Here is a 57,671-nt window from a genome sequence, read left to right as displayed (position 1 = left end):
CGATAGCGGCCAGTTTCTCAATCAGTCCGGCCGGCAGTTCCTGGGTCATGTTCGCTCCGATTTTTCACGTTCTTGCGGTCTACAGCAACGGTCCGCCGATCGCGCCAGAACTATTTTGCGTTTACCGTCGCCGGACAACCGGCCGCGAAACCCTGGCCGGGGCTGGAATCGCCTACCAATAGTCCTCGGTGATTACCTGCGCGCCGCGGCCCGAGAGCTGATAGCCGAGTGGACCCAGGGCCTCCTTGAGGTCGCTGATCATGTCCGGGTTGCCGCAGAGGTAGAAGGCGCTGCGGCCCGGGCCCAGCCGGTCCTTGATGACTTCGCCATGGCCGTCGGGCAGCTGAGGTTCGACCCGCCCGCTGGGCGGACAGTCCAGGAGCAGGCGCAGGACGTCGTTGGCCCGCCCGCGCGCCAGCGACGGCTCGAAATCCGGGTCTGAATCGGGCCGCGAAACGGTCGGGATGTAGGTCAGGCCCAATTCGGGGATGGCCGCCAACGCCTCGAGTTCGGCCCGGTAGCCCAGTTCGCGGGCGTAGCTGACGCCGTGTATCACGGTCAGGCGGCGCTCCGGGAGAACGCCTTCCTCCAGTTCCGAGCGGGCTTGGCGCGCCATCGCCACATAGGGGGCCAGCCCGGTTCCGGTGGCCACGCAGATCACCTCCGGCTCGCTGGTTCGCCCCAGGTCAAAGCGGCCGGCCGGGCCCATGAATAGCAGGGTGTCGCCGACATTGCGGTGCTGCCAGAGGGTGCCGGTGAAATAGCCCAGGCTCTCGCCGTCGGGTCCGCCGTCGCGTACCAGCACGACGTAGAACTCGAGTTCCGAGCGGTCGTACGGGGCCGAGGCAATAGACAGCTGGCGCGGGCGCGGATCGCCGTCCGGCTGGTCCCAGAATGCCAGTTGCGCGTACTGGCCGGCCCGGAACTGAAAGAAGGGTTCTCCGTCGGTTCGGGCGATTCGGAATATCGCCAGGTCCTCGTTGCCTACTTCCTCCCAGCTGGTCAGGGCGGCTTCCTGCATGCGTTCGCGCAGGTCGCGGCGGGCGCGTGCAGCCATCTCGGCCCGCTACCGCGCGGGCGCTGGCATCGCCAGCATTTCGGCCAGTTCTTCGGCCGGGTCCACCATGATTTCGGCCAGGGTCGGATGCAGGTGCGGGATGCGGGCGAAATCGTCCACTGTGGCCCGATAGTGCATCGCCACGACCGCTTCGTGGATCAGGTCGGCGGCTTCGGGTCCCAGGACGTGAACCCCCAGAAGCTCCCCGGTGACCCCGTCTGCGACCATCTTCACCAGGCCCTTGTTCTGGCCCATCGTCAGGGCTTTGCCCTGATCCTCGAAAGTCTCCTGGGCCACTATCACCGAGGAGTGCCGGTCCCGGGCTTCGACTTCGGAAAGTCCGACTACGCCGACCGACGGATCGGTAAAGACCGCCTGCGGGACCACCCGCAGATCAAATTCCTGGGGCTTTCTCTCGGCCACGTTGTTGCCGATGATCTGGCCCTGCTGGACCGCCGTGTGCACCACCTGCAGTGGCCCGACCTCGGGCCCGATGCAATCGCCGGCGGCGTAGATGTTGGGGTTTGAAGTCTGCATCCGGGTATTGACCAGGATCCAGCCGCGATCGGTGTCTACCCCGGCGCGGTCCAATCCGAGCCCGCGGGTGGCCGGGCGTCTGCCCAGCGCGACCAGGATCTCCTGGGCCGCGAATGTGCGTTCTCCGGACGGGGTGTTGACCCTGACCTGTTTGCGGCCGTCGGGCGCGCGTTCAAACCCCAGGATGTCGGTCTCGGTGACGACCGTCATGCCCTCGCGCTCAAGGTATCCGGCCAGGGCGATTCCTATTGCCGAGTCCATTCCTGAAAGCACGTGGGCCGAGCGCTGGACGACGGTTACCGCGACGCCCAGCCGCAGGAACAGCTGGGCAAATTCGAGCGCTACCGCGCCACCGCCGATGACCAGCAGTGATTCGGGCAGGCGGTCCAACGTCTGGGCCTCGTCGGAATCGATGTAACCGACATCTTCAAGTCCCGGCAGCGGCGGTATGGCGATTTCCGAACCGGTGGTGACGGCAAATTTGGGCGCGTTCAGCACCTGTCCGCCGACCTCGATTGAGTCTGGACCAAGGAATTCGGCGCGGCCGCGGATTATTTCGACGTTGGCCAGCTTTTCGGCCGAAACCTGGCGGTAGCTGGCAAATTCCTCGACCAGCTCGTCCTTGCGCTGCCGGACCGCCGGCCAATCGACTCTCGGACTGGAACTGCGTATCCCGAGTTGGTCGGATTCCCGCACCAATTGGGCGATTTCGGCCGAGCGCAGCAGGGTTTTGGTCGGCATGCATCCTCGCAGGATGCACAGTCCGCCGAAGCGCTCGGCGGACTCGATCAACCCCACCCGCAGTCCAGCCGAGGAGGCGGTGCTGGCGGCGTGATAACCGGCTGACCCGCCGCCGATCACGATGAAATCAAAGGCCAGTTTGGGGGTCTCCGCTCAGGGTTTTCCGAGGCGCCGCGATTCTAGCCGCGCAGGCCGGAATTGCCCCCGCGAGGGCCCGGGCCATAGACTGGAAACCGGCCCGGCGACGGGCCGCCAGCAGCCGTATCGAAGGCCACCAGTCAGGCCAATGCGACCGGGGCAATTGCCCACCCGCCGACCCGCCGCCAGCAAGCGCAGCGCCTTCGCCGCGCCATCTTCGCGCCCCGGGGCGGAGAGTTAATTTGGCGCCAACGCGACCGATCGAACGCGCCGACCTGGGCACCCCGTGGGTTCGCAACGCGATCGCGGTGGTCGGGGGAATGTTTGCCACGTTCTGTGGCTACTCGTTCTTTGTCCCATTCCTGGCGCTGCACCTCCAGGACCTGGGGCTGAGCCCTACCGAATCGGCGGCCTGGGTCGGTTACATCGGTTTCGTCCAGGGAGTCGGGTTCGCGACCTCGGCGCCGCTGTGGGGCATGCTGGCCGACCGCGTCGGCCGCAAGCCGATGGTCGTGCGGGCGATGGCCGCATCGTCGATCGGAATGCTGCTGCTGCCGTTATTCGACTCGGCCCTAGCGGTCTTGCTGGTCATCCTGGTACGCGGGTTCCTGGCCGGCCCGGGGACCGCCGCGGTCGCGCTGGTGTCGGCGGTGACCCCGCGCGACCGTTTGGCGATGGTCCTGGGCTGGATCGATGCCTCCCAGGTGCTCGGGATCAGCCTGGGCCTCGCCGCCGGTGGAATCTTGGCGGCAACGATCGGAATCCAGAAAACGTTTGTCGCCGGAGGGTGCTTCGGCCTGCTGGGTTCGTTGCTGGTGTTGCTGATGGCGCGCGAAGATTTCGTCCGGCCGGAAAAGTTCCGCGGGCCGTCCGGCCGGAACCTGATGCGACGCTTTGGCGGCGCGCTGACCCAGGCGCGCTCGACGCTGAACCCGACCATCGTCTTCGCATTCCTGCTCAGTTCGGGAGTGTGGATGTCGCAGCAGGGCACCGGCTACATCATGCCACTGCGGGTGCAGGAGATTGCGCAGCCCGGCCAAGTGGCTTTGTTCACCGGCCTGGCCGCCAGCGTGTTCGCCGCGGCAATGTTCGGCGGAGTCCTACTGGCGGCGCGACTGGCCGGCCGCTGGGGTTACCGACAGGTACTGTTTGCGGGCCTCATCGGCACAACCGTCCTGTTCCTGCCTCAGGGACTTGTCGGCGAGTTGTGGCCGTTCATGCTGGCCCGCGCGCTGCAGGGTTTTTGCACCGGCCTGGTCATGCCGTTGGGACGCGCCCTGATCGCGTTTGCCTCCGACCGCGCCGATCGCGGTACGGTTTACGGACTCTCCGGGGTGTTCGGCGGGGTCGGAACGGCCACCGGGCCGCTGCTGTACGGCACGTTGCTGACGGCGACCATCGGAGTCGGACCGGCGTTCATGCTCGGGGCGCTGTGTTTTCTGCCGGCCCTGCTGTCGCTGCTCCGGCGCAGCGAAATCAACGCCCTGGCGGCGCGCGGCTAGCGGCTTGCGGACCCCGTTGGGCAGTGGCCGGTTGCCGGGCTGCGCCGGATCCGGATTGAAGAGTTGATCGTCAGGATTCCGGTTCCGGGTTCGCCCCCGAACGGGCGGCCAGTGCGATGACGGTGCTGCGGCCCGTGCTTTCCGATCTCGGAACCGCCTGGATGCGGACCGCGCTGGCGGTGGTCGGGGGGATGTTCGCCACCTACGCCAACCTCTCGTTCTTCATGCCGTTCCTGGTCCTGTACCTGCAGGAGATTGGCCTCTCGCCCGGAGAATCGGCGATCTGGGCCGGTTACATCGGATTCATCCAGGGTCTGGCATTCGCGGCCGGGGCGCCGTTTTGGGGGATGCTCGGCGACCGCGTCGGTCGCAAGCCGATGGCGGTGCGCGGGATCGCGCTTTCGGCGCTGGGAACGCTGCTGGTGCCGTTTGCGAATTCGGCTCCGGTGGTCTTCCTGATCATCATGGGCCGCGGTCTTCTGGCCGGCCCGGGATCGGCGGCCCTGGCGTTGGTGTCCTCGGTGACTCCGCGGCGCCGCCTGGCGATGGTTGTGGGCTGGATCGATGCCGCCCAGGTGCTGGGCAGCGTCGTCGGACTGGCGGCGGGCGGCCTGCTGGCGGCCGCGATCGGCATCCGCGAGACATTCGTGGTCGGCGGCGGGTTCGGGCTGCTAGGCGCCCTGCTCGTGCTGCTTTTTGCGCGCGAGCGCTTCCTGCGCCCGCCAGCGCTGGCGGCCCCGACCCGTCTGAGCCCGCTGCGCCGGATGGCCGGGAGCTTTGGCCGGGCGCGCTCGACGGTCAACCCGACCGTGCTTTTCGCGTTCCTGCTGAGCGGCGGATTCTGGATGACCAACCTGGGCATCAACTACATCATTCCGTTGCGGATTCAGGAGATGGCCGCCCCCGAGCGGGTACCCCTTTTCACCGGTCTGGCGGCCAGCATCTTCGCGGCGACGATGTTTGCCGGAGTGCTGCTGGCCTCGCGTCTCGCCGACCGCTGGGGTTACCGGCAGGTACTGTTCGCCGGAATCCTGGGCATGGTGGTCCTGTTTCTGCCGCAGGGGTTCACCGGCGACCTGTCGCTGTTCATGTGGACTCGCGCCTTGCAGGGGTTTTGCGCCGGTTTGATCAATCCCCTCGGCCGGACCCTGATCGCGTTCGCGTCCGACCCCGCCGATCGGGGTACGGTATACGGGATTTCGGGGCTGTTCATGGGGACCGGGGCCGCGATGGGTCCGCTGGTCTTCGGTTCGCTGTTTACACCCTGGCTGGGAGTTGGTCCGGCGATCGGGCTCATGGCCGCCTGCTTGGTCCCGGCGCTGCTGCTACTGCTCCGGCGCAGCGAGATCAACGTCCTGGCGGCGCGCGGCTAGTGCGAACTATTCGGCCTCGCCCGAGCCCCCGTACCAGAAGCGTTGGAAACGCCAGTCGCGGCGGTTGGCCATTCCCTCCGCGTTGACCGCGCCCGGTGAACCCAGTTCTTCGACCGCGTCGACTGCCTGGCGCAGTTGCGAGGAAAGGTAGTCGAGCAGGTGCAGCGCCATCGCCTCCGGCGTGGCCGGCTCGACCACCGCGCCCATGGTCCGCTCGCCGTGGTGGGACAGCACCAGATGGCGCAGTCGCATGGTCAACTCCTCGTCGGCACTTGCCTCGGCGCACGCTTCGGCCACCCAGCTGTCGCAAATTGCGATGTGTCCGACCAACGACCCGGCGGCCGAATAACCGTATTCGGCGCCGCGCGGGGCGAGTTCGACCAGCTTGCCCAGGTCGTGCAGGATGCAACCGGCGAGCACCAGGTCGCGGTCCAGTTCCCGGTAAAGATCGCAAAGGGTTTCGGCCAGGGCCAGCATCTCCAGGATGTGTTCGAGCAATCCACCGCGGAAGGCGTGATGGCGCCGCTGGGCCGCCCACCAGTGGGTAATCCCACTCGCGACTTCCTCACGCGCCAGAACGCCGGCGCACACCGCCGCGATAGTCGGTGACGACTCCTGCAACTTGTCCAGATAGGCGTCTAACTCGGCAAACATCGCCTGCGGGTCGCGCGCCGAGGACGGGCTGAAGTCTTCGACCGCGGCGGCGTCGGGAACCGCCGCAATCGACTCGATCTTCAGGTTCAGCTGATCGCGGAACGTGTCGGCCTGCGCGCGCACCTCAACCACGCTGCCGGGTTCGAGCTCGAATGCCGATTCCGGCGGGCGGAAGAACCGGGCCACCACACTCTGGCGATCTGCCCCCTTGAGTTCGCCCTGCCAGTAATCGTTTCCGTTGCGGTCCTGCCGGCGTTCGGACGTGCTCAGCAACATCACGCCGTCGATACGGGTACCGGATTGGATTTCAGCGACCTTTAGCGCGTTGCTCATCTAACCGCGCCGCCAGCGATCGAGGAACCTTCCCAGGCGGCCCGGCTGGGGCCGGTCATTGACCAGCCGTCCACGCCACATTTTTTTGCCTCGCGGTCGGCCCCGTTTCCCAAATCCGACGACTGACAGATAGGCGACAAAAAGCATGATCACTCCGGCGGTGGCCGTCAGCGGGACCACCAGGCGCATGACCGGGAAGATGGCCAGCAGCAGCGAGACGCACAGCAGGACCGCCCCGGTTGTGGCCATCTGACCCGGCGTGGCGAAACGCGACTTGACGAAATCGCCTATGCGGTCCAGCGGCCGGGGCCCGGTGGGCGGCGGATCCTCGAACTGCTTGCGCCGCAGTATCTCGCGGATTTCGTCTTCCCAGTTCTGATTCGAACTCATCTCAGCTGCGCCCCCGCGGCGGCTATCGACCGGGTAGCTTGGAATCTACGGGTCGCATCGCTCCAAAAAATTCTGGCACGGCTGCCACCCGAATTCAGCCAACGGCGGTCGGCACGCGGACGTGGAAATCGGTGACCTGCTGAAACGCATGGGCGATCCGCAGCGCCATCGCATCGCCGAACTGGCGGGTCGAGATCAAGACGCTGGTGGGCAGGCCCTGCGAATCGAAACCGCTGGGGATCGCCACCGAGGGTTGCCGGGTGAGATTGAATACCCCGGGAATAGCGTCCATACGCAGGTACTCGGTAATCAGGTCAGGGTTGTCGGCCCGTCCGGCGGTGGTGTAGTTGGTGGGCGTGATCAGGGCGTCGTAGTCGTCGAAGAAATCCTCGGCGGCGCGGGTGAGCGCTCTCATTCGATCCATGAGTTCCAGGTAGCGCCCCGAGGTAGCGGTGGCCGATTCGAGCAGTCGGTGCTGCACGTCGGCGGCCAGCTGCGAGAAACGCGCATCGTCCGCCATTAGATGGCGCAACTGGTGCGCGGCTTCGATCGCGGTAAGTTGGCGGTTCGGTTCGACCGCCGGCGCGGCCCAGGGCGTCGGGACGCGGTGGATTTCGGCCCCCAGCGACTCCCAGACCGAGATCGCGGCCTCGACGTTGGCAACTATCTCGGGCGGCAGATCGTCGAAGAAATGCTCGGTGGGGACTGCCAGACGTCTGCCGCCCACGCCCAGTTTCAGGACGGCGCGGTGATCGATCTGGCCGACGTCGACGCTATAGGGATCGCGCCGATCATGCCCGGTCAAGGCGGTCAGCAGCAGCGCCAGGTCTTCGGCCGAGCGAGCCAGCGGCCCGACTACGCCCTGGCTCGGGGTGAGCGAAAGAACCCCGTACTTTGCGACCAGACCGAAGGTCGGCTTGTGGCCGCATATTCCGCAGTGCGCGGCCGGGGTGCGGATCGAACCGCCGGCGTCGGTACCTGTCCCGCCGGCCGCCATGCCGGCCGCGACCGCCGCCGCGGTCCCGCCCGAAGATCCGCCCGGCACCCGCTCCCGGTCCCAGGGGTTGGCCGGAGTGCCGAAGTGCCGGTTGATGTTGGACGCGCCGAACCCCAGTTCATGCATGTTGGCGAATCCGACGATGATCGCGCCGGCCGACTTGAGCTGCCGCACCGGGCTCGAGTCAGCCGGGGCCGGATCGCTCGATAGGACCAACGATCCGCCGCTGTAGGCGCGGCCGACAACGTCGTGGTTGTCTTTCAGGACCAGCGGGATCCCGGCCAGTACGCCGGTTGCCGCCGAGTCGTTGCGGTCGCAATCGTCGGCGGCGGCAAGCGCGGCCTCGGCCTGGTGGTCTATGAAAGCGCTTTGGTGCGGCGGCAGGGCGTTGTAGCGGTCAATGCAGGCCTGGACGAGCTCGCGCGATCCGAGGCGGCGATCGCGGATCAGGCGGGCCGCCTCGGCCAGCCCCAGGTAGCAGAGTTGGTCGGCCACCGCCCGGCTAGTCCAACCGGGGCCGGGCGCGGTGCCAGCTGGTGGCCTGCTGGAAAGCGTGGGCGGCGGTGAGCGGCAGGTCGTCGCGCCAGCGCCGGGCGGTGAGCATGAGACCGATGGGCAGGCCCTCGGAGTCGAACCCGCACGGCACCGAGATTGAAGGCTGGCCGGTCTGGTCAAAAATTCCGGTAAAAGCCACGTCGCGCAGGTAGCGCCGGGTGTCGGCGCCTTCGAGCAGTCCCGCCGTGCGGTAGCAGCTCGGGGTCAGCAGAAGATCGTATTCGGTCAGGAGCAGCTCGGCGGCCCGGACGATCTCGGCGCGGCGGTCAACGCGTTCCTGGTAGTCGACTGCCGAGGTCGCAAAAGCCGCCCGCAGCCGGGCCTGGGTGTCGGGCGAGACCCGGCCGAGGTCCGAGTCCCCCAGCAGCTCGCGATGGATGTAGGCGGCCTCGGCCGGCACCATTGCGGAATTGTTGGCAAAAGCCGGACCGGCCCAGGGCATCGGCACTTCCACCAGCACCGCCCCAAGTTCCCCCAGGGTCGCGATGGCGCGCTCGATCGCGGACCCGACTTCGGATTGAAGGTCGGCGAAGTGTTCATCGTCGGGAATGGCGATCCTCCAGCCGGCGATCGACCGGCCAATTCGTTCCTCAGTCTTGATGCGCTCGCCCGGCGGGCAGTACGGGTCGCGCGGGTCGTAGCCGGCGATGGCATCGAGCATGATCGCGCAGTCCTGCGCGGACCGGGCCATCGGGCCCGCGTGGTCCAGGTTCAGCGACAGCGGAAAAACGCCACGTTTAGAGACGAATCCGTAGGTGGGTTTGTGGCCGCTGATACCGCACAAGGCGGCCGGCAGGCGGATCGATCCGCCGGTGTCCGAGCCCAGCGCCAGCGGCGCGGCACCGATCGCAACCGCGACCGCCGACCCGGAGGAAGACCCACCCGGCACCCGGTCGCGCCGCCACGGGTTGGGGGGCGTCCCGAAATGCGGGTTCACTCCGGTCACGCCGAAAGCGAATTCGTGCAGCACGGTCTTGCCGAGGATGATTGCGCCGGCTTGGCGCAGGCGGGCTATTACGTGGGAGTCCTCCGGCGCAGACGCCGCCCCCAGGCGGGTGGGCGAGGCCGCGGTGGTCACCATCCCGGCGATGTCGAATAGATCCTTGGAGGCGACCGGAATGCCGCCCAGAGGCTTCTCAAGGTCGGACGAACCCAGGGCGGCGGCCTGCTCCAGCGCCGATTCGGCGAACACCTCCATCCAGGCATCGGAGAATGCCGGCTGGCTCTCGATCCGGCCAAGGTGCGCCTCGACCAATTCAACCGGCGAGATATGCCCGCCGCGCAGCGCGGCGATTTGCTCGGAGACCTCGGCGAACAGAATTGAGTCGTTGTCGGAGATGGCCATTACCCGGCAGATGCGGCGAAGTGGCCGCATTTTAGTGGGTCTCCGCCAGTCGGCCTTACGCGCCGAATCATCGGCCTGCAACCGGCCCGCCTCGGATGTGGAACTGGGACCTCCCCGCGCAATTCCAGTCTGTTGTCCGACTACTGGACCGCCTTTTCCCAGACTTGGAATCAGGGCCTCGGTGTGCCACGACCCGGGGTCGATAAAGCTGCCGGAAACGCAACCGGCCGGTGAGTCGCCGACCTTGGTCAAGGAATCTGGCGGAAACGCGGACGGCGCTCGCAGAACCGGCTCACCACCTGGCGGGCGGATTCGATATTGCTCATCGAAAATCAATTCTTTTGGAAGGACTAGACTAGACCAGACCAATAAGACTGTGACCGAGAGGTTCAGATGGTTATCAACGTCTATGAGGCCAAGACGAATTTGTCGAAGCTCCTGGACCGAGTTGCCGACGGCGAAGAGTTGGTGCTAGGAAGGGCCGGGCGGCCAATTGCGCGTCTGGTGCCATACACGTTTCCGCAGACTCCTCGCCGACCAGGCAGGTTAGGCGGCACGGTGTGGGTAGCTCCGGACTTTGACGAGACGCCCGCGGGGGTCGTCGCGGATTTCGAAGGCGCGGATTCGGGTTCATCGTGAACGTCTTGTTGGACACGAGCGTGCTGCTGCGGTGGGTAGCGGGGCAGTCGCTGTCCGATTCGGCCGTCGGCGCAATCGCCGACCCGGAAAACGCAGTGTTTGTGAGCGCGGCCACCATTTGGGAAATCAGCGTGAAGCGATCGCTTGGAAAACTCCGGGTCGGAAACGAGGTATTCGACATCGACAACGACGGTTTCGAAGGGCTCGCCATCGATGCAGCTGACGCCCGCTTGGCCGGCGAGCTGCCCCGGCACCACCGAGACCCTTTCGACCGGATGCTGGTCGCTCAAGCGCTGGCGAGGGGGCTAGTCCTGGTGACATCCGATCGGCGACTGGCGAGCTACGATGCCAAGATGCTGTTTGCTTGATGGATTCCAAGCCACGCTTGGATGGGTGGGGCGACCAGGCGCCGAAGGCACATCGGTCTGCGAGTCCCGGGCCGGATTTCAAATTCGATCAGCAAGGTCTCCGGTTCCCCGTCCGTGCGGTCGCACCCTCGTGCGCGACCGGCGGAGCGACTGCGCCGGAGTCGAGCATTTCAGATCAAACCGGCGTGCCACTGTCCAGGAGCCAATGGCGGGAGTATGAACCAGCCCGGAAGTTGACCGGCCTGTTGACCGGCCGGATGACTCCCTCGAATTCAGGGCGAGGCGCGGCTTCTCCCCGAGATCCGGGGAATTGGACCCGGCAGCCGAAGCGAGTGGTTTCTCGGAATGAGCACGGTAGGCCGGGAGCGGATTAGCCCTGGTGAAATCCAACGATCGTCCGCAAAAGGACTCTAGCCTCCGTTTGCACGTCGTTCTGGCCCGCAATGGGCTGGGGTCGCGGCGAGCGATGGAGGATGCGATCGCCTCCGGCCGGGTGCTAGTAAACGGGGAACCCGGCCACGTCGGCCAGATCGTCGATGCGCGATCGGACCGGATCGAATTCGACGGCCGGTTGCTGCAAGATCGCGCACCAGCGCTGGAGTACATCCTGCTGAACAAACCGCGCGGGGTGTTAACGACCGCCGCCGACGACCGCGGCCGCAAAACCGTTCTCGACCTTGTCGATCCCAAGGTGCGGGTATTTCCGGTCGGGCGCCTTGACCGCTTGTCGGAAGGGCTGGTGCTGCTGACCAACGACGGTGAACTGGCCAATCGACTCACCCACCCGCGCTTTGGTCACCGGCGCCGCTACCTGGTCACGGTCGATGGTCAGTTGGCCGGCGGCGACCTGCTGCGACTGCGGAAAGGGATGGTGATCGGCGACCGCCGAACTCGCCCGGCCGAAGTCCGAGTGCGATCCCAGAACGGCGACCGCACCGTCCTGGCGATGACCCTGCGGGAGGGGCGCAACCGCCAGATTAGGCGCATGCTCGCCGCCTGCGGGAAGCGGGTCAGGCGCCTGGTGCGGACCGAATTCGCCGGCCTGCGGATCGACTCCCTGCGACCGGGCCAGCAGCGTGATCTCACGCGAGCCGAAATCGCCGAACTCAAGCGAGTCGCGGGCGGCGCAGATCAGGGAACCGGCACTTGAAAATGGTCTGGCGCTGAAACCACCGAGGGATTCGCCGTCGGCGGACCAAATGCAAAGGAACCGGCCATGAGAAGCGGACCCGTCATCACCGGCGTCGAAATGACGACATACGAGTTCTTAACCGACGACATGGGTACCGACCGCCACGGCTTCAATCTGGTCTACGCGCCGGGCGACAAGCTCAAGCAGGTCGGAGCCATCATCCAGATCCACACCGACGCCGGCATCACTGGCGAATTCCCCATCCACGCCCCTCCGGCGCGGACCCAGGTGGCAATGTGCGCCGGTTACCTGATCGGCAAGGACGTGACCGCGCGCGAGCAGATCTACAACGAGACCAAGCGCGCCCTGCGCCAGTTCGACATGACCGGCGTGGGAGTGATCGACATCATCCTCTGGGACATCGCCGGCAAGATGTACGACGAACCGCTCTACCGCCTGCTCGGCGGCACCCGCCGACCGCTGGCCGCTTACGCGTCGACTGTCCACGGCGACGAAAACGGCGGGCTCACCACCCCGGACCAGTTCGCCGAGTTCGCGGTCCGCTGCCGCGATATGGGTTATCCGGCCTTCAAAATTCACGGCTGGGGCCTGGCCGGATCGAACGTGCAGCGGGAAATCGACAACATCCTGGCGGTGCGGGCGGCGGTCGGCGCCCGGATGGACCTGATGCTGGACCCGGCCTGCGAGCTGGCCACTTTCGGCCAGGCGCTGGCAGTGGGGCGGGCCTGCGACGAGGCCAACTTCTTCTGGCTCGAGGACGCCTACCAGGACGGCGGCGTTGCGACGCTGGCCCATCGCAAGCTGCGCCAGTTGATAAAGACCCCGCTACTGCAGACCGAACATATCCGGCTGCCGGAGCAGACGATCAACTTCGCCATCGCCGACGCGACCGACTTCGTCCGTGCCGGCGCCTACCAGGATGGCGGGGTGACCGGAGTAATGAAGATCGCGCACGCCGCCGAGGGACTCGGGCTGGACGTGGAGCTGCACACGCCCGGCCCGGTGCACCGCCATCTGATGTCGGCGATCCGCAACACCAATTACTACGAATTGGGCCTGGTCCATCCCAACGTCAAGACCAACGCACCGCACCATCCCGTGTACGCGGACTTTGCCGACAACCTGGACTCGATCGATTCCAACGGCAACGTGTACGCCCCCGACGGTCCCGGGCTCGGGGTGACGATCGACTGGGACTGGGTGCGGGCCCACCAGACCGAGCACGCCATGCTGGCCGGGGGCTGAACGCCTGATTGCGCCGTGATTCCGGCGCCTTGGTCAGCCGGTCTCGTCCCGGAGTTGGGAGCGCAGTTCCCCGGGATCGGTCACCGGCTGCTGGCAGACGAACCGCCGGCAGACATGGGCGGTTGCCCGGCCGTTGATCGGCTCGCGGCCGTCCAGTAGCGGCGGTCCGTCCTCCCCGCCGACCGCCAGCACGCGGTCGGCGCGCCAGTTGGCGCGCACCTGCTCCACCAGCGCGCGGACCTCGGCCGAGTCCTTCTCACCGGCGATGGCCACCTGCTGGGCCCGCCCATCGAGCCAGAGGACCGATTGCAGCCACATTGAAAACGCGGTTCCGTGGCGGATGAAAGTCTCGCCCAGTCCCGGAATCGCCGCCTCGGCCCGCTCGCGCCACTCCTCACGGCCGGTAAGCGCCCAGAGGCGCAGCATGAGCCTGGCGGCCAGGGACGCCCCCGCGGGAGTGGCGTTGTCTTCGCGGCGGCGCGGTCGCACGATCAGGTCGTCCTGCCCGGTAGCGGTGTCGCACAGGTTGCCGTCGGCGTCCACGAATCGCTCCAGGATCGCCTCGGCCAGGTCCTGGGCCAACCCGAACCAGCGCGGTTCGAAATCGGCCTCGTACAGGGTCAGCAGCGCATCCCCGAGCGCAGCGTAGTCCTCCAGGAATCCGACCTTCCCGGCCCGACCTTCCGCCCAGGAGTGGACCAGTTTCCCGTCAGGGGACATCTGATCGAGCAGAAATTCGGCGTTCGCCCGCGCCGCCTCGAGATAGGTGGGCTCATCGAGCGCCGCCCCGGCCTGGGCCAGGCTCGAGAGCATGAGCGCGTTCCAGGAAGCGACCGCCTTGCGGTCGGTCGCCGGCGCGATGCGGGACCGGCGGGCGCCGAGCAGCGTCTCGCGGGCGGCTGCCACCTTGGCCAGCAGCTGCCCGGTGGAGATTCCCAGGCGGCTGGCCAGCGGCGCAGGGTCGGACGGTTCGTGCAGTATGTTGCGACCCTCGAAATTCCCGCCCAGGGTCACGTCGAAGTAGCTGCAGACGGCCTTGGCGTCATCACCCAGGAGCTGCTGGACCTCGTCCAGATCCCAGAGGTAGTACTTGCCCTCCACGCCTTCCGAGTCGGCGTCCTGGGCGGCGTAGAACCAGCCTTGCGGGCCGCGCATTTCCGAGAGCACGTAGTCGAACGTGCGCCGGGCCACGTCCAGGTAGCGCTGGTTGCCGGTCAGCTGCCAGGCGTGCAGGTAGCAGCCGGATAGCTGGGCGTTGTCGTAGAGCATTTTTTCGAAATGCGGGACAAGCCAGACGGCGTCGACCGAGTAGCGGTGAAAGCCGCCGCCGAGGTGATCGAATATCCCGCCCAGGGCCATCCGGTCAAGCGATCGCAGCGCGGTCTCCAGGGCCGGCCGGTCGCCGGCCTGGGCGAACCGTCCCAGCAGGAAATCGATCGTCATGGCCATAGGGAACTTGGGCTGGTCGCCCCAGCCGCCGTTCTCGTAGTCGAATCCGGCGCAGATGGCGGTAGCCGCGCGCATGGCCAGGTCTTCGGGCAGCTCGACGCCGCCCAGGCTCTCGAACTGGTTGAGGCGTTCCACCAGCTGCCCGGCCGAACTGTCCACGTCCTCGCGCCGCTCGCGCCAGGCGTCCGCGATCTGTTCGAGCAGGTGCGAGAACGAAGGCATTCCGTAGCGCGATTGCGGCGGAAAGTAGGTGCCCCCGTAGAAGGGCTCGCCGCCGGGTTTTAGGAAAACGCTCATCGGCCAGCCGCCCTGGCCGGAGAGGGCGACGACCGCGTTCATGTATATCGAATCCACGTCGGGCCGCTCTTCGCGGTCCACCTTGATCGAAATGAAATCGGCGTTGAGCTGACTGGCCAGGGCCGGGTCCTCGAACGACTCGTGGGCCATCACGTGGCACCAGTGGCAGGCCGAGTAACCCACGCTAAGGAAGATCGGCTTGTTCTGGGAGCGAGCGGCGGCGAACGCCTCCTCCCCCCACTCGTACCAGTCGACCGGGTTGTCGGCGTGTTGGCGAAGGTACAGGCTGGTTGCTTTGGCCAGGCGGTTGGGCACTAGGGAGTCCGGACGATTAGCATGGGGCAGTTTTGGGCCTATGGGAAGCTGGCAGCCAGCGATGGACGATTTCGATCCGCCCGGTGTGTACGACCGGGCGAGTTTCCCGGCCGGGACCGCGCAACGCCCGTTCGTGGCCGCCAATTTCATCATCACCGCGGATGGCTCGGCGCGCAAACCGGGGCCGGGCTACCGGCATTTTTCCGGCCCGGCCGACCGTCGCAGCATGCGCCGGCTGCGTATTCACTTCGATGCCATCCTGCGCGGATCCAGGACCCTCGAAATCAACCCGCGCCGCGATCTCGGCAACCCCACGTTGCTGGCCGCGCTGGCCGAACTGGGCCGTTCGCCACCGTTGGTGGTGGCGGTTACCAATCGCGGAAACATCGATCCCGCCGCGGCCATGGTGGCCGGTGCCGACGGGCACCACCGCCCGCTGATCTGCACGCCCTCCCCGGAACTCCTCGACCCGGCGGTCGCGGCAGTCTGTGATGTCTGGGAATTCCCGGAGCGGCCGATGGATCTGGCGGCGGTGCTGGCCCGCCTGGGGGAGTGTCGCGGAGTGCGGCGGGTCCTCTGCGAGGGCGGTCCGACCCTGCTTCGTTCGCTGCTGGAAGCCGGACTGGTAGATGAATTGCTGCTCACCGTTGCGCCACGCCTGCTGGGCGATCCCGACGGCCTGCGTCTGATCGGAGGCCGCTCGCCGTTCTCCCCGGAAAACGTGCCGCGATTGGAACTGGCCGACGTCCGGCGCGAAGGCCAGGAACTGTTCCTGCGTTACCGCGTGTCCCGGACCGGCTGAAGCGCTCGGCTAGGGCTCGGATTCGGGCGCGAACCGCTCGACCGAGTTCTCGTAGATGATGCAGCGCAGGACCGCCAGGAAAGTCAGCAGCAGCATGTTGGCCAGATTGGCGACCACCAGGGCCACGACGCTCAAAATCCCGCTTTCGGAGGTAATCAGCGAGGTCAGGATCGCGGCGGCGACGGAAACGATCCAGTAGAGCACGATTTCGGATCCGGTCAGGCGCGCCAGGCGCAATGATTCGCGCAGCAGGTTGGGCACGCTGGCGCCGGTGTCTACCAGCAGCGGTACGAAATAGAACGAGACGAACAGATATCCGACCACGGCACCGGCTCCCAGCAGGGCTCCGATCACCGCCAGCGCGGGATTGACAAAGGCCAGGAAACCGACCACTGCGCCGATTGCCAGGGCCAACGCCAACCAGGACAGCGCGAACAGGAAGATTCCCGGCAGACATCCCTGGATCACCCGCCAACCCGCCCGCAGGTCGACCCCGAACTGGCGGTAGGCAGCAAGTCCGTTGAAGGTGACCCCGACCTCCAGCAGGAGTCCGATCAGGAACAGGACCGCGAATATCGCCGCCGTGGCCAGGAAGAAGTCGCCCAGTTCGGCAAAGTCGGTCGCCGCGTCGAACGCGGGCGTAGCGGGCAGCAGGAAGCGGCCGGCCAGGAAAGATGCGATCGTCCCTATGCCCAGCCAGACCGCCAGGATCGGGTTGTCGGAAAAAACCAGGTAGGCGACCCGCGCGAATGACCAAAACCCCCAGGGGATGGCGTCGGGGCGCCTAGACTCTAGGTCGTCGTCCACAAATGATCCGGATCGGGTTCGGCTGCAACCCGAAATTGTAGGAACGAGGGGCCGAATGACCGCCGCCAGCGCCATCAGATTGGCCGCGAAGGATAACGTCGCAACCATGGTCAGCGCGGCCGAGGACGGCCAGGCGGTGACCATCAATACGGGAACGGACCGGCTGCTGATCAACGCCGCCGAGAAGATTCCCTTTGGGTTCAAGATCGCGATCGCTGAGATTTCGGCCGGCGAACAGATCTACAAGTACGGCGCGTCGATTGGGCAGGCTACGGCCGATATCGCGGTCGGAACGCTCGTCCACGTACACAACCTGGCCGGATTGCGTGCCGGCGGGGACACCGGGAGAACCGGATGAGCGCGACATTCCTCGGCTACCCGCGGCCCGACGGCAGCGCCGGAACCCGCAACCACGTCCTGATCCTGCCCGGCGGCTGGGAATGCCAGCAGATCGTGAGCATGGTCGACGGCACGGTCACACCCACTTCGGCCGATCTGGGGGTCGCCCGGACGCGTTCCGATCGCGAGACCATCGCCCGCATGCACGTTGGTCTGGCGTTGAACCCGAACGTGTACGCGGTGGTGATCGTCACCGCCGGCGGCAAGATCAACGAGGGGATGCTCAACGGTTTGCATGCCGAGGAACCGTGCCGCGCGGCCGGCAAGCCGGTCGAAATCATCGACTGCGACGGATGGGATGCTATCGCCAAGGGCAGCCGGGCGGCGGCGCGCTTGGTCCACGACGCATCGGCCCAGCGCCGCCGGGAAGTTGATGCATCCAATCTGCAGGTGGGTGTCAAGTGCGGCGCCTCCGATCCGACCTCGGGTCTGGTCGGCAACCCCTCACTCGGACGGATGTTCGACCGCGTGGTCGACGCCGGCGGGACCGCGATTTTCTCCGAAACGACCGAGGTGATCGGGGCCGAGCACGAGCTTGCCGACCGCTGCGTCAATCCGCAGGTCCGGCGGCAATTCCTGGAGCTGATCGAGAACCACGAGGAAGTGGCGCGCGGCGTCGGCCAGGACATCCGCACGATAAATCCCGTTCCGGCCAATATCGCGGCCGGCATCAGCACGCTGGAAGAAAAGAGCCTGGGCGCGGTTCACAAGGGCGGCACCGCGCCGATCGTCGGCGTTCTCGAGTACGCGGAACGCCCCGCAGCGCCCGGACTCTACTTCATGGACAGCTCGGTTTCGCACGTGGTGGTCCTGCCCGGGATGGCCGGGGCCGGCTGCAACATCGTCTTTTTCCAGCTCGGCGGCGGTGGGTGGTCGCGCCGGACCCTGACCGGAGGGCAGGGGATAGTCGCGCCGCAGATGTGGGTGACCGGCAATCCAACGACCGCGGCCCGGGTTGCCGGCGTCGATTTCTCCTCCGGTCCGGTCATTTCCGACGGACGATCGATCGAAGAAATGGGCGACGAGCTCTTCGATCTGGTGCTTGAGGTGGCCTCGGGGCGGTTGGCCCGAACCGAGATGCTGCGGTTCTTCGATCCGGTCCAGTACTATCTGCCCGGACCCAGCTTTTAGGGGTTGCCCGGGCTGGCCCGATTCCGGTCCGAGAGTTCGCTCCAGGCTTCGGGGATATAGCGCGGCAGATCCGCCGCCAGCACCCCCGGCGCGCCCAGGACCGCGGCCGCCAGTTGTCCGCTGCGCGCGTGCAGGTATACGCCCAGGCGCGCCGCGTCCCAGGCCGCCAGGCCGCTCCCCAACAGAGCTGCGACCAGGCCGGTTAGCACGTCCCCGGTTCCGGCGCTGGCCAATCCCGGCGCTATCAGCGGACAGATGCAGTACTGGCCATCGGGACGGGCCACGATCGTGCCGGCGCCCTTGTGCACTACCACCGCGCCGCTGCGCGCGGCGGCGGACTGGGCCGACGACAGGCGGTCGGCCTGCACGCGATCGCGACCGACTCCCAGCAGGCGCGCCATTTCCCCGGGATGGGGCGTTAGGACCACCTCGCCAGCGGAGTTCGGGGCTGATTCACATCGCAGCGGAGAAATCAGGTTCAGCGCGTCTGCGTCCAGGACGATCGGTCGATCGGGTCCGTCCGGGCCCGTAAGCCAGTCGATGACCCGCTCCGGTCCGGCGCCGGTCCCCAGTCCCGGCCCGGCCGCGATAGCGGCCGCCCGGGTGGCGGCCGCCTTCAGTACCCCTATCGCATTCGGCCGCAGCTCGCCCGCCGTTTCCTCCAAGACCGTGTAGATGGGTCCCAGCAGGTGCGCCGACACCGTCGCCGCTACTGGTTCGATGGCCGCCAGCTCGACATAACCGGCGCCGCCGCGCAATGCCCCGCCGCAGACTAAGCCGGCGGCGCCACGGTAACGGGCCGAGCCGGCGACTGCCAGTACTCGCCCGAACGTCCCCTTGTGGGCGTCTACCGGGCGCCGGGGAAGGAGACCGGCGGCAACGTCGGCGTCCAGGGCGTGACCCGAACCCGGGTCTCCCAGGCCGATGTCGGTTGTAAGGATGCGGCCGGCGAAGGGCCGGGCCGGGAACTGCAACACGCCCAGCTTGCAGGGCCCGGCGCAAATCGTTAGGTCGGCCGCGAATGCTGCAGCGTCTGCGGCGCCGGTCTGGGCGTCAATCCCCGACGGCATGTCCAGCGCAACCTTGAGCGCCCCCGGAGCTCCTATCTCGCTGAGCATCTGGGCCACCGACCCGCGCAGCGGGGGAGCCGAACCGATCCCCAGCAGGGCATCGACTACCAGATCCGAATCCTCCGCTGATCGATTTGCGGAGCCCTCGGAGTGGTGGATCAATTCGATCGCCGGATTGCCGGCGGCGGCAGCAGCCGCGTCGTCCCGCGGACGCGAGCAGATGAGCCGCACGCGGCAGCCGGCCTCGGCCAGGCGCGCGGCGACTATGACCCCGTCGCCCCCGTTCGAGCCGGGCCCGACGAGCACCGTCGCGGACTTGCCGGTTAGTTCGTCAAACTGGCCGGCGATGACGGCGAACATCGCCGAGCCGGCCCGCAGCATCAGTTCATCGACTCCGGTGCCGGCATCGATCGCGGCATTCTCGGCGGACCTCATCTGGTCGACCGTGCAAACCCGGATCATGAACCTTCCCCCGTCGCCAGGCCGACCACCTGGGCAATTGCGAGCTCGTCGGTGTGACTCAGGCTCACCTCAAGGGTTGCGATGCCGAGTTCGCCGGCCCGGCGGGCCGCCGCCCCGTGCAGCCGCACCAGCGGCTTGCCGCGGCGGTCGTTGTAGATTTCCATCTCCCTGAAATAGATTCCCTTGAGCCCCGTGCCCAAAGCCTTTGAGATGGCTTCCTTGGCCGCGAAGCGAACCGCCAGTTCTGGTACCCGGCCGCGGCAATAGCCGACTTCGGCCGGGGTGAATACCTTGTCCAGGAACCGCTGCGGGTGCCGTTTCAGGACCGCCGCGATGCGCGCGATTTCGATCAGGTCGACGCCCGCCACCGGGCGCAGCAACGCTTCAGGCAAGTACCTGGAATCCCTGGAAGTTTCGTTCTGGCAGGGAGGTCGATTCGACTCCGGCCACAACCGCCAGCGGCGGGCCGTCGCGGAGGAATTCTTCCAGGCGGTCAAGGTCGCTTGCAGGCCCGCTGGCGATCACCTCAACCCTTCCGTCCGCAGTGTTTCGGACGTGCCCCGAAAGCCCCAGCTCGCCGGCCCGCCGCAAAACGAAGGCGCGATATCCCACTTGCTGGACCCTACCGAGCACCAGCAATCGACGGGTAGCCAACCCTGGCCCTCCTAGGGGTCGATCCCGAATGCGAGCTGGCCGGGGTCATCAACCCGCTTGGGGGCCGTCAGGCCCAGGTGTTCGAACGCCCGGCGGGTCGCTTGCCGCCCGCGCGGCGTGCGGGCAAGGTAACCGATCTGCAACAGATAGGGCTCGTGGTAGTCCTCGATGGTGGCAGGGTCCTCCGAAAGCGAAGCCGCGATCGTGTTGATCCCGACCGGTCCGCCGTCGTACTTGCGCACGATCGTGGCCAGGATCCGGCGGTCCATGTCGTCGAGCCCTTGGCGGTCTATGTCCAGCATCTCCAGGGCATCGTCGGCCAGCTCTGTCGTGATCGATCCGTCGCCTTTGACCTGGCAGTAGTCGCGGACGCGACGCAGCAGCCGGTTGCAGACTCGCGCCGTCCCGCGTGCGCGGGTGGCGATCATTTCGGCGGCCTCGGGCCGGATCTGGACCTCGAGTAGGCCCGCCGACCGATTGATGATCGCGGCGCATTCCGGGTCCGAATAGTAGTCCAATCGGTAGATTTCCCCGAAGCGGTCGCGCAACGGCGCCGACAACAACCCAAGCCGGGTGGTTGCTCCCACGAGGGTGAACGGCTCGATCGCGATCCGGTAGGTCCGCTGGGCAGCGCCTGAACCGCGTCCGGTCACCAGGTCGAGTTGGCGGTCCTCCATGGCCGGGTAGAGGATCTCCTCGACCACCTTGCTGAGGCGGTGAATCTCGTCGATGAACAAGACGTCGCCGGCGCGCAGGCTGTTCAGCAGCGCCGCCAGATCGCCGGGCCGCCCCCGGGCCGGCCCCGAGCTGATCCGGATGCTGGATCCGGTTTCGGAGGCGATGATGTGCGCCAGCGAAGTCTTGCCAAGTCCGGGTGGACCGGCCAGCAGCACGTGGTCGGTCGGCTCACCCCGTCCCAGCGCTGCTTCGATGAGGATCTTGAGGCGCGTCTTTACGCGCGACTGGCCGATGAATTCGTCGTCGGCCAGCGAACGCGGCCGCAGCGCCTGTTCGAACTGCTTGTCGGGCGTGCTCTGTTCCGGCGCCATGATCGATTCGGCCATATCGCCCTAATCCCGCTCCTTCTTGCCCGCTCCCACCCGTTCGAACCCGACCCGACGTCTCCTGCCGGCGGGAATTCTTGCGTCCGGAATCGAACGGCGGGAGCTTTTTACGATTCTTACCCCCAAGCGCCCGGCCGTCTAGGCCAGGGTTCCAAGCGCGGCGCTTATCTGCTGTTCGACGGACATGCCGGGCCGGGCGCCTGCCGCCAGAGCGTCGACCGCCACCGCGCGCGGATATCCAAGACCCTCCAGAACCGCCAGCGCCTCCTCGGTGTCGTCGGTCGTCCCGCCCGGTTGCAGGGCACCAAACTCGGCCTCCGAGAGCTTGCCTTTTAGGTCGACGACTATGCGCGAAGCGGCCCGGGCGCCGACACCGCTTACCGACCGGAGGGTCTTCTCATCCTCGCCGTTGACTGCGACCGCGATCCGTCGCGGCGAAAGTTCGGAGACGATCCGCTGGGCCAGTTTGGGCCCGATCCGCGGCACGGTCAGCAACAGGGCGAACACTTTTAGCTCGGCGCTGTCGTCAAACCCGAAAAGCTCCGGGCCGGAGTCGCCGGCATGCAGGTGGGTCGGAAAGTCGACGAAGTCGTCGACCTGGACCCGGTTCAGCAGACTCTGGCTGACCGAAACGCGCAGGACGACGCCGATGCCTTCGGGTTGCAACTCGACCAGCGCCCGTTCCGGGTCGGCGGCGCAGATCGTGCCGCGGATGCGGGCGATCACGCTATTCGGCGGCCGAGCCCGCGCTCAATGTCGCGGTTATGGATGTGGCAGATAGCGGCCGCTGCCGCGTCGGCGGCGTGATCGGGCGTTATCGGAGTCTTGCACTCAAGGATCCTGGTCAGCCAGTCCTGAACGTCTCGCTTCCCGGCGTTGCCCGAACCGGTCACCGCCGCTTTGATCTGGGTGGGCGTGTATTCGGCAACCCGCAACCCGTTCTGGTGGGCGGCCAGCATGATCACCCCGCAAGCGCAGAAGACCGACGCGGCATTGGTCACGTTCTTGACGAACACCTGCCGTTCGATCGCCAGATCGGTCACCGGGTGGCTGGCGAGGATCTGGCGCAGACCCTTATCGATCGCTTCGAGTCGTTCGCCCAGGCTGCTGCGCCGTGGTGAATGGATCACTCCCCACTCCACTAGGTTCGGCTGCGCGTCGCCGCTGACGAGCGCCCAGCCGAGGTTGGCGGTCCCCGGATCGATGCCCAGGGTCAGGTCATCAGCCGGCGGCGAAATCAGCTACCAGCTCGTCGGAGAGCTCGAGGTTTGATTCGACCTGGCGCACGTCGTCAAGTTCTTCCAGGGCATCGATCAGCTTTAGCAGGGCGGTGGAATCTCGGTCCGAGGCCGCGACCGGATTGGTGGCGACCCGGATCAGTTCGGACTGCTTGACTTCGAGTCCGCCCGCGACCAGCGAACGCCGCACCGAATCCAGATCGGAGGGACCGGTCAGGATCGATATTTGGCCATCGGCCGCTTCAACGTCATCGGCGCCGGCCTCGACCGCCGCCTCGAAGACATCGTCGAAGTCCCGGCCGGCCGCCTCGACCAGAATCTGCCCCTGGTTTTCAAACAGCCACGCCACTGACGCGGTGTCGGCCATCCGGCCGCCGGCGCCCTCCAGCGTATTGCGGATTTGGGCCACGGAGCGGTTGCGGTTGTCGGTGATCACGTCGATCAACAGGGCGATGCCGCCGGAGGCGTAACCGGCGTACGTAATCTCCTCCATGTTGGCCGCGTCGCCCCCTCCGGCACCGCGTGCGATCGCTCGCTCTATGTTGGCGTTGGGCATGTTCACGGCCCTGGCCCGCTGCACCACCATCGCCAGGCGGTTGTTGTTTTCGATCACCTCGCCGCCGCTGCGCGCGGCGACCATGATCTCGCGCGCCAGCTTGGAGAAAATCTGGCCGCGCTTGGCGTCATTGGCGCCCTTTTTGCGCTTGATCGTCGACCATTTGGAGTGTCCTGACATGGCGGCGATCAACTCCCGGAAGACTCAATGACATGCGGTTACCCGTCAAGTCTATTGGTGCGTCAGGTTGCCACAATTGGTGGGGTAATCGCGCCAATTTCAGACGGGTGACCTGCGTGGACGATTCGGTGCAACCGCTATTGATCATCGTGCCGGCCGGCGGCTTGCTCGTGTTCACGTTCGTCACCCTGGCCAATCCGTTTGCGGCCCGTGCCCGCGGCGTCCAGGTCTTCTACATCCGCCTGGGATTCATGCAGCGCGTTCTCGTGCTGCGCTGGCACGTACTCGGGATCCTGGCGATCAACAGCGTGGCGGCATTGCCGGGCCTGGATGCGCTCAATTCCAGCCAATACGGTCTCTATTCGTTCCTGATCCTGCTGGGAACGGTGGTGATGATCATGCTTCCGATGCGCTATCACTTCTTCGAGGAGGGGGTAGCGGTCGGGTCCGGCGGCCTGCGCGAGTGGGGCGAATTCTCCTCCTACCACTACACCGCCGCCGGGGCCCGGCTGAACCCGTCCGGAAGCGGCCGCGGCCTGATGCTGTACCTGACCGACGTCCAGCGCCGTGCGCTGCATCCGACCCTGGAGCGATACCTGGGCGGCCAGCGGGGGCGTACCGGAGCCCGCCCGCGCGGCGAGCGCTAGTCTTCCGGCCCCGCCGATTCCCCGCGGCGCGTTTCGATCGCGCCGCAGATTTGGTCGCGCAAGACCCGCATGTCCTCGACCGCGGCGGCGGACACTTGCAGCGGGTCGTAGCGTGCCCTATTGAACGCGTCCGCCGCCGCGGCCACCGGTTCGGGTTCGATCCCCAACTGATCGATCAGCCGCTGCCCGAATTCCCGCGCCGTCAGGCTTGGCGGCCGGAACACCTGCACCCGCTCGGCGGCGGCGATGACTTCGGCGAACGCTTCCCAGAGCCGGTCAAGGTTGGTCGCCGGCAGCGGCGCGGCGCTGGGGACGTTCCGCGACTGGGCCGCCGCAATCTTTTCGGCCACTACCTTCGCGCCGGCCTTACCAAGCGCATAGGGCGCGACCGCCAGCGAACGCAGCAGGGACCACAGGAAACCCAGCAGCATTTGGAAGAAATCCATGTAGCGGGACCCGCGGCCGGGCCGACCGGTGGCAAACGCGCGACGATAGATGAAATAAAGCGCGACGGTCAGCAGGGTAAACACGAAAAGTCCCTGCATGTAGGTGTACGTGATCGAATCGACGGTCTGGCCGAACATCTGCACCTCGCCGCGCGCGGTGTCGGTGACCAGGGCATCGTCGATTTGTCCGAATATCAGCGATGCCAGGAAACTTAGCACGGCCATCACCAGGAATACCGGGAGGGTGACGATCTGCCAGGCGATCACCACGCCCTTGAGCAGGTAACCGCCGAAATATTCCATGTTGGGAATGAAGAACGCCGGCAGCAAGCTGGCGACCAGCAGGCCGAGGCCGATTACCAACGCGCTCGTCCGCAGCCAAACCGGGGCGACCGCGTCCGACACGTGGGTGCCGGCCTCGCTCCAGCCGGCCCTGTTGCGGGCGTAATTGGCAAAGCTCAGAGTCGCGAACATGAATAGGAAATAGGCGAATACAACCGGGAGCTGCACGGCCCGTTGTATGACCGCCGCACCCTCGCCGCGCAGCGCGGTCGGCAGAAGAATCAATATGGCGGCAATCGTCGCGACCAGGATCGCCCCGATCAGCGCTCCGACGCGTATTCGTTCGACCGCCTGGTTACGTGGAATGACGAGCGCGCGCATCGCCTGCCAGGTGTAGAAATCGGCGGTATCGCGCGGCGGCGGGCTCTTGTCTTCCACGTAGCAGAGTGAATTGACCGAATCGGCCATGGCCGCGGCGGTGAACCATGCCGCCGAGAGGGCGCCGAAGAGCACCAGCGACTCGAGCGAAAAGAGGATGTCCCGCAATCCGGCGAACAATGGATCGAATCCGGCGCCGGGATCCAGGCCCACGAATGCGCCGGTCAGGATCCGAATTACCGCCATCGCCGGCAGAGTGAAACCCATCCAGTCCCGCCAGGTGACCGGCGCTCGCACGTCGCGGTCGGCAATGGCGGTCATGTGCAGGCGCAGGCCAAAAATAGCCACCGTCGTAATGGCGGTGGTGAAAGCGAAAACCGGTTCGCTGGTGAACTGCCAACTCAAGAACGCGAAGTTGATCATGAAGGTGGCGACTAGGGCCACCAGCAGCGCGCTTAGGGCGTAACGTTCAAGAAGCCGGCCGGAGCCGGCGGCCCCAATTTGCATAGTCCTCCCGGTCGGTGGCCACAAACGCGTTGATTGCGACGCTGCTGGCCTTGGCCTGGGCCGCAGCGGCGTGTTCGGGGTCGGAATAGATGACCATCACCTTGTGACCCTGGCGCTGCATGCGCTTAAGCATCGGCAAATGGTTGGTTCGGCCCCCGGCAAACATGACTATCGTGGAGCCGAAACTCAGCCGCGCCAGGTGGTTGCGGACTTGGGCTGAAAAATCAGCGCGCGGCAGCATCGCCGACCTCGCCAGCATCTCCAGGATTCCCATCAGGTGGCGCCGTCCGCGCCCGATGGGGACGCTGGGGTTGCGCAACTGGCGGGTGCGCATGGCCAGCTGGGCGGCCGGTCTTGAGATCTCTTCGTTCCGGTCTAGTCCGTTTACGATCAGGCCGACCGCCTGGCGGCGCTCGATCAGATTGTTGGCAAACGACGCCGCCCCGGTAATCGAAAGCTCGCTGGCGTACGGCGCCCAACCGCTGGAATACTCGTTCGGATTTAGGTCCACGACAATAAGGACCTCATGGCTGACGGCGGGTTGCAGCTGCCGGACAAGGAGTTGCCCGCGCGCCGCCGACGCCTTCCAGTTGATCAGCCTCGGGCTGTCGGAGGGTGTGTACTCGCGTACCCCCGCCACCCGGCTCGGGTCTTCGTAAATGCGCACCGCCGACCGTTCGGTCCCCATTGGCGTCGTCGACGGCAGGCCCAGATCGGGAATCGGGATGATTCGCGGGTAAACGTACTTGCGTTCGCCTTCGCGGATTCTGGCTTCGCGGCGGTGGATTCCGAACACGTCGCCGTAGGAGATTTCCAGCGGACCGAGCAGATAGACGCCGCGCTGCCCGCCGGTGATTTCGTAGCGGTAGCGCCGTTCCGCCCGCGGCGGCAGCGCCACGGCCAGGTTCAAGGCGTCGCGGTGCCCCAGTTCCACCGGGATCTGCTCGTTCAGGTTCAGCCATGGGACCGGCAGCCAGTTGCGGTTTTCGACCACCAGTTCGACGGTTGAGCTCTCTCCCAGGAATGAACGCTTCTGGAATTCGCGTCGAACCCGCAGACCGGGCCCGGCCAGCCGAATCCAGGCCAGATTGGCCAGGTACAGGCCGATGAAAAGGTAGGCCAGCAGGAAGAAATCCGACAGCCGCGAGGCCAGGGCCACGACCGCGAGGGCCAGGGCCACGAAGACCGCGGTGATCACGAGGCGGCGGCCGGCGCCAGTTCGACTTCCGCGGTCCCCAGGACCTGGTCGACTACCTGGGCCGGGGTGACCCCGCGCACGACCGAATCCGGTTCGAGCAACAGTCGGTGAGTGAGGATGAACGGCGCGATTTCCTTGACGTCGTCCGGGGTAGCGAAGTTCTCGCCGGAGAGGACCGCCTTGGCCTGGGCGGCCTGGAACAGGGCCAGCGCAGCGCGGGTGCTGGCGCCGATCGATACCGCCGGGTGGGCGCGCACCATGTTGATTAGCCCGACGAGGTAGTCGGCCACCGAATCCTCGACATGGACCTGACCCACCTGGTCCTGAAGTGATTTGAGCTCGTCCAGCTCGGCGACCGCCGACAGCGATTCGATCGGGTGGCCGGAGCGCTGGCTGTAGAGGATCGAAACCTCTTCGGAAGGCTGCGGATAGCCGAGCGCGGTGCGCATGAAGAAACGGTCCAGCTGGGCTTCGGGGAGGGGGAACGTCCCCTCGAACTCGACCGGATTCTGGGTGGCCAGCACCATGAACGGGTCGGGCAGTGGTCGGGTCTGGCCCTCGATCGAAATCTGTCGCTCGCCCATGCACTCGAGCATCGCCGCCTGGGTTCGCGGCGTTGCCCGGTTGATTTCATCGGCCAGCAGGACGTTGGTAAACACTGGACCGGGCCGATAGTCGAACCGCAGGTTCGCCGAGTCAAACACCGCCACTCCGGTGATGTCGTTGGGCAGCAGGTCCGGGGTGAATTGGATGCGGGCGAAGTTCCCGCCGAGCGATACCGCCAGCGCGCGCGCAAACATCGTCTTGCCGGTCCCGGGAACGTCCTCCAGCAGGACGTGGCCGCGGCAGAGCAGCGCGATCAGCACGCGCTCGATTTCTGCGCGCTTGCCGATCACCACCTTGGAAACGTTGTCGGTGACGCGTTCAGCGAAAAGCTGAAAATGTTGCGGATTCAATGTTGCACTCTCGTGTGCGGGAAACCCCAATGGTTGGGGGTCGAACTGCGCGCGATGCCTGAGCGATGCCAGCCGAAGATTCACAGACCAATCGACCTGTCCAGCAAATGCGCGAATGCGATCTGCTGATCGTAGGCACTGGCCTGGCCGGGTTGGTGGCGGCGCTGGCCTCGGCACCCCACCTGCGTGTCTTGATTATCACCAAGGCCACGATTGACGAATCCAACACTTATTACGCCCAGGGGGGAATCGCGGCCGCGCTCGGCACCGACGATTCGCCCGACCGACACTTCCAGGACACGATCAGCGTCGGGGCCGCAATCTCAAATCGCTCTGCGGTCCGCGCCCTGGTCAACAGCGCTCGTGACGCCATAACCGAGCTAATCGCGCACGGAGTCTCTTTCGATACCCACGGCGACCAGCTGGCGCGAGGCTTGGAAGCGGCCCATTCGGTGCCGCGCATCCTGCATTCCGGCGGCGCCGCCACCGGGCTCGCCATCCAGACCGCGCTATCGGCGGCCGCGCGTTCCAGCGCTATCGAGATCATCGAAAACGCCCAGATGCTGGATCTGCTGGTCGAAGGCGGGCGCTGCCGCGGCGCGCGCGTGCTGGCTACCGAAAGCGGCGAGCAATTCGAATGCCGGGCGCCGGTAACGGTGCTGGCCACCGGCGGCGCCGGCCGGTTGTACGCGCGGACCTCGAACCCATCGATCGCCACCGGCGACGGAATCGCGGCCGCGCTCCGCGCCGGCGCGGTCGTAACCAATCTCGAATTCATGCAGTTCCATCCGACCGCGCTCGACATGCCGGGCCGTCCGGCGCACCTCCTCTCGGAGGCCCTTCGCGGATCCGGGGCCACGGTCGTCGACCGCTCCGGACGGAGATTCCTGGCCGGCGCCGACGAGCGGGCCGAACTGGCTCCCCGCGACGTGGTGGCGCGCGCGATTGCCCGCCGATTGCTGCAAACAGGTCCCGGCGGCGTCCTCCTCGACGCCCGCGGAATTTCCGGCGGACCGCCGTCGGTTCAGTTCGCGGCGCTGTGGCGGACGCTAGACGAATTCGGGCTCGACATGGACCGGGAGCCGGTCCCGGTGTCGCCGGTCGCCCACTATCTGATTGGGGGGATACGTACCGACGACTTTGGTCGCAGCAGTCTGCCCGGTCTCTACGCGGCCGGCGAAACCGCCTCGACCGGCGCCCACGGCGCGAACCGCCTTGCGTCGAATTCGCTGCTTGAGGCGGTGGTGTTCGCCCGTCGCGTTGCCGAACTGGTGACCAGCGACGCCGACTGGCGGGGCTGGGAGTTCACACCGGCCCGGCCGATCGCGGTCGATGCCCGCCCGATGGACTTTGAGCGTCCCCGCTTGCAGGAGGTGATGTGGCGTGATGTCGGGATATTCCGGAGCGGCGACGGCCTGGCCAGGGCCTCGGCCGAATTGGCCCGCATGGCCGCCCGCCCGGCGGCAACGGACCGGGCCGACCAGGAATCGGCCAACCTTGCCGTTGTCGGCATGATGTCCGCCCGCGCCGCCCTGGACCGCACCGAGAGCCGCGGAACCCACTTCCGCAGCGACCACCCGGGTACCGACCCGGGACAGGCGGTCGCCAACTCCTACCGCCTTGCCCGGAAGGCCGGGTGACCGTGCCGGACGCAGCTGCTCATGTCCGCGCCTGCGGGCTGGACCCGGGCCCGGTCATTTCATTCCTTGAACTCGTCCTGGCCGAGGACATAGGCTCCGGCGACGTGACTTCGGCAGCGGTGTTCCGGCGCGACCAGAGGGACTCCTTCAAGGTCCGCGCCAAGCGCGGCGGGGTTCTGGCCGGCGCGCCGTTGGCGGCGGCACTGCTGCTGACCCACGACCCGGATCTCGAGATTGGGCTGCCGACTCCCGAGGGATCGCGACTGCGGACCGGCGATGTCCTGCTCGAGGTCTCAGGTTCGGTTCGTTCGATCCTCGAAGGCGAGCGGGTGGCATTGAATCTGCTGGGACGGCTAAGTGGCATCGCGACGCTGACGTCGCGGTTCGTTGCGGCGATCGCGGGCAGCAATGCCAAGTTGCTCGACACCCGCAAGACAGGGTTGGGCACCCGCTACCTGGACAAGTACGCGGTCCGTTGCGGCGGCGGGCACAATCACCGCATCGGACTTTTCGACGCGGTGCTGGTGAAGGACAACCACATCGCCGCCGCCGGTTCGATCAGGGCCGCGGTCGATGCCCTGGCGCGAACCGGCTGGTCGCCCGGCCAGATCGAGATCGAATGCGATACACCGACTCAGGTCCGGGAATGTCTCGAATGCGGCGTCGGCATGGTACTGCTCGACAACATGACCCCCGATCGCCTGGCGGAGATGGTGGATTTGGTCGCTGGCCGCTGCGAACTCGAAGCATCCGGCGGGGTGACCCTGGAAAACGTCGCCGCGGTTGCCGCCAGCGGCGTCGATTACGTCTCGGTCGGCGCGATAACCCATTCGGCGCCGGCACTGGACGTCAGCCTGGGCACCGGCGACTGACGGCCACGGCGTTCGCTGCCATGTATCAGGGAGCCCGCCCGCCGCGTTCGGCGGCCAGCAGCTTGTGCTTGAGGGCCGGCCCGAGGCGGTAATTGCCGGTGCCGCCGCCGGCCGGCAGCACCCGGTGGCAGGGGACGAGCACCGGAACCGGGTTAGCCCCGACCGCAGATCCCACCGCGCGGGCGCTAGTACGGGTCCTTCCAATCCGGTCCGCCAAGCCCCCGTAAGTTACCGTTTCGCCCGATTCGATCTTGGCGAGGGCGCGCCACACTTCGCGTTGAAACTCGGTGCCTGCCAAATCCAGCTTTACTGGCTCGTCCCGACTCCCGCGCAGCCGGGACTCGAGCGCTGCAAGCCCGCGGCGCGCGTTGGCGGGACTCGGAATCCGACTCGCGAGGGCCATTTCGACGCTGCTCACGGCCGCACGCTTGTCATCGGCCCCGATGACCGCGCCACATACCCCGGCGGTGCTGGCCGAGACCGCGCACCAACCCCAATCGCGCACCCGGACAGCGGCCACGCCGGCTGAGTCAATCGTTGACGCAACGTCGGCGGCCGGTCGCCGCGCAGCAGCGTTTGTCGCGGTCAGGCTGCCGATGCTCCCGGGACGGCCACCGTATCGAGGATTTCGGCGACGGTGGTGCGGGTGTCGAGGTTGCGGATCCGCGCTGCCGGTGACGTGATTAGGCGATGTGCCAGAACCGGCTCGGCCAGGTACTTGACATCGTCGGGGACCACGTAGTCGCGGCCGCGCAATTCAGCCAGGGCCTGCGCTCCGCGGAACAGGGCCAGGGCCGCCCGCGTGCTTCCGCCCAGATAAAGGTCGGGGTGCGAGCGAGTGTTTCGGACCACGTCGACCAGGTACTCCCGAACCCGCGCGTCCACGTAGACGTTGCGGACTGCGGCCTGAGCAGCTTCGAGTTCGGCGGCGCTGATCACCTGTCCGACCTCGTCGATCGGATGGGAATGGAGCTGCGAGTCGATTATTGCGAGCTCGGCTTCGCGGTCGGCGTATCCAAGGGTGATTCGCATGAAGAACCGATCCAGCTGCGATTCCGGCAACGGGAACGTGCCTTCGTATTCGATCGGGTTTTCGGTGGCCATTACCAGGAACGGACTCGGAAGCGGGTAGGAGGCCCCGTCCACCGTGACTTGCCGTTCGTCCATGGCTTCGAGCAGCGCGGATTGGGTCTTGGGCGTGGCGCGATTGACCTCGTCGGCCAGCACTATTTGCGCTTGGATGGGGCCGGCCCGGAACTCGAATTCCTGGGTCTTTTGGTTGTAAATCGACACCCCGGCGATATCCGAGGGCAGCATGTCGGGTGTGAATTGAATTCGGGAAAAAGTGCTGCCGATCGATTGCGCGAATGCTTTGGCCAGCGTCGTCTTCCCGACCCCCGGAACGTCCTCGATAAGGACGTGACCCTGGCTGATCAGGGCCACCAGGACGAGTTCGACCTCGGCTCGCTTGCCGAGGATGACCCGCTCAACGTTTTCGATCACGCGGCGGGCAAGGTCAGTTTGGGACGCCATGCTATCCAGTTGTCAGGGAATCGCGCCGGGCGATTTTATTGGTTGCGGGCCGCCCAGGGCGCGCAGCACGATCCGGAACGGGCGGCTATCTGGCCCGGATCATGATCGCCGGGTGATTGAAAGCCTCGATCCGCCATTCGGATTGCCCGTTTGATACGTCGCTTAGGTATTCAAAGGCCCGTCGATTAAGTAATATAAAAGCCGTCGTTATGGTACTATTTTGGGAGCGCAAGCTGGCTCCCAATCGCCAACGAAATGTACTTACCGCGAATAGTAGACGGCGAGCTCGACACCCTTTGCGCCGAACTACCGGCTATTGCTATCGAGGGCGCGCGCGCCGTCGGCAAGACCGAATCCGCACTGCGGCGCTCCCGAACCGTACACCGGCTGGACGACCCCGCGCAATTTGACGTTTTGTCGGCCGATCCGACGCGACTGGCTGCCGGTGCCCCTCCGATCTTGATCGACGAGTGGCAGCGGCTTCCGGTTTCCTGGGACATCGTGCGCCGCGCGGTTGACGCCGATCCTTTTTCGCCCAAGTTCTTGTTGACCGGATCGGCGACTCCCGCCAAGGCGCCTACCCACACCGGGGCGGGCAGGATAGTGACGGTGCGGATGCGACCGTTGTCACTCGCCGAACGGGGTTTGTGCACCCCTACCATCCGGTTGGGCGATCTTCTGAGCGGACGCGAATCGCCAATCGGCGGCACCTCTCGACTTCGGCTAGCAGATTACGCGGAGCAAATCACCGCCTCGGGATTCCCGGCCATTCGCGGGCGGTCCGGCCGCGCGGCGCGCGCATACCTGGACGGGTATCTGGAACGAATTACCGATCACCATGTCCACGAGCAAGGCCGCACAATCAGGGACCGGGAACTCCTTCGCCGGTGGATGGCCGCCTATGCGGCCGCAACGTCAACCACCGCCGCGTTCGAGCGGATCCGCGACGCGGCGTCACCGGGCGAAATCGCAAAGCCGACCAAAGCGACCACCCAGGTGTACCGGGCCGCGCTGGCGGGGATGTGGTTGATCGAACCGGTCCCGGCTTGGTCGCCGACGCGCAACCGGCTGCGGCGACTTGCGTCAGCTCCCGTTCACCAGATGGTCGACCCGGCGCTGGCGGCGCGCCTGCTGGATATAACGGCTGACGGGCTGCTCGCGGGTCGCGCCGGAATTCCCTCGGTTGCCCGCGAAGGCAGCCTGCTCGGCGCTCTTTTTCAATCGCTGGTGACGTTGTCAGTTCGGGTGTACGCGCAAGCTTGCGAGGCGAAAGTGTTTCACCTTCGGACGCATAGCGGGGAACACGAAGTCGACCTGATCGTGCAAGGCCTGGACGGCCGGTTGACAGCGATTGAAGTAAAGCTGTCCGCCAGCGTTACGGACCGCGATGTAAGGCACCTGCGTTGGCTCAAGGATCGGATTGGAGAAGAATTGACAAACGCAGTCGTGGTGACGACCGGACCGGAAGCTTACCGTCGGCGTGACGGGGTCTGCGTGATTCCGGCGGCACTGCTTACGGCCTGACCGGGACCACCGGTGTCGGCCCCGGCGGGCAAAGCGTGCGTCAGCCTCCTTGCCGATCCGCCCAATCCGCGATGACGTGCCGTAGCTGCGGGCCAGGCGACTCGGTCTAGATTTCCAGGTCGGGTTCAGGGGGAGGGGTTTTGGAGAGCACTTCGCGACAGTGCGCCCGGTAACGCGCGAAACGCGAACCCGGTTTGAATTCGGGTTCCGCCGCCTCCATGGCCTTGAGCGCTTCCTCGCCGTCGATCAGCAGGGTGCGGATCTTCAGCAGCGCATAAGCGGTTTCCGGGTGCTTCTGGCACAGGTAGGCGTAGAAAGACCCGGCGGTGCGCTCGAACCGCCCGACCGCAACCGCGTCGCGCGCAAACAGCTCGACCTGGCGCAGCGGTCTCCGCCAGCCCTTGCCCAGGCGGAAATCGATCTGGTCGAGCAGGTACCCGTATTCGCCAAGGATCATCCGGAGCCGGAAGGCCAATTCGTCCAAGGTGAGCTTGGCCACGTCGGTCGGTGCGATTTCGGCCGATCGCGCCAGGTCGTCCCAGTCGGCGTCGACCTCCGGGTAAAGGGCCGCAAATTCCTCGCGCAGGCGGTCGGTGATCGTCGGGTCGGCCCCGAGGTAGGCTAGGTGCCGCGGCGCGGCTTCCGGCTGTTCCGGATCGTCGGCGACTATCCAGGCGACGCGAACCATGCGCTCGCGCCCGTTGGGCAGAGTGCGCTGCTCCCGGTACCAGACCAGCCGCGCTTGCACCTGCTCTTGCCACGACCGCGGTTGCGGCCGGCTAGCGCCTCCGCGCTACTGAGCCGCGGTCGGGACCGGGCACCAGGATCACCGCGAACGACCCGTTGCTCTCGGACGAGATCGGGTTCTCCACGTGGCCGATGCCGTCGAGCCGAGTGACCACCTTGTTGAGGAGTTCAGCCGCCAGTTCGGGATAGACGCGTTCGCGGCCGCGCATGCGCACGGTGGCCTTGACCTTTGATCCGTTGGCCAGGAACTTGGACATCAATTTCAGCTTGGTGTCGATGTCTTGATCGGAGGTGACCGGCCGGAAGCGAACCTCCTTTACGTCACCGGATCGCTGGTTCTTGCGGCTGTTCCGGTCCTTGCGCTCCTGCCGGTAGCGGTACTTGCCGTAATCGAGCAACTTGGCCACCGGCGGGACGGCGTTGGGTGCCACTTCGACCAGATCAAGCCCCTTCTGGCGCGCCAACGCGAGCGCGTTGACGGTGGGCATGACGCCCAGCTTCTCGTTCTGATCGTCGATCAACAGAACCTCGCGAGGGCTGATGCCATCGTTGGTGCGAAGTTCTTTCGTGCTCATGCTGTCGGGCCGCTCCTGGTGTTGAATGTGCTCCAATGATGGCGCACTTTATCTGTTACTCCATATTGGCGAAAATAGCAGACGATTGCCAACTAATACTCCCAAAAAGGCGATTGGCCGCGCGGTCGAGCCCCGTTCTGACCGGTCCGGCAACTGGCAAATTGAAGTCGGAGGCGACCGACTTGGCGCAATTGCAGCGGGTTAGCGCGTCTGCTCCAAGGGGGCGATGCCGAGACGCGATCGCGCCGTGAAGTCCCTGCAAGCCTCGCTGCGCGGCGGCATTCCCAGCAATTCGTCGACCAACGCCGTAAGCATCAATCCGCCATTGCGGCGTAGCCGATTCGGGTCGATGCATCTGCTGGTGGAGGGCGCCTCCTCAGAAGTCCGGCAACAGTTCGGCAATGCTCTGGTCTCCAGCTACTACCGGCAGACCGGCGATACGGTGGCGGCCAACATGACCCTGGCGATCCGCGCGGCACTGGCCGTCGCCGAAGACCGGGCCCGCTTCAGCGGCGACCGGCGCCTGGGCTTTACGGTCGCGGTGGCCGCCGAAGATTCCCTGCACTTGTTCCAACTGGCACCGACGCTTGCCTGCTTCTACCGCAACGAGGAAGTTCTCAAGCTGCCCGCCGGCGGACTTGACCCGGCCATTGGCCGACTGGACCGGGGCGTGGAGCACTACTCGACCGCATTCGAACCCGCCGACATATTGGTCCTGCTCAATTCGCATGCCGGCGGGTCGCTCACTCGCACTGAAATCTCGACGTTGTTGCGCGGCCGCAGCCCGTCCGCGACCGCCCAGCAGCTGGTGCTGTTGCTGACCCGGCGCGGGGTTCTGGATTGTGACGCTCTGGTTCTCCAGGATCCGACCCTAGCCGCGTTTCCCGGCACCGACGAAGGACCGTCGCGGATCGAGGTTCCCGTCTGGCGCCGGCCGCCGATCGCCGAGCGCAGCCCGGTCTCGGAGGGCTCTGAGGATCCGGTCGAGGCGCTGCTGCAGGACGAGGAGCGCGGCGCCCTGATCGATGCCCGCGCCGCCCGCCGGTCAGCGGTCCAGCCGAATGTCCGATTGCCGGGCACCGGCCCGAACCGGCTGGCCGGAAGCGGGGCCATCCGGACGGTCTGGTCGAAAGCGCGGCGAGTGCTTTTCGGCGAACCGGACCCGATCGCCATCGACGGATCATACGTCGAGGAAAGCCCGCACCCGAGCGAGCCGGGATCCCCGCCGCGACCGCTCGAGGGGGCCCAACCCGAGTCCCCGCGCCGCCGTTTCGGCGACCTGGGCGGTAACGGGGTATCGGCCTCGCGCCCGCAACCGCGCCGGGTCGGCCTGGGCGCCGCGATCCTGGTCGTCGCGGTCGCGCTGTTGCTGCTGGTGCTGGCGTTGATCGGTCTGCGACCGCCGGCGGCCGAAACCCCCGACCCGGGGCCTTTCGTCCCCTTAACCACCACGACCGCCGCGCCGGTGCAGACTGCGGCGGCCGCCCAGGCGTTCGGGCGGGCCCAGCAGATCCTGGGCGATGCGGTCGCCCAGAGTGATGACGGCCAGGCGCTGGTGCTGGCCCTGGAAGCCGAAAACCAGGCCCGGTTGGCGTTGGAGCTGGGAGCCGCCGCGCCGGACGTGGACGCGCTGCTGGCGCAGATCGAATCCGAGCAAGATCGCCGCAACCACGTCTATCGGGTGGCCACCAGCCGCGTCCTGGGCGAGTTCGGCGCCGATGTCGGGTTCGCGACCGGTAACCAGCTGGAGGTGGTCGAGGGGACCTACTACGTCCTCGACGCCACCGGGAATCGCCTGATCGAAATCTCCGAGGCGGGCCAGCCGCAGGCCACCCAGTTGGACGGCACGCCGCTTGCCGGGCTGCCCATCAGCGCGCTGGTGGACAGACCGCTGGGTCTGCAGGTCATTTCGCGCGACGGCGTGATTCTGAGCGTCGATGACGACGACAACCGCGCCAGCCTGATCCTGGTCGATCCGCCCGCCTGGGGCAATCTGGCCGACGCCGACAACTTCCAGAACAACCTGTACCGTCTGCAACCGGACGCCAACCAGATCTACAAGTACACGCCCACCACGCTGGGATACGAGCTGGCGCCGGTTCCGTTCCTGGAGCAGGAAGTCGACATCGGCGGTGCGGTGGACATGGCTATCGACGGCGACGTCTACCTGCTGCTCGGCGACAATCAGATCCAGCGCTATCGGGTCGGGCAGCAGGTCCTGTTCGATGTTTCCGACCTGGACAAACCCCTGACCGACCCGACATTGATATACACCGACCAACGACTTGAAAGTCTGTACGTCGTCGACGCGGCGTTCGCGCGCATCGTCGAACTGGACAAGCGCCCCGGCCGCGAAGGCGGGTTCATCCGCCAATTCCTGTACACCGGGTCGGACGACTTTTTCTCCGACGTGCGCGGTTTGTGGGTCGACGAGGCGGCCGGCACGATGGTGGTGCTGGGCGCGGATTCGCTGCGTGAATTCGTGCTTCCGGCGTTGCGCGCGGGCGACGGGTGATCCCCGGCTTTGGAGCAGGCAGCGGGAATCGAACCCGCCTCTCAACCTTGGGAAGGTCGCGTTCTACCGATGAACTATGCCTGCAGGCACGGCTGGGTGGAATTCTATTGGCCGCGCCCGGCGACCGCCTCGGCGGCAGCGCCCGGCAAGGCGGACTGACGGCTTGCTGAAGCGCGAATTCGACTGCGGCCGACTGCGCCCCGAGCACGTTGGCCAGCAAGTTACGTTGGGCGGATGGGTCCACCGGCGCCGCGACCACGGCGGGTTGGCCTTCGTCGACCTGCGCGACCGCTACGGGATCACCCAGATCGTTTTCGATCCCAGCACCGGACCGAAGGCCCACGACCTTGCCGGCGACCTGCGCGCCGAGTGGGTGATCCTGGTCCGCGGCGAGGTCCGGCTGCGCCCGCCGGGCACCGCCAACCCGGGCCTGGACACCGGCGCGATCGAGGTCCTGGCCCAGCAATTGGAAGTGGTCAACGCTTCAGAAACTCCTCCCTTTGCGATCGACGACCAGGTGTCGGCGGGGGCGGCGCTGCGCATGCGGCACCGCTATCTGGACCTGCGCCGCCCCGGCCAGCGGGCGGTGCTCGAACTGCGCCATCGGATTGTCAAACTGATGCGCGATTTCCTCGACGAGCGCGGCTTCCTCGAGATCGAAACTCCGCTGCTGATCAAGTCGACGCCCGAGGGCGCCCGTGATTTCGTGGTTCCGTCACGCTTGCACCCAGGACAGTTCTACGCTTTGCCGCAGTCGCCGCAGCAGATGAAACAGCTGTTGATGATTGCCGGATTGGACAAGTACTTCCAGATCGCCAAGTGCTTCCGCGACGAGGACCCGCGAGCCGACCGGAGCGTGGAATTTACCCAGCTGGACATTGAAATGGCTTTCGTCGACCGCGAAGACGTCATCGGCCTCGTTGAATCGCTCTATTGCAAGATCGCCGCCGCCCTGGCGCCGGAAAAGTCGTTCGCCGAGCCATTCCCGCGGCTCGACTACTTCGACTGCCTCGACCGGTACGGCACCGACGCCCCCGATCTGCGCGTCGACCTCGAAATCCGCGACATCTCCGACCTGGCCGCCGACTCGGGATTCCGCGCGTTTGCAACCGCGCTGGCCGAAGGCGGACGGGTCCGGGCGCTGTCAATTCCTGGTTGCGCCTCCCTCACCCGCCGCCAGCTCGACGATTGGACCGAGTTGGCTCGCGGCCGCGGCGCACGCGGAGTCGTCTGGTTGGCCGATCGCGAGGCCGGTTACTGGGGCCCGCTGGCCAAGACCGTCCCCGCCGAACTGCTTGCCCGCATCGCCCAGCGGCTCGATCTCGGACGGGGCGATTTGGCCGGCATTGTCGCCGACCAGGATTCGGTCACCAATGCCGCCCTGGACGGGCTGCGGGTGGCTGCGGGCAAACATCTGGGCATGCTCGACCAAGGCCGTCTCGAGTTCTGCTGGGTAACCGGGTTTCCGCTGCTTGAAGCCACGGCCGACGGTTTCACCTTCTCGCACAACCCCTTCTGCGGCATGCCGGCCGGGACCGAGCACACGCTTGAATCAGATCCGGCATCGGCGCCTTCGCTGCAGTACGACTTGGTCTGCAACGGCTGGGAGATGGGCGGCGGATCGATCCGTATCCACGACGCGGACCTGCAGCGCAGAGTCTTCGAATTGCTCGGTTATTCGTCCGAACAGATCGAGGCCAATTTCGGGCCGATGCTGCGCGCATTTGATTTCGGGGCTCCGCCCCACGGCGGCATCGCTACCGGAATCGATCGGCTGGTGATGCTGCTTTCCGACAACGATTCGATCCGTGACGTGGTCGCTTTCCCCAAGACTCAGGACGGAGTCGATCTGGCCCAGTCGGCGCCCGGCGCGATAGCCGCCGGGCAACTTGCGGAACTGGGGCTGCGCCTCAAGGACTGAGCCGGTGGCCCCTGACTGGGAACCGGGTTGGCCATAATTTGCGCGACAGGACTCCCGACGCCGCAAGGCAATCTGTAGCCCTTGGCTGGTTCCAACAGCTCTATGAAGGGAGCTTAGCTGGTGGCGGGGACGGCTTTTCGCAGTCGTCGCCGTCGGCCGCGGGCACCCACCTGGTATTCCGGGGACTGTAGGGGCGCACACCGGCGGCAGTGGGGGGTCCTGTCTTGATTTGGGGGTGGCGCGGCCGCTCGATCCGACCCGGCCGGGATTGCGTATAGCCTTACGTAGGGATTAGTCTCGGCGACCATGGAAGGGTCGGCTGCAGGGCGGAATCGGCGCATGATCAACCTGGCGAAAATCGCCTCCCCGCACCGGACTGACCAGTCCGCGGCCAAGAATGATTGCCGTGACGAGGCCAGTTGCCGCAAGCGCGCCGACGCCGAACTGGCGGCGCGAATCCTGGACCGCGACGGCGCCGCCCTGGCCGAACTCTACGACCGCCTGGCCGGCCTCCTGCACGCAATGGCGCGTCAGCGGGTCGGCCCGGAGGTCGCCGACGAGATTGTCCAGGACACCTTCGTGCGGGTTTGGCGGCGGATCTCCACCTACGATCCCGATCGCGGCCGACTCGACTCCTGGGTGCTCCGCATCGGTCGCAACCTGACCTTTGACGAACTGCGCCGGATGCGCAGCCGGCCGCGCACCATTCCCGGCGAATGGCTGCAGCGTGAAGCCGAAATCGACCAGAACGCAATCGACCCCGAGAAGGCGGTCATAGGCGCCCAGATGCGCGATCGTGTGCGCGAGGCTTGCGAACAATTGCCCGCCGAGCAGGCCCAGGTGATCGAACTCGCCTACTTCCACGGACTGACCCAGTCGGAAATCGCCGCCACCGCCGGCATCCCGCTCGGCACCGTCAAATCGCGCACGCGCGCCGGGATGCTGCGCCTGCGCGAAATGCTCTCAGACGTGGCCCGCTACTAGGTCCGGTGCAGCGATGAACGCCGGCGACCGTGAAATGCAACGGATCGAGGAGTTGTTGGCCGCCCGCGCGCTCGGCTGCATCGAGCCGGAGGACGAACGGCACCTGGAGCAGGTCCTCGACGCCCGGCCCGAAATCGCGCGGCAACTCAGCGAACTGGAAGAGACCGCCAGCCTGCTCAGCTTCACGCTCGCCCCTTCCGATCCCAATCCGGCGGTTCGCCGCCGGGTGCTGGCGACCTGTGGCTGCCAGGCTGAAGCCTGGTGGAACCGTCTGGCCAATTTGCGCTGGTTTCCGGCGCTGGCCACCACGTCGGCGGTGACCGCGTCGGTGCTGCTGGCGGTCTTCACGACGTCGAACGTCTTCAATTCCGAGATAGACACCCTGGAAAACCAGGTGAGTTCGGTGGTCGGAAGCTGGGAAGCGCTGGAGCAGGAATGCTCTGCCCTGGCCAGTTCCGAAGGCGTGGGAATCCTCCTGCACGGCCAGGGTCCGGCCGCAACCGCAACCGGCTGTCTGGTGTTTACCGCCAATCCGCGCCAAGGGATGCTGTTCGTCTCCGGGCTGGACGGGGTTGCCGCACACGGCCATTCCTTCAGGGTTTGGCTGGGCGACGGACGGGGCGAGGGGCGTGCATTCGGCGGATCCTGTCCGGCTTCGACGTCCGGGCGAGCGGTTGTCGCCCTGCATACGGCTGCGCCGATTACCAGCTATCACGATCTGGTGCTCACCGTGGAGCCGGCGGCCAAGATGTCTGACAAACCGTTGGGCGATCCGGTTCTCTGGGCGGACCTGCGGACCTAGGGCCCGCCGCGAATTCAGCTGGTGCGGGCCAGCGCTTCGGTCATGTCGGCGTCTGAAATGTCGAACCCGATCTCGTACATCTGGCGGTAGTGGCCGCCCAGGGCCAGCAATTCGTCATGGGTGCCGCGCTCGATGATCCGGCCGGCGTCGATGACCAGGATCTGATCTGCCTTCTGGATCGTTGAGAGGCGATGCGCGATCACGATCGAGGTCCGGCCCTCCAGCAGCTTGGCGAGCGCGGATTGAACCAACGCCTCGGTTCTGGTGTCGACCGAGGAGGTGGCCTCGTCCAGGACCAGGATCTTGGGGTCGATGAGCAGCGCCCGGGCGAACGAGAGCAATTGGCGCTGCCCGACCGATAGCTGCAGACCGCGTTCGCTTACGAACGTGTCGTAGCCGTAGTCCATGCCGACTATCGATTCGTGCAGGTTGACCGCCTGGGCCACCGCCTCGACTTCGGCGCGGCTGGCATCCGGCCGCCCGTAGGCGATGTTCTGGTGGATGCTGCCCTGGAACAGGAACGGGTCCTGCAAGACCAGTCCCATCTGGGAGCGCAGCGATTTTTGGGTCACTGAGCGGACGTCATGGCCGTCGACCAACACCGATCCGGCATTGATGTCGTAGAACCTGTAGAGCAGGTTGATGATGGTGGTTTTGCCGGCCCCGGTCGCTCCGACCAGGGCGTAGGTCTGGCCCGGTTCGATCGCGAACGACACGTCGCGCAACACCGGTTGATCGGGCAGGTATTCGAATTCGACGTGGTCGAATTCGATTCGGCCCTCGATGGGAGGCATGGATCCGGCCGCCGGGTCGTCCTGGACCTGCTCCGGGGTCTCGATGATTCCGAAAATGCGCTCTGCCGAGGCCATGGCCGACTGCAATAGGTCGTAGCGGACGCCGATTTCCTGGATGGGCCCGAAGAGGCGCTGCACGTAGAGGAGGAAGGTGACAACCACGCCCAGCTGCAATCCGGCGTCGCCCAGCACCAGCGATCCTCCGTAAAGCAGTACCGCGGCGATCGCGACCGCCGCCAGCAGGTCGGTGACCGGGATGATCGAAACGCCGATGAGCCGGGCGCGGCGGTGGGCGTTAAGCGTCCGCTGGGTCACCTCGTTGAACAGTCGTTCGTTCTCGCGCTCGCGGGTGAAAGTCTGGGTGGTGCGGATGCCGAGGATGCTCTCGGACAGGTTGGCGTTGGTTTCCGAGAGCAGCGCCCGCACCCAGCGGTAGGCCCGCGCCGCGTGAACCCGGAATATTCCGGCGAACAGGGCCAGGAGGGGCATGACCGCGAACGAGATCAGCGCCAGCTGCCAGGAAAGCGTGAGCATGATGATGAAGATTCCAACGATCATGACCAGGTCGACTACTGTCCAGACCAGGCCCTCGGTCATCACCTCGTTGAGGGTATATACGTCGCCCAGAAACCGCGACAGAATCGACCCGGAATTGGTGCGGTCGAAAAACCCCAAATTGAGCCGCTGGATCTTGCGGAACAGCTCCATCCGGATGTCGAACATCATGCCCTGACCGATGTTGCCGGTTACCCACACCATCGTTCCGGCGGCGCCGGACGCGGTCAGCGAGAGCACGAGGTAGGTGATCGACATCGCGGCCAGCAGGGTGACGTCGCCAGCGGCGATGCCCTGGTCGATCGCGACGCCGACGACTATCGGCTGGATCATGCTGGCGACGGTTATCACCAGCGCGAGGGCGCCGGCGTAGGCAACGCGCCGGGGGCGGGCCATCGTGTAGGCGAACATGCGCCGGAAGAGGCCGAGGTTGAACGGCGCCCTGGCGCGCTCGATGTCGTGGCGGTAGTGGATCACGTGGAAACCTCGGCCGGCGGAGATTGCAGGCGGTAGATTTCGGCATACAGCCCCCCGTCTTCCAATAGCTCGCGGTGGGTGCCGCGGGCGGTGATCTGGCCGTTTTCGAGCACCAGGATCTGGTCGGCGGCGCTGACCGAGGAGACCCGCTGCGATACCAGCAAAGCGGTGCGACCGGCGAGCTGCCGGTCGATGCTCAGCTGGATGAGACGCTCGGTCTCGGTATCGACCGATGAGGTCGAATCATCCATGACCAGGATCGGGGCGTCCATCACCAGCGCCCGGGCAATGGTCACGCGCTGGCGCTGCCCGCCGGACAACCCGACCCCGCGTTCGCCGACCACCGTCTCGTAACGATCGGGCAGGGTGTTGATAAAGCGCCCGACCTGCGCGCTGTCGGCGGCGGCCTCGATCCGCCGGATGTCCGAGTCGGGCCTGGCGAAACTGACGTTTTTGGACACCGTGTTCGTGAAAAGGTATGGGTCCTGGGGGACTGCCGAAATCTGCCAGCGCAGCTCCTTGGCGTCGAATTCGTCAAGCGGACGGCCGCCGATCAGGATACGGCCGCGGTCTGGCCGGTAGTGTCGGAGCAGCAGGTTTAGCAGGGACGTCTTGCCGGATCCGGTCGGACCGATGATCCCGACGGTTGACCCGACCGGCGCGACGAAGGAAACCCCACGCAGGATCCAGTCGGCGCCGCTGCTGTAGCGGAACCAGACGTCGTCGAAAACCACCTCCAGTCCGTGGGGGACGCGCTCCGGGGGCGGCAGCTCGTCCGGTTCCGGGGGACTGTAATCGATGATTTCGAATACCCGGTCGGTTGCGACGATCCCGTTGATGAGCCGCTGCACGAAAGCACCCATCATGCGCGTCGGCTGGATCAGCGCACCCATGTAGATGTTGAATGAGACCACGTCGCCGATGAGCGCCTCGCCGGCCGAGACCAGCGAAAACCCGTACCAGATCAGGACCACGGTGCCGATCGAGGACATGAAAAACAGCGCCGGAAGGAAGATCGAAAAGCTGCGGATGGCGCGCAGGATAGCTCGCACCATTTCATGGACCTCGTCCTCGAAGCGTTGGGTCTCGCGGTCCTCCTGGGCAAAAGCCTTCACAACCCGGATGCCGTTGAGGACCTCGGTGAGCACGTCGGTCAGGACCGAACGTTGCCGCATTACCGCGCGCCACTGGGTCCGAAATATCCGGCCGAAATAGAGCGTCCAGAAAACCATGATCGGGACCATTGCCATGGTCGCCAGCGCGAGCTTGAAGTTGGTTGTCAGCATCAGGGTGGCGAAAAACGCGTATTTGCCGACCGCTTCGGTCAGCAGCAAGAAACTCATCGTTCCGCCGTGGCTCGCCGATTGGACGTCGGAAATTCCGCGGGTTATCAGGTCGCCGGAGTTGTTGCGGTCGAAATAGGTGAACGACATCCGGTTCAATGCCGCAAAGTACAGATTTCGCAGGTCGCGCCCGACCAGCTGGGCTCCGTAGTGATTGCAGAAGCCGAAAGCTGCCCCGAACAGCCCCCGCATCAGCCAGAGTCCGGCCGCCAAGACCGCGAATCCGGCCAGGGTGGCGGTGTCGCCGGCGGCGATGCCGTCGTCGATGGCCCGGGCGATTGCCCGCGGGGCCAAACCTTCGGCAACGATCGTAAGGATCAATCCAAGCCCCGCGAATGCCCAGACCGAGCGGTGGCGCATGGCAAGACCGAAGAGTCTCGAGATTGATTTCAGGGCGTTGCTGGCTCCGGGCGCGGCGGCATGGCGGCTGGCCGATTTGCAGTAAAACGATTATCCGGTGGCAGGCTGGCGGCCGACGCCCGGCGGCCCGTCCAATTAAATTTGGCTCATGGCAAAACCGGTAGCAATTGACGCCGCGATCGATCCCGCACGGATCGCCGCATTGCCCGCCAAACCCGGGGTCTATCTATTCCGCGACCAGGCGGGCGAGGTAATCTACGTCGGCAAAGCGGCCTCGTTGCGCGCCCGGGTGCGATCGTATTTCGGGTCGCACCCCGAATTCACGGCCAAGAACCGGGCCCTGGTCGAGCGGATCCGCGCCGTCGAGGTGATCGTGGCCAACGGCGAGGCCGAAGCGCTGCTGCTTGAGAACAACATGATCAAGCGCTACAAACCGCGCTTCAACATCCGCCTGCGCGACGACAAGTCGTTCCTCTACATCAAGATCTCGGTCGACGAAACGTACCCCCGCGTTTACACCACGCGCCGCGTCCTCGACGACGGCACCCGCTACTTCGGCCCCTACGCCAACGCCAAATCGCTGCGCCGTACGCTGAAGCTCCTGAACAAGCTTTTTCCATTCCGGACGTGCGCCCTGGACATGGACCGCGAATGGGATCGGCCCTGCCTCAAGTACCACATCGACCTGTGCAACGGCCCCTGCATCAGGGCGGTCGAAGCAGACGAATACCGGCGTGTGATCGATTCCACGATCGATTTCTTGCGGGGTCGCAGCGCCCCGATCGTTGCCGACCTCGAAAGGGAGATGAAGCGGGCCGCCGAAAAGCAGGCCTATGAGACGGCCGCCCTGGCGCGGGACCGCCTGGCGGCGATTTCCAAGGTGATGGCCGGCCAGCAGGCGGTCGACGACCGCGCCGGTGACATCGACGCGATCGGGGTCGCCCGCGAGGGCCGGCAGGGCGCCGGCTACGTGCTGAACGTGCGTACCGGTCGCATCGTGGGCCACAACGAGTTCCCGTTTGCCCTGCAGGGCCAGGAGACCGAGGCCGAACTGGCGGGCGAGTTCGTTCGCGAGTACTACGCCCGTGCGGTCGACCTGCCGGCGGTGGTCCTGCTGGCGACCGACATCGCCGAGCCCGAGTTGGTGGCCGCATCGTTAAGCGCGCGCCTGGGCCGCAAGGTGGTGGTCCGGGTCCCGCAGCGGGGGCCGCGCCGCCGGCTGCTCGAGATGGCGACCAACAACGCCCGCGAAGCGCTCGCGATTGAACATCGCTCGCTGATGGGCTCGCGGCGCCGGTTGCGGCGCGCGCTGGACCAGATCGGCGAAGCACTGGGACTGCGGCGCCTCCCGCGCAGGATCGAGTGCTTTGACATCTCCCACCTGCAGGGAGCCCACGTGGTCGGGGCGATGGTTGTCTTTGAGGATGGAATGCCGCAGAAGAGCCAATACCGCCGGTTTCGGATCAAGGGTGACTGGGGGAACGACGATTTCGCCTCCATGCGCGAGGTCGTCGCACGGCGATTCGCGCGACTGGAAAAGCAATCGAACGGACCGGGTGGATTTGCAAAGTCTCCCGACCTGGTCATCGTCGACGGCGGCCGCGGTCAACTGCGGGCGGCGCTCAAGGGGCTCGAAGGCGAGCGGGCGATATCAGTCCCGCTGGCGGCGCTGGCCAAACGCGAGGAAGAGCTCTACAGCACCAACTCCCCGCGCCCGATACGGCTCCCGCCGACTTCGGAAGGGTTTTACTTGCTGCAGCGGATTCGTGACGAGGCGCACCGATTCGCGGTCGGCTATCACGTCAGCCTGCGCAGCCGCAGCAGTCGCCGCTCCGAGTTGGACCGGGTGCCGGGCGTCGGGCCGGCGCGGCGTCGGCAATTGATGCGCCACTTCGGATCGCTGGCCCGGCTGCGGGCCGCCTCGGCCGCCCAAATCGCCGAGGTTCCCGGGATTGGCTCGGCCACCGCGACCGCGATTCATCAGGCCCTGGCCGAATAGGCCGGCTAGAGTCGCACCACCTCGCGGGTGCGTCCGGACTCGTAGGCCGCCATGACGATTTGCAGGTTGCGATACCCGGCGGAGAACTCAACCGGTGGCGGTCCGCCGTCTTCGAGGGCCGCGGCGTAGTCGGCGAAGATCCCCTCGAATCCGAAATTCAACTCACCCTCAATGTCGACCGTTTCGGACTCTCCTCCGCGTTGGAGTGTCAGCCGCCCCTGTCCGAACCGCGGGAAGCTGAGCACGCCCTCGGCGCCATGCACCTCCGATGCGGCCTGCCCGGATCCAGTCCAGCCCTGGACTATCAGCGAAAACGATCCGTTGGCGTGGCTCAGTTGGATCAGGCCCAAATCCTCGACGTCGATATCGTGCACGAACGTGCCGAATCCGGCGTAGACCGATTCGACCGGTGAGCCCAGCAGGGCTTCGGACATGTAGCAGTAGTGATAGGCGTTGTCGATGATCGCTCCGCCCCCGCCGCGCGCGGACTTTATTCGCCAGTCAGGATCGTATCCGGCCGCGCCGGGGTAGTGACCCGGCGAGAACCCCTCGCTCCGGAACAGGTGCGGGCTTCCGATCGCCCCCGACCTTATCAGCTCCAGGCCAAGCCGAATCTCCGGGCGCCAGAGGTAGTTGTGTATCAGGCAGGCCGGGCGGCCCGAATCAGCGAGCGCCGCCATGATCGAGTCGGCCTCGTCCATGCTGGTCGCCATCGGCTTCTCCATCAGGATCGCCTTGCCGGCGGCAGCCGCAGCCTGCAGCGAGGACAGGTGCAGGAAGTGCGGCAGGGCCATGTCGACCAACTCGACCGCCTCGAGCGCCAGCAGGTCCTGCCAGTCGTTGAAGCGATGCTCGGCCGGAACCCCGAAGCGGTCGGCGATCAGATCGCGCCGGACCGCGGATGGGTCGGCGACGGCGACGACGCGAAAGCGGTCGCTCAGTTTTGCGAACGCCGGCGCGTGCCCCTCTTCGATGATTCGACCGCAGCCGACGATGCCCACGTTGATCATTTGGCCTCCCCCGACGCTCTCAGAGCCGTAAGCGATCTGGTTCCTACGGGTTGTCTCCGCCGATGTCGAATCCGAGTACCTTGCGCAGATAGCGGGTGTTGTTGGCCAGGCTCTGGCGCGCGGTCGTCTGCGAGCGGTCGAGTTCGATGGTGAGCCAGCCGTCGTAATCGGAGTCGCGCAGCACCTGCACGAACCCGGGGGTGTCGACTATTCCGTCCCCGAGTTCGGAGAAGAATGCCAGCGTTGGAGCCAGACCCTCCTCGCGGATATTGGCCTCCGGGGTGTCTAGTTCCGGGGAATAGTCCTTGATGTGGACGTAGCAGATGATCGGCGCGTACCGTTCGCAGATCGCGACCGGGTCGGATCCGGCTTTGGCGATGTGGGCCGGATCAAGCACCATCTTCACCTTGTCGGTGTCGACCAGGTCAAAGATCCGGTGAATCTCGGACTCGTCCTGAACCGGCGTGTTCCAGTGCGGATGGATCCCGGCGGTCACGCCCATTTCCCGGCAGCGCTTGCCGATCTCGTTGGCCACCGCCGCCATGGTTTGGAACTGCTGGTCGCTGGTGCCGCCTTCGAGATGGGGTGCGGCCGGACCGAGCACAAGTCGGTCGGCGCCCATCGACTGCAGGAATTCGGCGATCCGCATGTTCCAGGCGATCGTTTCTTCCTCTTCGCCGGCGGCCCAGAAACGGCCGCCGCCGTAGAGCGCGGTCAGTCGGACCCCGGCGTCGGAAAACTTGGCCCGCAGGTCATCCTCGCGTCCGGCGAACTCGTCGACTACGCCCGCGAAAGTCTCCGTTCCGCGGTAGCCGAATTCGGAGATTTCCTTTAGGGCCAGATCCAGGTTCTGTCCCCAGGTGATCTGGTGCACGGAGAGACGGAAGTTTGCCATTGTCGTTTGGTTCCTGACTAGATATTGCGGTTGCGGATGATGGCGTCCTGGCGGGCGCCGCCGGTTAGGCCCAATAGGCCTCCCCGGCCGGTTCGAAGACGGTCGCCTGGCGCAGAACGTCGATGCCCTTTTCCAGACCTTCCTTGGGGGACATGAGGCTGTCCTCATGCTCGATCGAAAGCGCGCCGTCGTAGCCGATCAAACGCAGTTCGGAGACGATCGCCTTCCAATCTTCGACCCCGTGTCCGTAGCCGATGGAGCGGAATATCCAGGATCGATCGATCTCACGGGTGTACGACTTGGTGTCCAGGACGCCGGTCCGGTCGGCGTTCTGGGGATCGACCTTCACGTCCTTGGCATGGAAGTGGTGCATCGCTCCGGCCCGTCCGACCGCGCGGATCGCGGTGGGAATGTCCATGCCCTGCCACCACAGATGCGAGGGGTCGAAGTTGGCCCCGATCACGTCGCCGACGGCCTCGCGCAGCTGCAGCAGGGTGTCGATGTTGTAGACACTGAATCCCGGGTGCATTTCCAGTGCGATCTTGGTCACTCCGTGATCGGCCGCGAACGCGGCCTCTTCTCTCCAGAAGGGGATCAGCACCTCTTCCCACTGGTAGCGCAGGATCTCCGGGTAGTCGGGCGGCCAGGCGCACGTGACCCAGTTGGGATATTTGGCGCCCGGTGCGTCGCCGGGACACCCCGAGAACGTTATGACGGTGTCGAGCCCGAGTTTTTCGGCCAGCAGAATCGCGTTGCGCTGGTCGCTGAGGTGCTCTTGGGCAAATTCCGGATCCGGATGGATCGGATTGCCGTGCATCGAAAGCGCCGACAGCTCGAGGCCGGAGTCGCTCAGCACCTGCGAAAACTCGGCGAATTTTTCCTCGCTGGCCAGGAGTTCGGCCGAATTGCAATGGGCGTTGCCGGGGTAGCCGCCGCAGCCCAGTTCGATCGCCCCGCAGCCGACGTCGCGCAGGTAGCCGGCCACTTCGGGCAGGGGTTGGTCCGAGAAGAGGACCGCAAAAACACCAATCTTCACCTTGGAGTTGCTCCTTTTAGTGCGCGCACCGCCGCATGTCGGCGGCGCTTGCCTGGATTCAGTATTCGATCCGGACCCGGGCCCCGTCCATTTCCGACGAGCGGGCGATCGCCTCGCAGACGACGTCGGCGCGGTAGCCGTCTTCGAACGTCGCGCCCCACGGGGCGACCGGTTTGTCGTTGGCCACGCAATCGAGGAAATGGCAGAGTTCGTGCACGAAGGTGTGCTCCCAGCCGATCATGTGTCCCTGCGGCCACCAGTTGGTCCAGTAGGGGTGGTATTGCTCCGAGACCATCACGTTCGTGAATCCGTTGGCATTGCCGGGCTCGGAAGATCCGGAAAAGACTTGCAATTCGTTCATTCGCTGAATGTCGAATGCGATCGAGCCTTTGGATCCGTTGATCTCGAACATGTTGCCGTTCTTGTTGCCGTGGGCAAAACGGGTGGCCTCCAGCGTCCCGATCGCCCCTCCCTCGAATTCGACCAGCGCAAGGTAGGCGTCGTCGACCGTGACCGGTGCGGTTTGCCCGGGGTTGTCCGGGTCCGGTCGCTCTTCCACGAAGGTCTTGAGCTTGCCGTTGACTGAGGTCGGTTCGCCCACCAGGAAGCGGGCCAGGTCGATTGAGTGAGCGCCCAGGTCGCCCAGCGATCCAGATCCGGCCTGCGCCTTGTCCAGGCGCCAGACGCGGGGCGCGCTCGGATCCACCAGCCACTCCTGGAGATAGAAACCCCGGAAATGGCGGACCTCGCCGACGACGTCGTCCTCGATCAACTTGCGGGCCAGGACAACCGCTGGAACGAACCGGTAATTGAACGCGGTCATGTGCTTTATGCCGGCTGCCTCGGCGGCCTGCCACATCGCCCGCGATTCGGCCGCGTTGCGTCCGAGCGGCTTTTCCGAGACTACGTGTTTGCCGGCTTCGACTGCGGCCATGTTGGCGTCGTAATGGAGGTCGTTGGGGCCGGAATTGTCGATCACGTCGACTTTGGGATCGGCGATAACCTCACGCCAGTCGGTCGAGTGCTCGGCGAACCCGTAGCGCCGGGCGGCCTCGGCTACGGCGTCGCCGCTGCGGCCCGCGATGCGCTGCAGCACCGGAATCGCCGGCGGCGGATACATCATGTACGGGATCTTCTTGTAGCCGTTGGAATGGGCCTTGCCCATGAATGCGTAACCGAGCATCCCGATCCCGATTTCGGCGGCGTCGCCGCCGTCGGTCACAACCGCCTGCGAATGAAATCCGCCCGAATCCTCGCTCATTCGCTACTCCACCAATGTCAATTCGTGCCGGGTTCAGGCCGCAGCTGCGCCGGACCGCCGGGTCCGGTTGCGCCGGGCTGACTCATAGTACGCAAAGAACCGAGACCGTATCGGCCCCCGTTCAGGATGGCGGTCGCCAGGCCAGGCGGTCGCCCAGGTAAGCGTAGACCTCTGTGACCGGAATCCGGTCCTGGGCCAACGTATCGCGGTCGCGCAAGGTGACGCAGTCGTCTTCCAGGGACTCGAAGTCGACCGTGATGCAATAGGGGGTTCCAATCTCGTCCTGACGTCGATAGCGCCGGCCGATCGCCCCTGACTCGTCGTAGTAGACCGCCCACTGGTACCGGAGTTGATCGTGAATGCGCGCTGCCAGTTCCTGCAGTGGTTCGCGCTTTATCAGCGGCAGGACGGCGGCCTTGTAGGGGGCCAGCCGCGGATCGAGGGCCAGCAGCGTGCGGGAATCGGTACCACCCTTGGTGTTGGGCACTTCGTCCTCCCGATAGGCGGTCGAGAGAAACGCCAGCACGCAGCGGTCGACTCCCGCCGAGGGCTCGACGACCCAGGGCGTGACGTGCTCCCCGCGGGCTTCGTCGAACACCGTCAGCTTGGTGCGCGAGGCGGTCTGGTGGGCGGTGAGATCGAAGTCCGAGCGGCGGGCGATGCCCTCGAGTTCGTCCCAGCCGAAGGGGAATCGGAATTCCAGGTCCGAGGTCCCGTGCGAATAGTGTGAAAGCTCGTCATCGCCGTGGCGTCGCACGCGCAGATCCGCGTCGGCAATGCCCAGATCGTGGTACCAGCGACGACGGCGGTCCACCCAGTAATCAAACCACTTTTCGTCCTCGCCGGGATGGCAGAAGTACTCGAGCTCCATCTGCTCGAATTCGCGAGTTCGAAAAATGAAGTTTCCGGTGGTTATTTCGTTTCGGAACGCCTTACCGATTTGGGCGATCCCGAACGGCAGCCGCAGGCGTGAAGTCGAAGTGACGTTGCGGAAATTGACAAAAATCGCCTGCGCCGTTTCGGGGCGCAGATAGGCCACCGCGGCATCGTCCTCCAGCGGCCCGACGAATGTCTTGAACATGGTGTTGAAGTTGCGGGCTTCGGACACCGGGCCTCCGCAATTGGGGCAGACCCCGTCGGCCAAGTGGTCCTCGCGGAGGCGCGAATTGCAGTTGAGGCACTCGACAAGTGGGTCGGAGAAATTCTCCAGGTGGCCCGACGCCTGCCAGACCGAGGGCGACATCAGCACCGCCGCGTTCAGGCCCACGACCTCCGAACGGGCGGTCACAATCTCGCGCCACCAGGCCTCTTTGACGTTCCGGACCAGTTCGGCGCCGAGCGGTCCGTAGTCCCAGGTACTCTCAAACCCTCCGTAGATTTCGGAGGAGGGGTACACGAACCCGCGGCGCTTGGCCAACGCCACGAGGGCGTCCATACTCTTCGGCATTGGCTCGCTATTGCTGGCTGTCTGGTCCGGTCGCAGGGCGCCCCAAGGAATTATCGGCGCCCGGTCCGGGCCGGATGCTCCCGACCGCCACTTGCAGGATCCGATCCAGCAGCAGCGTGATTTGCTCGCGGATCGCCGGGTCGATGCCCAGCTTGTCTGCTTCGCCAAGCCGGGCCTCCTGCAGAAAACGCAGCGCTTTCAGGGTGCGCTCCGAAATCCGGGCCGCCAGGGGACTGCGCGGACAGTGCTCGCAGATTGCACCGCCGGCTTGCGGGTCGAACCAGAGGTCACGGGCGTTCAGGGCCCGGTTGCAAAGTGCGCAATCGAACAACACCGGCGCCAGACCGAGGCGGTCCAGGGCGGCGAGCTCGAACTGCCAGAGTTGGCGGTAAACGCGCTCACGTCGGTCGATCAGTTCCAGGGTCGCGTCGGCCAGGTCGAACAACCCCGGATCGGGATCTTCTTCGGCGGTAGCGCGGCGCAGGAATTCGATCACCCGCGATGCTGCCGCAAAGCGCCGGCCGGCGGCGAGCCGGGGCCGATCGGCAAGGCTACGGGCCGACGTGATGATGTCCAGCGACCGGGTCGGCACCAGCTCGACCGCGACCTTGGCGAAAAGTTGCAGGTGCCCTGCCAGGCGGGATACCGGTCGGCGACCGGAACGAGCGACGGCCGAGAACCTGCCCCGATCGCGGGCGTAAAGAAAAACCAGCCGATCGGCCTCGCCAAGATCGCGCAGGCCCAGTACCAGCGTCGCGTCCAGCCGCTGCAGATCTACCCGGCGCATTTGATCCTGCCGATCCGGCGCACCGAACCCGGACTGGAGGGCAGTCCGCTAGGCGGCTTGCCGACCGTCCGGATTGGGCGTGCCCGGCTTGGGTTGATCGGTGTCGGGAGTGAGGCGCAGCCGTCGGATGCGGTTGTTCTCCACCAGGGCGACCTCGATCGCGATTCCGTCGATGTCGAGTATCTCGCCGTCGTCGGGGACATGCCCCAGGCGCAGGAAGACCAACCCGGCCAAAGTGTCGGCGTCGGCCGCCTCGAGCTCGATCCCGGTCTGCTCGGCCAGTTCGCCCAATCGGACCCGACCGTCAACCAGGTAGGCGCCATCTCCGTCGGGAATGATTTCGATCGGTTCCTGGTCGGTTTCGTCGCGGATGTCGCCGACGATCCGTTCGATGATGTCCTCCATCGTCACCAGCCCGGCGGTATCGCCGTACTCGTCGATCGCGATCGCCATGTGGGTGCGTCCGGCCTGCAGCTCGCCCAGCAGATCGTCAACCATCTTGGTTTCGGGAACGAAGAACGCCGGTTGGGCAAGCTCGCCCACCGGTTGCTGGCCGGCGGTCGGATCAATTAGCGAAGCCGCGATCTGTCGAACCGAGACCATGCCCACTATCGAGTCGTGGTCGCCGGCGTACACCGGCAGGCGCGAATGACCGTGCTCGAGGGCGATCTTGAGAGCATTAGCGGCCGGCGTTTCGGCGGCAACCATGACCATGTCCGGACGGGGCGTCATGATGTGCCTTATTTGCTCGCGCGAAATCTCCAGCACTCCCTGAATCATGTCGACGTCCTCTTCGGATATTGCTTCCTCGAGCTCGGACGCTTCGATGATTTCGCGCAGCTCGCCGAGTTCGCCGATCTCCTCGGCCTCGCGGCCGCGCCCAAAAGCCGCTAATCCACGGTCAGTAACGAAATCCGCCAATAGCGCGAGCGGCGCCACCGCCATCAGCAACAAGCGCCAAGGCCGGGCCTGGGCCAGCGTCCGGTCCTCGTTAAGGCGACGCCCGATGCGCCTGGCCAGCCGGGCGACAAAAACAACGTGGACAAAAACCACCAACAGGGTCAGAACGATCGCGGCAAATGGGAATGGCAACCCGGCGCGTTCAAGTTCCGGCGCCAGGACCGCGGTAACCAGCACCGCAGCTAGGATCGCTGAGGCCAGGCTCAGCGAGACGGTTAGGGTGGCCCGGCGGTTCTGGTTCTCCAGCAGGCGGAGGATCGATGCCGCCGCTTCGTTGCCGTCGTCAGCCAGTTCACGCAGACGTGAGGGCCGCATCGCCAGCGTGGCGGCTTCGACCGCGGATCCGTAGGCGGCAAGCAGGGTTACAACGAGCGATCCAAATAGCCCGATCCAACTAGAAGGCTCCATTAAGTGGAACCAAACTCCGCTATCAAGGCCCGATCCATTGCTGCATTTCCTCGCCTAATTTAGGCCAGGGGCAGCGACTGGGCCCGTTGACGCTTCACAGGCCACTGCCGACTTAGTCGGACTTGCGCGGTCTCCACGTCCTGACACCGAGAAGCTCGAACTCGGCCAATTCTTTAAATTTAATGCGGCGTTTTCGTCTCGTTCGTTAAGCACCCCGCAGCCTCCACACCGCCATCTCCGGTCTGACAGAGTCAATTCCGCATTGCGCCAGCCGCAGCGAGCGCACAGCTGTGACGAGGGGAACCAACGGTCCGCTTTAACGAACTCCGAGCCGTACCAGACGCACTTGTACTCCAACATGGCCAAGAATCCGGAAAGTCCGGCATCTGCAACGGCCCGCGCCAATCGCCTGTTGCGGGTCATTCCAGACACGTTTAGTGTCTCGACCACCACAAGGCTGGCGCGCTTGGCTATCGCGGTTGTGGCCTTGTGGTGATTGTCGTTTCTGACCCTGACAATTTTGGCGTGGATCCTCCGGCGCCTTGCGAGCATGCGGTCGCGCCGCTTGCTGCGATTAGTTTTTCCATGGACGTTCCTTGAGCGGGCCAGCGCTTTGTCTATCCGGCGCAAGCGTTCGACCCTGGCGTTCAACGATTTCGGGTTTCGCACCCGCAGACCATTTGAGCAGACTGCCAGCACGCCTACTCCCACGTCCACACCGACAACTTGGCCGGGTTTCACGGGCGGAATCGGCTGACCGTCCTCGACGCTAAAGCAGGCAAACCACACGCCGGCGGTCCGGTTGATGGTGACCTCGCGTATGGAGCCGGTGAAGCGTAGCTCTTCAACCATGGGCACCATGCCGATTTTCGGTAGCCGCACGGTCTTGCCATCCACCCGGACTGTGCCGGGTCCGTTGTCCGCTCTAAAACCCTGCTCGTGCTTCCGACGCTTGAATCGAGGGAACCCGACTCGCCGGCCGCGACATTTACCGGATTTCACTGCGATGCGCGAAGTTCCCCAACCATCGGCAGCTCGGCCAAAGTTGATGATCGCGTACTTGGCTGCATTCTGCGAAAGGGGGTGGGACCAAGGTGCAATTCGGCGTTTGACTTTATTCCAGCGCGGCCGCAGAGTCTTTTCACTCAACCACTCGCCTGACTCCAGGCCGGTTTTGAACTCGTTTACTGCCCAGTTGTAAGCAAATCTCGCGTAGCCTGCGTGTTGGCGGAATGCCGCTTCCTGCTGCTGCGTTGGCTTCAGCGCTATTCGATGGCCACGTTTCACCGTTTACTCAAATTCTGGCAATTGGCCCATCGTTACCAAGATTTCGTTGTTGCCGCGCAGGCGATGGGGGGTGGTGATGTGGTCGATTCGGGTTGGGCGGATGGTGTTGTCTGGGTCGCGGATCTGGCGCAGGCCCTGATCGCGGACCAGGACCTCCAGTCGACACCTGCGCCACGGTGCACCCTAGGATCCGGTGATCGGCGCGCCGCCACTCGGAACAGCCTCAGTACTCCCGCCAACTGTCTACGATCATGTCGCTCGCCGACCTCTTCATTCGGGCGATGATCGATTCTGCCCTGCTCGACCCGGACTTGCGCCCGATCTCTAAACGCAGCTCCTGCCTCGCTGGGCCCGGGTCATCAATCATTCCTAGCAATCGGAACGCGTTGGATACTCGCAGCTCTTGGTGTACAGCGCTCAATAATGGAAGCAATTCTTCGCTCATCGCTCATTCCTGAAAGGTGATCGGCTGTCGGCCCTGTGGCCTGGCCAGCGCCGCGCTAGCGGCCCGTTTTTCCTCGGTGATTCGCTCCTTGCGCACGTTGCGGCTGACTAGCGTCCAAACCAAAGCCGCTAGCCAACCGACGCCGAACGCCAGGCCCAAAATGACGTTCACCACGGCGATCGCGACGGCATTCGGGTGCTCTCGGTAAAAGGCCAAAGCGGTCGGGATCAGATAGATCGCGGTCAAAACCACCATTAAGACCGTCAACAGCAGCGCGCCGGCCACCCGCGATCCGCCGAGCTCAATCAGTTCGGAGTCTGGAGCCCAGGCTCCGATCCAAACGGCCGCCCAAAACAACGCCAAAAACCCGACCAAAGCGGCGAGGATTCCGATGTCGCGTTTGCTCATTTTCATTGGCGGGCCATGCTTCGACTCATTGCTTCGGACAGTAGCGCGACCATTTTGGCCTGGAGGTCCAGCATGTCCTCGGTTTGGCGGTAGCGTAGCCACCAGGCGTAAACCCCGAGCGTCAAAATGCTGAATATCAGCACTTTCGCGAAATGGGCCCGGTCATGGTCCCGGTACTGCTTGTAGTTGATCAATTGGCACCCTCCATTGGCCTCATGCCCGGGACTTCCCTGAGCCCGTATACCCCCTCGCTCGCGCCGAATAGGCCGAGGCTGAAGATCCAGATCAGTCTAGTGTTTCATTCCCCGCCCGGCCTTCGGGCCGGGCGCAACCTCGAACCAGGGATGCGACTACCAAAAGGAAATTTAAGTTTCAATCCCCGCCCGGCCCGAAGGCCGAGCGCAACAAGTCGGACCCGATATCGGGCTCCACTGACTCGTAGTTTCAATCCCCGCCCGTCCCGAAGGCCGGGCGCAACCTGGCGCCGTCCGCCGACCAGCGCGGTTCCCGGGAAACGTTTCAATCCCCGCCCGTCCCGAAGGCCGGGCGCAACGAGGCATTGTGGCGCGGATGCGGGAACTCTTCCAGTTTCAATCCCCGCCCGTCCCGAAGGCCGGGCGCAACTCGTAGTATTCCGACTAGACGCCCGCGGCTGTAAAAGTTTCAATCCCCGCCCGTCCCGAAGGCCGGGCGCAACACTCTCTCGCAGGACGTCTGGGTCACCGGCGCGTTGGTTTCAATCCCCGCCCGTCCCGAAGGCCGGGCGCAACCCGCCGACATCGAATCCGGGCAGGCTGGTCAAAACACGTTTCAATCCCCGCCCGTCCCGAAGGCCGGGCGCAACTTCTGGGCGGAATGGAGTGGACTCACCGCCCAAGTTTCAATCCCCGCCCGTCCCGAAGGCCGGGCGCAACACTGCTGCGCATCCCAGGTGATGTATTCGGCACTCTTGTTTCAATCCCCGCCCGTCCCGAAGGCCGGGCGCAACGACTCCTGGTCGATCTCGGAGCGCTCGTTCTCGGAGTTTCAATCCCCGCCCGTCCCGAAGGCCGGGCGCAACCCGCCGACATCGAATCCGGGCAGGCTGGTCAAAACACGTTTCAATCCCCGCCCGTCCCGAAGGCCGGGCGCAACTTCTGGGCGGAATGGAGTGGACTCACCGCCCAAGTTTCAATCCCCGCCCGTCCCGAAGGCCGGGCGCAACCCGCCGACATCGAATCC

Annotated in this window: 52 protein-coding genes, 1 tRNA gene, 1 pseudogene and 1 CRISPR repeat array (1 of these 55 only partly in view); of the genes and pseudogenes, 18 read left to right on the top strand and 36 right to left on the bottom strand. The window is 65.6% G+C overall.

What is annotated here, in order from left to right:
• From F4X41_03495 to F4X41_03485, 3 genes are all read right to left on the bottom strand, one after another.
• Nucleotides 1-49, bottom strand: partial view of an RraA family protein gene (locus tag F4X41_03495; GenBank protein ID MYB16088.1) — the 5' end (the start) only. 638 nt of this gene lie to the left of the window's left edge; 49 of the gene's 687 nt are visible here — the first part of the coding sequence; the start codon lies at nt 47-49; its stop codon lies off the left edge, out of view.
• A 123-nt stretch (nt 50-172) separates the two neighbouring features.
• Nucleotides 173-1,057: a hypothetical protein gene (locus tag F4X41_03490; GenBank protein ID MYB16087.1), complete on the bottom strand. Its 885-nt coding sequence runs from the start codon at nt 1,055-1,057 to the stop codon at nt 173-175.
• A 9-nt stretch (nt 1,058-1,066) separates the two neighbouring features.
• The gene (locus F4X41_03485) at nt 1,067-2,455 is read right to left on the bottom strand and encodes an NAD(P)/FAD-dependent oxidoreductase (GenBank protein ID MYB16086.1); all 1,389 of its coding nucleotides are present in this window, start codon (nt 2,453-2,455) and stop codon (nt 1,067-1,069) included.
• Nucleotides 2,456-2,715: 260 nt separating this feature from the next.
• Between F4X41_03485 and F4X41_03480 the strand changes: the two genes are divergently transcribed.
• A complete protein-coding gene (locus F4X41_03480; protein MYB16085.1) occupies nt 2,716-3,975 on the top strand; it encodes a multidrug efflux MFS transporter in 1,260 nt (419 codons plus the stop codon).
• Between the two features lie 116 nt (nt 3,976-4,091).
• On the top strand, nt 4,092-5,348 hold the full coding sequence (locus F4X41_03475; protein MYB16084.1) for a multidrug efflux MFS transporter: 1,257 nt from the start codon (nt 4,092-4,094) through the stop codon (nt 5,346-5,348).
• Nucleotides 5,349-5,354: 6 nt separating this feature from the next.
• Here F4X41_03475 and F4X41_03470 read toward each other — a convergent pair whose 3' ends face one another.
• The 4 genes from F4X41_03470 to F4X41_03455 form a co-directional block, all read right to left on the bottom strand.
• Nucleotides 5,355-6,335, bottom strand: a complete 981-nt coding sequence (locus F4X41_03470) for an HD domain-containing protein (protein ID MYB16083.1) — start codon at nt 6,333-6,335, stop codon at nt 5,355-5,357.
• Nucleotides 6,336-6,725 (bottom strand): hypothetical protein, encoded by a 390-nt coding sequence (locus F4X41_03465; GenBank protein MYB16082.1) that lies wholly within the window; start codon nt 6,723-6,725, stop codon nt 6,336-6,338.
• A gap of 94 nt (nt 6,726-6,819) precedes the next feature.
• A complete protein-coding gene (locus F4X41_03460) occupies nt 6,820-8,397 on the bottom strand; it encodes an amidase (protein ID MYB16081.1) in 1,578 nt (525 codons plus the stop codon).
• The gene (locus F4X41_03455; protein ID MYB16080.1) at nt 8,225-9,652 is read right to left on the bottom strand and encodes an amidase; all 1,428 of its coding nucleotides are present in this window, start codon (nt 9,650-9,652) and stop codon (nt 8,225-8,227) included. The genes F4X41_03460 and F4X41_03455 overlap by 173 nt, the downstream gene beginning before the upstream one ends.
• A 363-nt stretch (nt 9,653-10,015) precedes the next feature.
• Between F4X41_03455 and F4X41_03450 the strand changes: the two genes are divergently transcribed.
• The 4 genes and pseudogenes from F4X41_03450 (at nt 10,016) to F4X41_03435 (ending at nt 13,027) form a co-directional block, all read left to right on the top strand.
• Complete coding sequence (locus F4X41_03450) at nt 10,016-10,261, top strand: type II toxin-antitoxin system Phd/YefM family antitoxin (GenBank protein MYB16079.1); 246 nt, start codon at nt 10,016-10,018, stop codon at nt 10,259-10,261.
• On the top strand, nt 10,255-10,629 hold the full coding sequence (locus tag F4X41_03445; protein MYB16078.1) for a type II toxin-antitoxin system VapC family toxin: 375 nt from the start codon (nt 10,255-10,257) through the stop codon (nt 10,627-10,629). The genes F4X41_03450 and F4X41_03445 overlap by 7 nt, the downstream gene beginning before the upstream one ends.
• 418 nt (nt 10,630-11,047) lie before the next feature.
• Nucleotides 11,048-11,779, top strand: a pseudogene (locus F4X41_03440) (rRNA pseudouridine synthase).
• A gap of 66 nt (nt 11,780-11,845) precedes the next feature.
• Entirely contained in the window at nt 11,846-13,027 is a 1,182-nt protein-coding gene (locus tag F4X41_03435) for a mandelate racemase (protein ID MYB16077.1), read from the top strand.
• Between the two features lie 33 nt (nt 13,028-13,060).
• On the opposite strand, the gene F4X41_03430 is transcribed toward F4X41_03435, so the two are convergent.
• Nucleotides 13,061-15,238: a thioredoxin domain-containing protein gene (locus F4X41_03430; protein ID MYB16076.1), complete on the bottom strand. Its 2,178-nt coding sequence runs from the start codon at nt 15,236-15,238 to the stop codon at nt 13,061-13,063.
• On the opposite strand from F4X41_03430, the gene F4X41_03425 reads away from it, so the two are divergent.
• Nucleotides 15,129-15,890 (top strand): RibD family protein, encoded by a 762-nt coding sequence (locus F4X41_03425; protein ID MYB16075.1) that lies wholly within the window; start codon nt 15,129-15,131, stop codon nt 15,888-15,890. The two genes, F4X41_03430 and F4X41_03425, sit on opposite strands and share 110 nt — an antisense overlap.
• Before the next feature lie 9 nt (nt 15,891-15,899).
• Here the strand turns inward: F4X41_03425 and F4X41_03420 are convergent, their stop codons facing one another.
• Nucleotides 15,900-16,697: a hypothetical protein gene (locus tag F4X41_03420; GenBank protein ID MYB16074.1), complete on the bottom strand. Its 798-nt coding sequence runs from the start codon at nt 16,695-16,697 to the stop codon at nt 15,900-15,902.
• Between F4X41_03420 and F4X41_03415 the strand changes: the two genes are divergently transcribed.
• Nucleotides 16,660-17,055, top strand: coding sequence for a UxaA family hydrolase (locus tag F4X41_03415; GenBank protein ID MYB16073.1), 396 nt, complete (start codon nt 16,660-16,662; stop codon nt 17,053-17,055). The two genes, F4X41_03420 and F4X41_03415, sit on opposite strands and share 38 nt — an antisense overlap.
• Nucleotides 17,052-18,227, top strand: a complete 1,176-nt coding sequence (locus F4X41_03410) for a UxaA family hydrolase (protein ID MYB16072.1) — start codon at nt 17,052-17,054, stop codon at nt 18,225-18,227. The genes F4X41_03415 and F4X41_03410 overlap by 4 nt, the downstream gene beginning before the upstream one ends.
• Here F4X41_03410 and F4X41_03405 read toward each other — a convergent pair.
• From F4X41_03405 to F4X41_03375, 7 genes are all read right to left on the bottom strand, one after another.
• Complete coding sequence (locus F4X41_03405) at nt 18,224-19,759, bottom strand: NAD(P)H-hydrate dehydratase (GenBank protein ID MYB16071.1); 1,536 nt, start codon at nt 19,757-19,759, stop codon at nt 18,224-18,226. The genes F4X41_03410 and F4X41_03405 overlap by 4 nt on opposite strands.
• On the bottom strand, nt 19,756-20,127 hold the full coding sequence (acpS, locus tag F4X41_03400) for a holo-[acyl-carrier-protein] synthase (protein MYB16070.1): 372 nt from the start codon (nt 20,125-20,127) through the stop codon (nt 19,756-19,758). The genes F4X41_03405 and acpS overlap by 4 nt, the downstream gene beginning before the upstream one ends.
• Before the next feature lie 16 nt (nt 20,128-20,143).
• Nucleotides 20,144-20,413 carry an acylphosphatase gene (locus F4X41_03395; GenBank protein ID MYB16069.1) on the bottom strand — a complete coding sequence of 90 codons (270 nt, stop codon included), beginning with the start codon at nt 20,411-20,413 and terminating at the stop codon, nt 20,144-20,146.
• 11 nt (nt 20,414-20,424) lie between these two features.
• The gene (ruvB, locus tag F4X41_03390; protein ID MYB16068.1) at nt 20,425-21,477 is read right to left on the bottom strand and encodes a Holliday junction branch migration DNA helicase RuvB; all 1,053 of its coding nucleotides are present in this window, start codon (nt 21,475-21,477) and stop codon (nt 20,425-20,427) included.
• A gap of 138 nt (nt 21,478-21,615) precedes the next feature.
• Nucleotides 21,616-22,203 carry a Holliday junction branch migration protein RuvA gene (locus F4X41_03385; GenBank protein MYB16067.1) on the bottom strand — a complete coding sequence of 196 codons (588 nt, stop codon included), beginning with the start codon at nt 22,201-22,203 and terminating at the stop codon, nt 21,616-21,618.
• A complete protein-coding gene (locus F4X41_03380) occupies nt 22,200-22,718 on the bottom strand; it encodes a crossover junction endodeoxyribonuclease RuvC (protein MYB16066.1) in 519 nt (172 codons plus the stop codon). Before F4X41_03380 ends, F4X41_03385 begins: the two co-directional genes overlap by 4 nt.
• Nucleotides 22,699-23,463 carry a YebC/PmpR family DNA-binding transcriptional regulator gene (locus F4X41_03375; GenBank protein MYB16065.1) on the bottom strand — a complete coding sequence of 255 codons (765 nt, stop codon included), beginning with the start codon at nt 23,461-23,463 and terminating at the stop codon, nt 22,699-22,701. Before F4X41_03375 ends, F4X41_03380 begins: the two co-directional genes overlap by 20 nt.
• A gap of 104 nt (nt 23,464-23,567) precedes the next feature.
• Between F4X41_03375 and F4X41_03370 the strand changes: the two genes are divergently transcribed.
• Nucleotides 23,568-24,098, top strand: coding sequence for a hypothetical protein (locus tag F4X41_03370; protein ID MYB16064.1), 531 nt, complete (start codon nt 23,568-23,570; stop codon nt 24,096-24,098).
• Here the strand turns inward: F4X41_03370 and F4X41_03365 are convergent.
• Genes F4X41_03365 through F4X41_03355 form a run of 3 tightly spaced genes read right to left on the bottom strand, consistent with a single transcriptional unit; the run spans nt 24,095 to nt 27,865 of the window.
• Complete coding sequence (locus F4X41_03365; GenBank protein ID MYB16063.1) at nt 24,095-25,711, bottom strand: DUF4129 domain-containing protein; 1,617 nt, start codon at nt 25,709-25,711, stop codon at nt 24,095-24,097. The genes F4X41_03370 and F4X41_03365 overlap by 4 nt on opposite strands.
• Nucleotides 25,674-26,909: a DUF58 domain-containing protein gene (locus F4X41_03360; GenBank protein ID MYB16062.1), complete on the bottom strand. Its 1,236-nt coding sequence runs from the start codon at nt 26,907-26,909 to the stop codon at nt 25,674-25,676. Before F4X41_03360 ends, F4X41_03365 begins: the two co-directional genes overlap by 38 nt.
• On the bottom strand, nt 26,906-27,865 hold the full coding sequence (locus F4X41_03355; protein MYB16061.1) for a MoxR family ATPase: 960 nt from the start codon (nt 27,863-27,865) through the stop codon (nt 26,906-26,908). The genes F4X41_03360 and F4X41_03355 overlap by 4 nt, the downstream gene beginning before the upstream one ends.
• Before the next feature lie 65 nt (nt 27,866-27,930).
• Here F4X41_03355 and nadB point away from each other — a divergent pair, with 65 nt between their 5' ends.
• Nucleotides 27,931-29,505, top strand: coding sequence for an L-aspartate oxidase (gene nadB / locus F4X41_03350; GenBank protein ID MYB16060.1), 1,575 nt, complete (start codon nt 27,931-27,933; stop codon nt 29,503-29,505).
• 38 nt (nt 29,506-29,543) lie between these two features.
• The gene (nadC, locus tag F4X41_03345; protein MYB16059.1) at nt 29,544-30,377 is read left to right on the top strand and encodes a carboxylating nicotinate-nucleotide diphosphorylase; all 834 of its coding nucleotides are present in this window, start codon (nt 29,544-29,546) and stop codon (nt 30,375-30,377) included.
• A gap of 25 nt (nt 30,378-30,402) precedes the next feature.
• On the opposite strand, the gene F4X41_03340 is transcribed toward nadC, so the two are convergent.
• Both F4X41_03340 and F4X41_03335 read right to left on the bottom strand, forming a co-directional pair.
• Entirely contained in the window at nt 30,403-30,780 is a 378-nt protein-coding gene (locus F4X41_03340; protein MYB16058.1) for a methylated-DNA--[protein]-cysteine S-methyltransferase, read from the bottom strand.
• A 182-nt stretch (nt 30,781-30,962) separates the two neighbouring features.
• Nucleotides 30,963-31,910 carry a MoxR family ATPase gene (locus tag F4X41_03335; GenBank protein ID MYB16057.1) on the bottom strand — a complete coding sequence of 316 codons (948 nt, stop codon included), beginning with the start codon at nt 31,908-31,910 and terminating at the stop codon, nt 30,963-30,965.
• A gap of 255 nt (nt 31,911-32,165) precedes the next feature.
• On the opposite strand from F4X41_03335, the gene F4X41_03330 reads away from it, so the two are divergent.
• The gene (locus tag F4X41_03330) at nt 32,166-33,434 is read left to right on the top strand and encodes an ATP-binding protein (GenBank protein MYB16056.1); all 1,269 of its coding nucleotides are present in this window, start codon (nt 32,166-32,168) and stop codon (nt 33,432-33,434) included.
• Between the two features lie 106 nt (nt 33,435-33,540).
• Here the strand turns inward: F4X41_03330 and F4X41_03325 are convergent, their stop codons facing one another.
• Together F4X41_03325 and F4X41_03320 are read right to left on the bottom strand one after the other, a co-directional pair.
• Entirely contained in the window at nt 33,541-34,182 is a 642-nt protein-coding gene (locus F4X41_03325) for a hypothetical protein (GenBank protein MYB16055.1), read from the bottom strand.
• A 31-nt stretch (nt 34,183-34,213) separates the two neighbouring features.
• A complete protein-coding gene (locus tag F4X41_03320; protein ID MYB16054.1) occupies nt 34,214-34,756 on the bottom strand; it encodes a translation initiation factor IF-3 in 543 nt (180 codons plus the stop codon).
• Nucleotides 34,757-35,003: 247 nt separating this feature from the next.
• Here F4X41_03320 and F4X41_03315 point away from each other — a divergent pair, with 247 nt between their 5' ends.
• A complete protein-coding gene (locus tag F4X41_03315; protein ID MYB16053.1) occupies nt 35,004-37,271 on the top strand; it encodes a hypothetical protein in 2,268 nt (755 codons plus the stop codon).
• 10 nt (nt 37,272-37,281) lie between these two features.
• On the opposite strand, the gene F4X41_03310 is transcribed toward F4X41_03315, so the two are convergent.
• Nucleotides 37,282-37,355 (bottom strand) — tRNA-Gly (locus F4X41_03310).
• Here F4X41_03310 and aspS point away from each other — a divergent pair.
• The 3 genes from aspS to F4X41_03295 all read left to right on the top strand — a co-directional run bounded on the left by aspS (nt 37,348) and on the right by F4X41_03295 (nt 40,978).
• Complete coding sequence (gene aspS, locus F4X41_03305) at nt 37,348-39,192, top strand: aspartate--tRNA ligase (GenBank protein ID MYB16052.1); 1,845 nt, start codon at nt 37,348-37,350, stop codon at nt 39,190-39,192. The two genes, F4X41_03310 and aspS, sit on opposite strands and share 8 nt — an antisense overlap.
• A gap of 306 nt (nt 39,193-39,498) precedes the next feature.
• Nucleotides 39,499-40,176: a sigma-70 family RNA polymerase sigma factor gene (locus tag F4X41_03300; protein MYB16051.1), complete on the top strand. Its 678-nt coding sequence runs from the start codon at nt 39,499-39,501 to the stop codon at nt 40,174-40,176.
• A gap of 13 nt (nt 40,177-40,189) precedes the next feature.
• Entirely contained in the window at nt 40,190-40,978 is a 789-nt protein-coding gene (locus F4X41_03295) for a hypothetical protein (GenBank protein MYB16050.1), read from the top strand.
• Nucleotides 40,979-40,992: 14 nt separating this feature from the next.
• Here F4X41_03295 and F4X41_03290 read toward each other — a convergent pair whose 3' ends face one another.
• The gene (locus tag F4X41_03290; protein MYB16049.1) at nt 40,993-42,804 is read right to left on the bottom strand and encodes an ABC transporter ATP-binding protein; all 1,812 of its coding nucleotides are present in this window, start codon (nt 42,802-42,804) and stop codon (nt 40,993-40,995) included.
• Nucleotides 42,801-44,507: an ABC transporter ATP-binding protein gene (locus tag F4X41_03285; protein ID MYB16048.1), complete on the bottom strand. Its 1,707-nt coding sequence runs from the start codon at nt 44,505-44,507 to the stop codon at nt 42,801-42,803. The genes F4X41_03290 and F4X41_03285 overlap by 4 nt, the downstream gene beginning before the upstream one ends.
• A gap of 148 nt (nt 44,508-44,655) precedes the next feature.
• On the opposite strand from F4X41_03285, the gene uvrC reads away from it, so the two are divergent.
• The gene (uvrC, locus tag F4X41_03280; protein ID MYB16047.1) at nt 44,656-46,506 is read left to right on the top strand and encodes an excinuclease ABC subunit UvrC; all 1,851 of its coding nucleotides are present in this window, start codon (nt 44,656-44,658) and stop codon (nt 46,504-46,506) included.
• Between the two features lie 5 nt (nt 46,507-46,511).
• Here the strand turns inward: uvrC and F4X41_03275 are convergent, their stop codons facing one another.
• From F4X41_03275 to F4X41_03230, 10 genes are all read right to left on the bottom strand, one after another.
• Nucleotides 46,512-47,516: a Gfo/Idh/MocA family oxidoreductase gene (locus F4X41_03275; GenBank protein ID MYB16046.1), complete on the bottom strand. Its 1,005-nt coding sequence runs from the start codon at nt 47,514-47,516 to the stop codon at nt 46,512-46,514.
• A gap of 43 nt (nt 47,517-47,559) precedes the next feature.
• Nucleotides 47,560-48,579: a sugar phosphate isomerase/epimerase gene (locus F4X41_03270; GenBank protein MYB16045.1), complete on the bottom strand. Its 1,020-nt coding sequence runs from the start codon at nt 48,577-48,579 to the stop codon at nt 47,560-47,562.
• Nucleotides 48,476-49,447: a sugar phosphate isomerase/epimerase gene (locus F4X41_03265; protein MYB16044.1), complete on the bottom strand. Its 972-nt coding sequence runs from the start codon at nt 49,445-49,447 to the stop codon at nt 48,476-48,478. The genes F4X41_03270 and F4X41_03265 overlap by 104 nt, the downstream gene beginning before the upstream one ends.
• A gap of 58 nt (nt 49,448-49,505) precedes the next feature.
• Nucleotides 49,506-50,708 (bottom strand): Gfo/Idh/MocA family oxidoreductase, encoded by a 1,203-nt coding sequence (locus F4X41_03260; GenBank protein ID MYB16043.1) that lies wholly within the window; start codon nt 50,706-50,708, stop codon nt 49,506-49,508.
• 121 nt (nt 50,709-50,829) lie between these two features.
• Nucleotides 50,830-52,143: a glycine--tRNA ligase gene (locus F4X41_03255; GenBank protein ID MYB16042.1), complete on the bottom strand. Its 1,314-nt coding sequence runs from the start codon at nt 52,141-52,143 to the stop codon at nt 50,830-50,832.
• A gap of 19 nt (nt 52,144-52,162) precedes the next feature.
• Nucleotides 52,163-52,942 (bottom strand): DNA repair protein RecO, encoded by a 780-nt coding sequence (gene recO / locus F4X41_03250; protein ID MYB16041.1) that lies wholly within the window; start codon nt 52,940-52,942, stop codon nt 52,163-52,165.
• 48 nt (nt 52,943-52,990) lie between these two features.
• Nucleotides 52,991-54,310 (bottom strand): HlyC/CorC family transporter, encoded by a 1,320-nt coding sequence (locus F4X41_03245; protein ID MYB16040.1) that lies wholly within the window; start codon nt 54,308-54,310, stop codon nt 52,991-52,993.
• Nucleotides 54,311-54,364: 54 nt separating this feature from the next.
• Complete coding sequence (locus F4X41_03240) at nt 54,365-55,597, bottom strand: IS200/IS605 family element transposase accessory protein TnpB (protein MYB16039.1); 1,233 nt, start codon at nt 55,595-55,597, stop codon at nt 54,365-54,367.
• Between the two features lie 448 nt (nt 55,598-56,045).
• Nucleotides 56,046-56,456: a superinfection immunity protein gene (locus F4X41_03235; GenBank protein ID MYB16038.1), complete on the bottom strand. Its 411-nt coding sequence runs from the start codon at nt 56,454-56,456 to the stop codon at nt 56,046-56,048.
• Nucleotides 56,453-56,644, bottom strand: a complete 192-nt coding sequence (locus tag F4X41_03230; protein ID MYB16037.1) for a hypothetical protein — start codon at nt 56,642-56,644, stop codon at nt 56,453-56,455. Before F4X41_03230 ends, F4X41_03235 begins: the two co-directional genes overlap by 4 nt.
• 101 nt (nt 56,645-56,745) lie before the next feature.
• Nucleotides 56,746-57,654: a CRISPR direct-repeat array (repeat unit 37 nt; unit sequence GTTTCAATCCCCGCCCGTCCCGAAGGCCGGGCGCAAC).
• Nucleotides 57,655-57,671 lie beyond the last annotated feature (17 nt).

It is taken from the genome of Chloroflexota bacterium (assembly GCA_009840625.1).
In the GTDB taxonomy this organism is placed as follows: domain Bacteria; phylum Chloroflexota; class UBA11872; order UBA11872; family VXNJ01; genus VXNJ01.
This window is presented reverse-complemented; position numbering and strand designations above follow the sequence as displayed.

Bases quoted from the DNA above. Each gene is read 5' to 3' on its own strand.
- F4X41_03300 (MYB16051.1), top strand. From the start codon at position 39,499: ATGGAAGGGTCGGCTGCAGGGCGGAATCGGCGCATGATCAACCTGGCG.
- F4X41_03330 (MYB16056.1), top strand. From the start codon at position 32,166: ATGTACTTACCGCGAATAGTAGACGGCGAGCTCGACACCCTTTGCGCC.
- F4X41_03470 (MYB16083.1), bottom strand. From the start codon at position 6,335: ATGAGCAACGCGCTAAAGGTCGCTGAAATCCAATCCGGTACCCGTATC.
- F4X41_03340 (MYB16058.1), bottom strand. From the start codon at position 30,780: ATGGCCCTCGCGAGTCGGATTCCGAGTCCCGCCAACGCGCGCCGCGGG.
- F4X41_03245 (MYB16040.1), bottom strand. From the start codon at position 54,310: ATGGAGCCTTCTAGTTGGATCGGGCTATTTGGATCGCTCGTTGTAACC.
- F4X41_03430 (MYB16076.1), bottom strand. From the start codon at position 15,238: ATGAAATTGGCGGCCACGAACGGGCGTTGCGCGGTCCCGGCCGGGAAA.
- ruvB (MYB16068.1), bottom strand. From the start codon at position 21,477: ATGGCCGAATCGATCATGGCGCCGGAACAGAGCACGCCCGACAAGCAG.
- aspS (MYB16052.1), top strand. From the start codon at position 37,348: ATGCCTGCAGGCACGGCTGGGTGGAATTCTATTGGCCGCGCCCGGCGA.
- F4X41_03425 (MYB16075.1), top strand. From the start codon at position 15,129: ATGGGAAGCTGGCAGCCAGCGATGGACGATTTCGATCCGCCCGGTGTG.
- recO (MYB16041.1), bottom strand. From the start codon at position 52,942: ATGCGCCGGGTAGATCTGCAGCGGCTGGACGCGACGCTGGTACTGGGC.
- F4X41_03275 (MYB16046.1), bottom strand. From the start codon at position 47,516: ATGATCAACGTGGGCATCGTCGGCTGCGGTCGAATCATCGAAGAGGGG.
- F4X41_03465 (MYB16082.1), bottom strand. From the start codon at position 6,725: ATGAGTTCGAATCAGAACTGGGAAGACGAAATCCGCGAGATACTGCGG.
- F4X41_03450 (MYB16079.1), top strand. From the start codon at position 10,016: ATGGTTATCAACGTCTATGAGGCCAAGACGAATTTGTCGAAGCTCCTG.
- F4X41_03235 (MYB16038.1), bottom strand. From the start codon at position 56,456: ATGAAAATGAGCAAACGCGACATCGGAATCCTCGCCGCTTTGGTCGGG.
- F4X41_03435 (MYB16077.1), top strand. From the start codon at position 11,846: ATGAGAAGCGGACCCGTCATCACCGGCGTCGAAATGACGACATACGAG.
- F4X41_03270 (MYB16045.1), bottom strand. From the start codon at position 48,579: ATGAGGACAGCCTCATGTCCCCCAAGGAAGGTCTGGAAAAGGGCATCG.
- F4X41_03295 (MYB16050.1), top strand. From the start codon at position 40,190: ATGAACGCCGGCGACCGTGAAATGCAACGGATCGAGGAGTTGTTGGCC.
- F4X41_03260 (MYB16043.1), bottom strand. From the start codon at position 50,708: ATGAGCGAGGATTCGGGCGGATTTCATTCGCAGGCGGTTGTGACCGAC.
- F4X41_03455 (MYB16080.1), bottom strand. From the start codon at position 9,652: ATGCGGCCACTTCGCCGCATCTGCCGGGTAATGGCCATCTCCGACAAC.
- F4X41_03320 (MYB16054.1), bottom strand. From the start codon at position 34,756: ATGAGCACGAAAGAACTTCGCACCAACGATGGCATCAGCCCTCGCGAG.
- F4X41_03410 (MYB16072.1), top strand. From the start codon at position 17,052: ATGAGCGCGACATTCCTCGGCTACCCGCGGCCCGACGGCAGCGCCGGA.
- uvrC (MYB16047.1), top strand. From the start codon at position 44,656: ATGGCAAAACCGGTAGCAATTGACGCCGCGATCGATCCCGCACGGATC.
- F4X41_03285 (MYB16048.1), bottom strand. From the start codon at position 44,507: ATGCGCCACCGCTCGGTCTGGGCATTCGCGGGGCTTGGATTGATCCTT.
- F4X41_03415 (MYB16073.1), top strand. From the start codon at position 16,660: ATGGCGTCGGGGCGCCTAGACTCTAGGTCGTCGTCCACAAATGATCCG.
- F4X41_03255 (MYB16042.1), bottom strand. From the start codon at position 52,143: ATGGACGCCCTCGTGGCGTTGGCCAAGCGCCGCGGGTTCGTGTACCCC.
- F4X41_03365 (MYB16063.1), bottom strand. From the start codon at position 25,711: ATGCAAATTGGGGCCGCCGGCTCCGGCCGGCTTCTTGAACGTTACGCC.
- nadB (MYB16060.1), top strand. From the start codon at position 27,931: ATGCCAGCCGAAGATTCACAGACCAATCGACCTGTCCAGCAAATGCGC.
- F4X41_03490 (MYB16087.1), bottom strand. From the start codon at position 1,057: ATGGCTGCACGCGCCCGCCGCGACCTGCGCGAACGCATGCAGGAAGCC.
- F4X41_03405 (MYB16071.1), bottom strand. From the start codon at position 19,759: ATGATCCGGGTTTGCACGGTCGACCAGATGAGGTCCGCCGAGAATGCC.
- F4X41_03335 (MYB16057.1), bottom strand. From the start codon at position 31,910: ATGGCGTCCCAAACTGACCTTGCCCGCCGCGTGATCGAAAACGTTGAG.
- F4X41_03475 (MYB16084.1), top strand. From the start codon at position 4,092: ATGACGGTGCTGCGGCCCGTGCTTTCCGATCTCGGAACCGCCTGGATG.